General features: G+C 69.6%; 43 protein-coding genes and 1 pseudogene. 33 read left to right on the top strand and 11 right to left on the bottom strand.

Features of this window, described 5'->3' with window-relative positions; all coding sequences use genetic code 11:
• Nucleotides 1-84: 84 nt before the first annotated feature.
• Both ABZV91_RS22145 and ABZV91_RS22140 read right to left on the bottom strand, forming a co-directional pair.
• Complete coding sequence (locus tag ABZV91_RS22145) at nt 85-531, bottom strand: SRPBCC family protein (RefSeq protein WP_355244765.1); 447 nt, start codon at nt 529-531, stop codon at nt 85-87.
• Nucleotides 528-929, bottom strand: coding sequence for a metalloregulator ArsR/SmtB family transcription factor (locus tag ABZV91_RS22140; RefSeq protein ID WP_355244762.1), 402 nt, complete (start codon nt 927-929; stop codon nt 528-530). The genes ABZV91_RS22145 and ABZV91_RS22140 overlap by 4 nt, the downstream gene beginning before the upstream one ends.
• A 165-nt stretch (nt 930-1,094) precedes the next feature.
• Between ABZV91_RS22140 and ABZV91_RS22135 the strand changes: the two genes are divergently transcribed.
• The 4 genes from ABZV91_RS22135 to ruvB all read left to right on the top strand — a co-directional run bounded on the left by ABZV91_RS22135 (nt 1,095) and on the right by ruvB (nt 3,977).
• Nucleotides 1,095-1,619, top strand: a complete 525-nt coding sequence (locus tag ABZV91_RS22135) for an O-acetyl-ADP-ribose deacetylase (RefSeq protein ID WP_355244760.1) — start codon at nt 1,095-1,097, stop codon at nt 1,617-1,619.
• Nucleotides 1,620-1,713: 94 nt separating this feature from the next.
• Nucleotides 1,714-2,283 (top strand): crossover junction endodeoxyribonuclease RuvC, encoded by a 570-nt coding sequence (ruvC, locus tag ABZV91_RS22130; RefSeq protein ID WP_355244758.1) that lies wholly within the window; start codon nt 1,714-1,716, stop codon nt 2,281-2,283.
• Nucleotides 2,280-2,882 (top strand): Holliday junction branch migration protein RuvA, encoded by a 603-nt coding sequence (gene ruvA / locus ABZV91_RS22125; protein ID WP_355244756.1) that lies wholly within the window; start codon nt 2,280-2,282, stop codon nt 2,880-2,882. Before ruvC ends, ruvA begins: the two co-directional genes overlap by 4 nt.
• A gap of 6 nt (nt 2,883-2,888) precedes the next feature.
• On the top strand, nt 2,889-3,977 hold the full coding sequence (gene ruvB / locus ABZV91_RS22120; RefSeq protein ID WP_355244753.1) for a Holliday junction branch migration DNA helicase RuvB: 1,089 nt from the start codon (nt 2,889-2,891) through the stop codon (nt 3,975-3,977).
• A 64-nt stretch (nt 3,978-4,041) separates the two neighbouring features.
• On the opposite strand, the gene ABZV91_RS22115 is transcribed toward ruvB, so the two are convergent.
• Nucleotides 4,042-4,287, bottom strand: a complete 246-nt coding sequence (locus ABZV91_RS22115; RefSeq protein WP_355244750.1) for a DivIVA domain-containing protein — start codon at nt 4,285-4,287, stop codon at nt 4,042-4,044.
• A 192-nt stretch (nt 4,288-4,479) separates the two neighbouring features.
• Between ABZV91_RS22115 and yajC the strand changes: the two genes are divergently transcribed.
• The 23 genes and pseudogenes from yajC to ABZV91_RS22000 all read left to right on the top strand — a co-directional run bounded on the left by yajC (nt 4,480) and on the right by ABZV91_RS22000 (nt 31,850).
• Nucleotides 4,480-4,851 carry a preprotein translocase subunit YajC gene (gene yajC / locus ABZV91_RS22110; RefSeq protein ID WP_355244747.1) on the top strand — a complete coding sequence of 124 codons (372 nt, stop codon included), beginning with the start codon at nt 4,480-4,482 and terminating at the stop codon, nt 4,849-4,851.
• A gap of 104 nt (nt 4,852-4,955) precedes the next feature.
• Nucleotides 4,956-6,821 carry a protein translocase subunit SecD gene (secD, locus tag ABZV91_RS22105; RefSeq protein ID WP_355244744.1) on the top strand — a complete coding sequence of 622 codons (1,866 nt, stop codon included), beginning with the start codon at nt 4,956-4,958 and terminating at the stop codon, nt 6,819-6,821.
• 2 nt (nt 6,822-6,823) lie between these two features.
• A complete protein-coding gene (secF, locus tag ABZV91_RS22100) occupies nt 6,824-8,032 on the top strand; it encodes a protein translocase subunit SecF (protein WP_355244741.1) in 1,209 nt (402 codons plus the stop codon).
• Nucleotides 8,033-8,050: 18 nt separating this feature from the next.
• Nucleotides 8,051-9,736: an ABC transporter substrate-binding protein gene (locus tag ABZV91_RS22095; protein WP_355244738.1), complete on the top strand. Its 1,686-nt coding sequence runs from the start codon at nt 8,051-8,053 to the stop codon at nt 9,734-9,736.
• A gap of 30 nt (nt 9,737-9,766) precedes the next feature.
• Nucleotides 9,767-10,339 carry an adenine phosphoribosyltransferase gene (locus tag ABZV91_RS22090; protein ID WP_355244735.1) on the top strand — a complete coding sequence of 191 codons (573 nt, stop codon included), beginning with the start codon at nt 9,767-9,769 and terminating at the stop codon, nt 10,337-10,339.
• A 263-nt stretch (nt 10,340-10,602) separates the two neighbouring features.
• Nucleotides 10,603-12,184: pseudogene (locus ABZV91_RS22085) on the top strand (ATP-binding cassette domain-containing protein).
• A gap of 175 nt (nt 12,185-12,359) precedes the next feature.
• Nucleotides 12,360-14,756 (top strand): RelA/SpoT family protein, encoded by a 2,397-nt coding sequence (locus ABZV91_RS22080; RefSeq protein ID WP_355244732.1) that lies wholly within the window; start codon nt 12,360-12,362, stop codon nt 14,754-14,756.
• 439 nt (nt 14,757-15,195) lie between these two features.
• Complete coding sequence (locus tag ABZV91_RS22075; RefSeq protein ID WP_355244730.1) at nt 15,196-16,842, top strand: cutinase family protein; 1,647 nt, start codon at nt 15,196-15,198, stop codon at nt 16,840-16,842.
• 57 nt (nt 16,843-16,899) lie between these two features.
• Nucleotides 16,900-17,832 (top strand): hypothetical protein, encoded by a 933-nt coding sequence (locus ABZV91_RS22070; RefSeq protein WP_355244727.1) that lies wholly within the window; start codon nt 16,900-16,902, stop codon nt 17,830-17,832.
• Between the two features lie 14 nt (nt 17,833-17,846).
• Nucleotides 17,847-18,716: a hypothetical protein gene (locus ABZV91_RS22065; RefSeq protein WP_355244724.1), complete on the top strand. Its 870-nt coding sequence runs from the start codon at nt 17,847-17,849 to the stop codon at nt 18,714-18,716.
• Between the two features lie 214 nt (nt 18,717-18,930).
• Nucleotides 18,931-19,584: a hypothetical protein gene (locus ABZV91_RS22060; RefSeq protein WP_355244721.1), complete on the top strand. Its 654-nt coding sequence runs from the start codon at nt 18,931-18,933 to the stop codon at nt 19,582-19,584.
• A gap of 96 nt (nt 19,585-19,680) precedes the next feature.
• Entirely contained in the window at nt 19,681-19,980 is a 300-nt protein-coding gene (locus tag ABZV91_RS22055) for a hypothetical protein (RefSeq protein ID WP_030521532.1), read from the top strand.
• Between the two features lie 7 nt (nt 19,981-19,987).
• Nucleotides 19,988-20,257 carry a hypothetical protein gene (locus tag ABZV91_RS22050; RefSeq protein WP_355244719.1) on the top strand — a complete coding sequence of 90 codons (270 nt, stop codon included), beginning with the start codon at nt 19,988-19,990 and terminating at the stop codon, nt 20,255-20,257.
• A 31-nt stretch (nt 20,258-20,288) separates the two neighbouring features.
• Nucleotides 20,289-20,939, top strand: a complete 651-nt coding sequence (locus ABZV91_RS22045) for a hypothetical protein (RefSeq protein WP_355244716.1) — start codon at nt 20,289-20,291, stop codon at nt 20,937-20,939.
• Nucleotides 20,936-21,742 (top strand): hypothetical protein, encoded by an 807-nt coding sequence (locus tag ABZV91_RS22040; protein WP_355244713.1) that lies wholly within the window; start codon nt 20,936-20,938, stop codon nt 21,740-21,742. The genes ABZV91_RS22045 and ABZV91_RS22040 overlap by 4 nt, the downstream gene beginning before the upstream one ends.
• Before the next feature lie 5 nt (nt 21,743-21,747).
• Nucleotides 21,748-23,310, top strand: coding sequence for a hypothetical protein (locus ABZV91_RS22035; protein ID WP_355244710.1), 1,563 nt, complete (start codon nt 21,748-21,750; stop codon nt 23,308-23,310).
• The gene (locus ABZV91_RS22030; RefSeq protein ID WP_355244707.1) at nt 23,307-24,797 is read left to right on the top strand and encodes an SCO6880 family protein; all 1,491 of its coding nucleotides are present in this window, start codon (nt 23,307-23,309) and stop codon (nt 24,795-24,797) included. Before ABZV91_RS22035 ends, ABZV91_RS22030 begins: the two co-directional genes overlap by 4 nt.
• Nucleotides 24,798-24,804: 7 nt before the next feature.
• Nucleotides 24,805-26,847, top strand: a complete 2,043-nt coding sequence (locus ABZV91_RS22025) for a hypothetical protein (protein ID WP_355244704.1) — start codon at nt 24,805-24,807, stop codon at nt 26,845-26,847.
• Nucleotides 26,844-27,152 carry a transposase gene (locus tag ABZV91_RS22020; protein ID WP_355244701.1) on the top strand — a complete coding sequence of 103 codons (309 nt, stop codon included), beginning with the start codon at nt 26,844-26,846 and terminating at the stop codon, nt 27,150-27,152. The genes ABZV91_RS22025 and ABZV91_RS22020 overlap by 4 nt, the downstream gene beginning before the upstream one ends.
• 16 nt (nt 27,153-27,168) lie before the next feature.
• Entirely contained in the window at nt 27,169-28,845 is a 1,677-nt protein-coding gene (locus tag ABZV91_RS22015; RefSeq protein WP_355244698.1) for a peptidoglycan DD-metalloendopeptidase family protein, read from the top strand.
• Complete coding sequence (locus ABZV91_RS22010; protein WP_355244695.1) at nt 28,842-29,447, top strand: hypothetical protein; 606 nt, start codon at nt 28,842-28,844, stop codon at nt 29,445-29,447. Before ABZV91_RS22015 ends, ABZV91_RS22010 begins: the two co-directional genes overlap by 4 nt.
• Nucleotides 29,448-29,475: 28 nt before the next feature.
• Nucleotides 29,476-31,422: a TraM recognition domain-containing protein gene (locus ABZV91_RS22005; RefSeq protein WP_355244692.1), complete on the top strand. Its 1,947-nt coding sequence runs from the start codon at nt 29,476-29,478 to the stop codon at nt 31,420-31,422.
• The gene (locus ABZV91_RS22000) at nt 31,419-31,850 is read left to right on the top strand and encodes a DUF4913 domain-containing protein (RefSeq protein WP_265804703.1); all 432 of its coding nucleotides are present in this window, start codon (nt 31,419-31,421) and stop codon (nt 31,848-31,850) included. The genes ABZV91_RS22005 and ABZV91_RS22000 overlap by 4 nt, the downstream gene beginning before the upstream one ends.
• A 69-nt stretch (nt 31,851-31,919) precedes the next feature.
• On the opposite strand, the gene ABZV91_RS21995 is transcribed toward ABZV91_RS22000, so the two are convergent.
• A complete protein-coding gene (locus tag ABZV91_RS21995) occupies nt 31,920-32,516 on the bottom strand; it encodes a hypothetical protein (RefSeq protein ID WP_355244688.1) in 597 nt (198 codons plus the stop codon).
• Nucleotides 32,517-32,838: 322 nt separating this feature from the next.
• Nucleotides 32,839-33,726: a peptidylprolyl isomerase gene (locus ABZV91_RS21990; protein WP_355244685.1), complete on the bottom strand. Its 888-nt coding sequence runs from the start codon at nt 33,724-33,726 to the stop codon at nt 32,839-32,841.
• 192 nt (nt 33,727-33,918) lie between these two features.
• Between ABZV91_RS21990 and hisS the strand changes: the two genes are divergently transcribed.
• Entirely contained in the window at nt 33,919-35,181 is a 1,263-nt protein-coding gene (gene hisS / locus ABZV91_RS21985) for a histidine--tRNA ligase (protein WP_355244682.1), read from the top strand.
• A gap of 148 nt (nt 35,182-35,329) precedes the next feature.
• Nucleotides 35,330-35,983 carry a hypothetical protein gene (locus tag ABZV91_RS21980; RefSeq protein ID WP_355244679.1) on the top strand — a complete coding sequence of 218 codons (654 nt, stop codon included), beginning with the start codon at nt 35,330-35,332 and terminating at the stop codon, nt 35,981-35,983.
• 188 nt (nt 35,984-36,171) lie between these two features.
• Here ABZV91_RS21980 and ABZV91_RS21975 read toward each other — a convergent pair whose 3' ends face one another.
• The 4 genes from ABZV91_RS21975 to ABZV91_RS21960 all read right to left on the bottom strand — a co-directional run bounded on the left by ABZV91_RS21975 (nt 36,172) and on the right by ABZV91_RS21960 (nt 41,732).
• The gene (locus tag ABZV91_RS21975; protein ID WP_355244676.1) at nt 36,172-37,260 is read right to left on the bottom strand and encodes a 2-oxoacid:ferredoxin oxidoreductase subunit beta; all 1,089 of its coding nucleotides are present in this window, start codon (nt 37,258-37,260) and stop codon (nt 36,172-36,174) included.
• Nucleotides 37,257-39,218 carry a 2-oxoacid:acceptor oxidoreductase subunit alpha gene (locus ABZV91_RS21970; protein ID WP_355244673.1) on the bottom strand — a complete coding sequence of 654 codons (1,962 nt, stop codon included), beginning with the start codon at nt 39,216-39,218 and terminating at the stop codon, nt 37,257-37,259. Before ABZV91_RS21970 ends, ABZV91_RS21975 begins: the two co-directional genes overlap by 4 nt.
• A 464-nt stretch (nt 39,219-39,682) precedes the next feature.
• Nucleotides 39,683-40,699: an Rv2578c family radical SAM protein gene (locus tag ABZV91_RS21965; RefSeq protein WP_355244670.1), complete on the bottom strand. Its 1,017-nt coding sequence runs from the start codon at nt 40,697-40,699 to the stop codon at nt 39,683-39,685.
• Between the two features lie 31 nt (nt 40,700-40,730).
• Nucleotides 40,731-41,732 carry an NAD-dependent epimerase/dehydratase family protein gene (locus ABZV91_RS21960; RefSeq protein ID WP_355244667.1) on the bottom strand — a complete coding sequence of 334 codons (1,002 nt, stop codon included), beginning with the start codon at nt 41,730-41,732 and terminating at the stop codon, nt 40,731-40,733.
• Nucleotides 41,733-41,934: 202 nt separating this feature from the next.
• On the opposite strand from ABZV91_RS21960, the gene ABZV91_RS21955 reads away from it, so the two are divergent.
• Together ABZV91_RS21955 and ABZV91_RS21950 are read left to right on the top strand one after the other, a co-directional pair.
• Nucleotides 41,935-42,252 (top strand): type VII secretion target, encoded by a 318-nt coding sequence (locus ABZV91_RS21955; RefSeq protein ID WP_355244664.1) that lies wholly within the window; start codon nt 41,935-41,937, stop codon nt 42,250-42,252.
• Nucleotides 42,249-43,856 carry a hypothetical protein gene (locus ABZV91_RS21950; RefSeq protein ID WP_355244662.1) on the top strand — a complete coding sequence of 536 codons (1,608 nt, stop codon included), beginning with the start codon at nt 42,249-42,251 and terminating at the stop codon, nt 43,854-43,856. The genes ABZV91_RS21955 and ABZV91_RS21950 overlap by 4 nt, the downstream gene beginning before the upstream one ends.
• A gap of 19 nt (nt 43,857-43,875) precedes the next feature.
• Here ABZV91_RS21950 and ABZV91_RS21945 read toward each other — a convergent pair whose 3' ends face one another.
• Nucleotides 43,876-44,802: a neutral zinc metallopeptidase gene (locus ABZV91_RS21945; RefSeq protein WP_355244659.1), complete on the bottom strand. Its 927-nt coding sequence runs from the start codon at nt 44,800-44,802 to the stop codon at nt 43,876-43,878.
• Between the two features lie 146 nt (nt 44,803-44,948).
• On the opposite strand from ABZV91_RS21945, the gene aspS reads away from it, so the two are divergent.
• Complete coding sequence (aspS, locus tag ABZV91_RS21940) at nt 44,949-46,775, top strand: aspartate--tRNA ligase (RefSeq protein WP_355244656.1); 1,827 nt, start codon at nt 44,949-44,951, stop codon at nt 46,773-46,775.
• A gap of 4 nt (nt 46,776-46,779) precedes the next feature.
• On the opposite strand, the gene ABZV91_RS21935 is transcribed toward aspS, so the two are convergent.
• Nucleotides 46,780-47,787 carry a hypothetical protein gene (locus ABZV91_RS21935; protein ID WP_355244653.1) on the bottom strand — a complete coding sequence of 336 codons (1,008 nt, stop codon included), beginning with the start codon at nt 47,785-47,787 and terminating at the stop codon, nt 46,780-46,782.
• A gap of 191 nt (nt 47,788-47,978) precedes the next feature.
• Here ABZV91_RS21935 and ABZV91_RS21930 point away from each other — a divergent pair, with 191 nt between their 5' ends.
• The gene (locus ABZV91_RS21930; protein WP_355244650.1) at nt 47,979-49,145 is read left to right on the top strand and encodes a kinase; all 1,167 of its coding nucleotides are present in this window, start codon (nt 47,979-47,981) and stop codon (nt 49,143-49,145) included.
• Nucleotides 49,146-49,664 lie beyond the last annotated feature (519 nt).

The following is a 49,664-nucleotide window of genomic DNA, read 5'->3' as shown; positions in this document are numbered from 1 at the left end:
CTTTTTTAACAATTTTTCAATACACGACGATTTTGGGATCTGGGCGTGGCGGGTTTTTTCGCCCCGGTGGGGGGTTTTTTTTTTTTATAATTGGGGGCGTCGCGCATCCGTGCGCGACGCCCCGAGCATGTCCAGGTAGTAATCCCAGCCCGGCCCGATCTCGGGCAGCTGGTCGGGCGCGACCAGATGGTGGACGAAGACGAGTTCGGTCCGACCGTCGTGTTCGGTGAGTGTGACCTCGAGATGCCAGCTGCCGTGCTCGTCGACGGCGCGCAGGGCGAGGCGGTACGGCGGCTCGCACGCATCGACGGTGTACTCGCTCCACGGCTGTCCCTCCTCGTAGGACAACCGCACCTGTATCGTCCGGCCCGGCCCGGGCTCGCCCTGCCACGGCCCGAACCAGCGGGCGGTGCGCTCGGATTCGGTGATACTGGCCCAGACGTCCGCGATCGGGGCGCGATAGGTCCGGGTGAGCACCAGATCGTGGCCGGCCGGTGTGTTCTCCAGGCGGCCGGTGGGGCGGATGGTCATGCGGAGTTCTCCTCGTTGTCGGAAGTTTCCGGGCCACCCGGAGGTGGGGGCCCGGTGTGTGGTCGGTCGGCGGTGGCCCTGCGCTCGCGCCGGGTCCGGTGGACCTCGGTGGCGAGCGCGTCCAGCCGGTGTTCCCACGCCGCCGGTTCGTCCAGGTCGGCGAGCCAGGTGCGTAGCTCGCGCAGTGGGGCGGTGTCCAGCGCGTAGTAGCGCTGTCTCCCCACCAGTTCGTCGCGGACCAGGCCGCTGTCCCGCAGCACCCGCAGGTGCCGGCTGACCGCGGGCCGGCTGATCGGGAACCGGGCGGCGATCGTGCCCGCGGTATGCCTGGTGCCGCCCAGCATCTCCAGAATTTCCCGTCGTATCGGGTCGGCTATCGCCGCGGCCACCTCATCCACGGGAGAAAGCGTAACCAGTGGGTTACGCTTTTGGCCAGTGCCGCGGTGTGCCCGCCGCGCGGCCGGTCGCCACCGGGTGCGCGGCGCCGGCCCTCGGAGGTCTCGATCGGGGGAGCGCGGGCGTGCCATGGGGGACGGTGCGGTGGGCGGCGGCACAATGGCGGCATGGTCGTTGTGACTCTCGTGCAGGGGGATATCACCGAGCAGCGGGTCGACGCGGTGGTCAATGCCGCCAACTCGGAGTTGCTCGGCGGCGGGGGTGTGGACGGCGCGATACACCGGCGCGGAGGGCCCGCGATCCTGGCCGAATGCCGACGGCTACGGGAGACCGACTACCCCCGCGGATTGCCCACCGGGCAGGCGGTGGCGACCACGGCCGGTGAGCTACCTGCCCGATGGGTCATCCACACGGTCGGTCCGGTGTGGTCGGCCCGCGGCGACCGTGCGGCGCAACTCGCCCCACTGCTGGCTTCCTGCTATCGCGAGTCGCTGCGGGTCGCGGACGAATTGGGTGCGCGAACGGTCGCATTCCCGGCGATCTCCACCGGGGTCTACCGCTGGCCGATGGACGACGCGGCCCGGATCGCGTTCGACGCCGTCCGCACCGCGCCGACCCGGGCCGACGAGGTGCGGTTCGTCTTGTACGACACCGCCGCCTACGACATCTTCGCTGCGCAGCAGGCCCGCTGAGCGCCCGGCGACCCGGGTTCGTGTCCCTGGCGTCGAGATACCCGGTCCTGCACTAGACTTCGAACAACTGTTCGTTCTGGGAAGGGAATCGTCGGTGCGGGTGATGGGCGTCGACCCCGGGCTCACCCGGTGTGGGGTGAGCATGGTCGAAGGGGATGCGGGGCGCACCGTCCGGGCGATCGCGGTGGATGTCGTCCGCACCCCGGCCGAGATGGACCTGGCCCAGCGGTTGCTGCGGATCTCCGACGCCGCCGAGGAGTGGATGCGGACTCACCGTCCCGACGTGGTGGCGATCGAGCGGGTGTTCGCACAGCACAATGTGCGCACCGCCATGGGAACCGCGCAGGCGGGCGGGGTCATCGCCCTGGCGGCCGCCCGCCGCGATATCCCGGTCATGTTCCATACTCCCAGTGAGGTGAAGGCGGCCGTCACCGGAAACGGCGGTGCGGACAAGAAACAGGTGACCGCCATGGTCACCCGGATTCTCGGGCTCGCGGCCCCGCCGAAACCGGCCGACGCCGCCGACGCGCTGGCGCTCGCCATCTGTCATTGCTGGCGGGCGCCGCTGCTGGAGCGGATGGCACGGGCCGAAGCCCTGGCCGAACGGGCCCGGCAGCAGTACACACAACGACTGGAACAGCAACGGAAGGCGGTACGCGGGTGATCGCGTCTCTACGCGGCGAAGTCCTCGAACTCGCCCTCGATCATGTGGTTCTGGAGGCATCGGGGGTCGGATACCAGCTCAACGCCACCCCCGCGACCCTGGCCGGGCTCACCCGCGGCGCGGAGGCCACGCTGTTCACCGCGTTGATCGTGCGCGAGGACTCGATGACCCTCTACGGGTTCGCCGACACCGAGTCGCGCGATCTGTTCGGCTTGTTGCAGACCGTGTCCGGGGTGGGGCCGCGGCTGGCCATGGCGGTGCTGGCGGTGCTGGAACCCGAGGCGCTGCGCAAGGCGCTGGCCGCGGGCGATATCGCGGCGCTCACCCGGGTGCCCGGGATCGGCAAACGCGGCGCCGAGCGGATGGTGGTCGAACTGCGGGACAAGGTGAACCTGGTACCGGTGCCGCCGGGTGGCGCGACCGCCGCCGTGCCGGTGCGCACTCCCGTCCGGGACCAGGTCGTGGAGGCGCTCACCGGCCTCGGGTTCGGACTCAAACAGGCCGAACCGGCCGTGGACGCGGTGCTGGCCGAGAATCCCGACGCCGGCAATTCGGCCGCGCTGCGCGCCGCGCTCGGGATGCTGGGCAGGAACCGCTAGGCCGCGATGGAGTACGACGACGACCACGACACCCCCGAATCACCGGTCAGTGCCGGCTACCTGGCCTCCGACGGGGACACCGACTCCGGACTGCGCCCCACCTCGCTCGACGGTTTCATCGGTCAGCCGCGGGTGCGCGAACAGCTCACCCTGGTGCTGCGCGGCGCCCGGGCGCGGGGCGGTACACCCGATCACATCCTGCTGTCGGGGCCACCGGGGCTGGGTAAGACCAGCCTGGCGATGATCATCGCCACCGAACTGGGAACCGCGTTGCGCATCACCTCCGGTCCGGCCCTGGAACGCGCGGGTGATCTGGCCGCCATGCTCAGCAATCTGGTCGCCGGAGACGTGCTGTTCATCGACGAGATCCACCGCATGGCCCGGCCCGCCGAAGAGATGCTGTATCTGGCGATGGAGGATTTCCGGGTCGACGTGGTGGTCGGCAAGGGGCCGGGCGCGACGTCGATTCCGCTCGATATCGCGCCGTTCACCCTGGTGGGGGCCACCACCCGCGCGGGCGCGCTCACCGGCCCGCTGCGCGACCGGTTCGGTTTCACCGGGCATATGGACTTCTACGAACCCGACGAGTTGCTGCTCATCCTGCAGCGCTCCGCGCACATCCTCGGCGTGCGCATCGACACCGACGCCGCCGCCGAGATCGCGGGTCGCTCCCGGGGGACGCCCCGCATCGCCAACCGGCTGCTGCGCCGGGTGCGGGACTACGCGGAGGTCCGGGCCGACGGCCTGGTCTCCCTGGCGGTTGCCCGGGCGGCGCTCGAGGTCTACGACGTCGACCAGGTGGGCCTGGACCGGCTCGACCGCGCGGTGCTGGGCGCCCTGATCCGGGGTTTCGGCGGGGGACCGGTGGGTGTATCGACGCTGGCCGTGGCGGTCGGCGAGGAACCGGCCACGGTCGAGGAGGTCTGCGAACCGTTCCTGGTGCGGGCCGGGATGGTGGCGCGGACGCCGCGGGGGCGAGTGGCGACCGCGGCCGCCTGGGCGCATCTGGGCCTGACACCGCCCCCGGACCTGGCGTTCGGGGCGCTGGAGGTGCGCGGCCGCGAACCGCATCCGACGCTCGACCTGTTCGAATGAGCGCAGGGCCGGCCGGGCCGGAAGCGTCCGCCTGTTCGGCGCGCGGGCCGGTCGGTGCGCCGGATCAGAACCCGAAGCGGCGGCGTACCCGCTCCACGAACTCGTCCACCTGGTCGGGGTGGTAGCCGCGCGAGAAGATACCCGGGGCGGGGCGGATACCGCGCCCGAGGTGTTCGGATGTGAGTGTCGCCCGCCCCGCCAGAGCGGCCGCGACCAGGTCCAGCAGTTCGTCGACATCCTGCTCCCGATAACCGCGACGGCCGAACGGCGCACGCGCGAAGGTGATCTGGTGGACTTCCTCCGGAGTCATCGGTCGATTATCGCGGGACCGGCCGTCGCCCGCCGGGGGTCGGCCGCAGGGTGACAGGGGCCACCGGCCCGGCCCCGGCGCCACCCGGACACCGCGTGTTCGGCCGTGCGGGTGTGGCGCGGATCCGAAGAACTGGCAGACTGTGTGCGTACCTGTCCCCCTCCCCACCCAGATCAGGAACTGACTTCGACCATGGATCTGCTGTTTCCGCTCATACTGGTCGCGCTGCTGGTGCCGATGTTCCTAGGCATGCGCCGCCAGAAGAAAGAGGCCGACAAAGTCGCCCAGATGCAGGACAGCCTGAAGGTCGGTGACCGGGTCACCACCACCTCGGGCCTGTACGGCACCGTGATCGAGGCCGACGACACCAGTGTCGATCTCGAGATCGCCGAGGATGTCGTGACCACCTGGCTGCGTGCGGCCATCCGGGAGGTGCGCGTCGACGACACCGACGCCGAAACCACCGGTGACAGCACCGAGGGCGCCGAGGCGGCCGACTCCGCCGATGCCCCCGCCGCCGAGGAGACTCCGGAGCAGACCGAAACCCGGCTGACCAAGGACTGATCACCACGGCCCGGCCACCGGAACCGGATACCCCGGGCAACCGGTGGTATAGGCATGTGCCGTGGCCGTTCCACCCAGAACTTCCGCCTAGGAGATGACGACCTGTGCCACCGTCCCAGGGATCGGCGCACCAATTCCGCTGGCTCGCCTTGTTCGGCGTGCTGGTGGCCGCGATCTACGCGCTGGTGTTCTTCACCGGTGACAAGTCACCGACACCCAAACTCGGTATCGACCTGCAAGGTGGTACCCGGGTCACTCTGACCGCGCGAACGCCCGACGGGAATCGGCCCAGCAAGGACAGTCTCGCCAAGGCGCAGGAGATCATCGAGAACCGGGTCAACGGTCTCGGCGTCTCCGGATCCGAGGTCGTGATCGATGGGGACAACCTGGTCATCACGGTCCCGGGGGAGGACAGCCAGCAGGCACGAACCCTGGCCAGCACCGCCAAGCTGTACATCCGGCCGGTGCTGAACGCTGCGGCGGCGCCGAACCCGCAGCAACCGGCCCCGGGTCAGACCGCTCCGGGCGGCACGCCGCCGGCCCCGGGCGCGACCGCGCCGGCCCCGGAAACCACTGCCCCGGCCCCCGCGGGCGAAGTTCCCGATACCGGTGCGGAGGGCACGGTCCCCGATACCGGCACCCAGGACGGCACGGCCCCCGATACCGGCGCCACCGCGCCGGCCGAGGAAACGCCCGCCGCCGCGCCGCTGCGGGAGAGCGAGATCGACGTCCACCCGGCCCAGGCGCCCGGCGAACCGCCCGCGGAACCCTCGGCGCTCGCCGAGACAACCCCCGCCCCGGCTCCGCAGGATCCGAACACCCCGCCGGCCGCTCCCGCCGAAGGATCGCTCACCCCGCAGGAACAGGCGCAGCAGGAGATCGAGATGGCCAAGGCCATCCGGCAGAGCACCGACCCCACCACGCAGCAGCTGGCGATGGCGTCCATGGACTGCACCGCCTCCGATCCGCTCGCCGGTAACGACGATCCGAACCTGCCACTGGTCACCTGCTCCACCGACGGTCGAGAGGTGTTCCTGCTCGACAAGAGCCGGATCGACGGGCAGGAGATCGCCAACGCGACCTCCGGCCTGAACACCGAGCAGGCGCGACACGAGGTCAACCTCGAGTTCAAGGGCAGCGGTAGCGATGCCTGGGCCTCGCTCACCGGTGAGTACGTGCAGCAGCGGGTCGCCTTCGTCCTCGATTCGGAGGTGGTCAGCGCCCCCGTGGTCCAGCAGGGCCCTCAGCTGGGCGGACGCACCTCGATCTCCGGTGACTTCACCGCCGCCAGCGCCAAGGAACTGGCCAACACGCTGAAATACGGTTCGCTGCCGCTGTCGTTCCAGACCTCCGAGGCCGAGACGGTCTCGGCGACCCTCGGGCTGTCGTCGCTGAAAGCGGGTCTGCTCGCGGGTGCGGTCGGCCTGGTCGCGGTACTCGTCTACTGCCTGGTCTACTACCGCATGCTCGGGTTTCTCACGGCGTTGTCGCTGATCGGTTCGGGTTTCGCGGTGTACGGGATCATGGTCCTGCTGGGCCGCTGGATCGGGTTCACGCTGGACCTGGCCGGTATCGCCGGCCTGATCATCGGTATCGGTATGACCGCCGACTCGTTCGTCGTGTTCTTCGAGCGGATCAAGGACGAGATGCGGGAGGGCCGAAGTTTCCGGTCGGCGGTACCGCGTGGCTGGCAGCGCGCCCGCAAGACCATTCTGTCCGGTAACGCCGTCAGCTTCATCGCCGCCGCCGTGCTGTACGCACTGGCGGTCGGGCAGGTGCGCGGGTTCGCGTTCACGCTCGGGTTGACCACCATCCTCGATGTGGTGGTCGTGGTCCTGGTCACGGCCCCGCTCGTCCACCTGGCGTCCCGGTCCGCGTTCTGGGCCAAACCATCGGTGAACGGGCTCGGCGCGATGCAGGAGCTCGCCCGCGAACGCAAGGCGGTCGAGGCCGCGGTCGGGAAGGCGTGACGATGAACAGCCCCGTGACGATGGACAAACCTTCCGCGCCGCGCCCCTCCGGCGTCCGGCACAGCTGGTTGAACCGCCTCTACACCGGCACCGGTGTACTCGATGTGGTCGGCAACCGCCGCCGCTGGTACCTGATCACCGCCGGGATCGTGCTGGTCTGCCTGGTCAGCATGGCGGTGCGCGGTTTCACCTTCGGTATCGATTTCGTCGGTGGCTCCCGGATCCAGCTGCCGGCCGGCGATATCACCACCGAACAGGTGGAGACGGTCTACAGCGACACCATCGGTTCGCCGCCCGAATCGGTGCAGACCGTGGGCACCGGCGACGGCAAAACCATTCTCATCCGCTCGGAGACACTGGACGCTCAGCAGCTCGGCGCCCTGCAGACCGCGCTGTTCGACGAGTTCCAGCCGCGCGACGACACCGGCAACCCCAGTCGAAACGCCATCAGCGCCTCCGATGTGAGCGAGACCTGGGGTGGGCAGATCACCCGGCAGGCGCTGATCGCGCTGGCGGTGTTCCTGGTCCTGGTCAGCGTCTACATCGCCATCCGCTACGAACGCGATATGGCCCTGGCGGCGCTGGCCGCCCTGGTCTTCGACCTGATGGTCACGGCAGGGGTCTACTCGCTGGTCGGCTTCGAGGTGACCCCCGCGATGGTGATCGGCATGCTCACCATCCTCGGGTTCTCGCTCTACGACTCGGTTGTCGTCTTCGACAAGGTCGAGGAGAACACCCGCGGGGTGCTGCACACGAGCCGGCGCACCTACGGCGAGCAGGCGAACCTGGCCATCAACCAGACCCTGATGCGTTCCATCAACACCACTCTCATCGGCGCGCTGCCCATCATCGGCCTGATGGTGATCGCGGTCTGGATGCTGGGCGTGGGCACGCTGCAGGATCTGGCGCTGGTGCAGCTGGTCGGCACCCTGGTCGGCGCTTATTCGTCGATCTTCTTCGCGACTCCGCTGCTGGTATCCATCAAGGAACGCTGGGGCCCGGTGGCGGCGCATACGAAGAAGGTGCACGCGCGCCGCGCGGCGCAGGGAAGCGGACGTCCTGTTCCCGGTGCCGAACGGCCCGCGGCGGCACCCGGCAGGCGCCCCGTCGGCGCCCCCGAGGACCCGAACGAGCGCACCCCCCGCAGGACCGGGCCCGGCGGGCCTCCGCCCGGCGCCCGCCCCACCGGAAAACGACAGAGGCGGCACTGACAGACGAGGAGTAGTTCGATGCGACACTCATCTCTGCGCCGGACCGTCGCGCTGCTCGCGGCCACGGCCGCGGCGGCCGGGCTGGCGGCCGGGTGTTCCGGCAAGGACAAGGTGCCGTCGATCGGCTACGCCGTCGACACCACCGTCACCAGCTACAACGGCGGGACCACCGCCGGTGCGGCCGCGGCCCAGGCGGTGTTCGGGCGGGTGCTCACCGGCTTCTTCTACACCGGTCCGGACGGGCAGCCGATCGCCGATACCGATACCGGGACCGCCAAGGAGGTGCCCGGGGAGGCGCAGACCATCCAATACCGGCTGAACTCGGCGGGTGTCTACTCCGACGGTGTCCCCACCTCATGCGACGACCTGGTGTTCACCTGGGCCGCGCGCAGCGGCCGGTTCCCCGGATTCGATTCGGCGAGTACGGCCGGCTACGAGGATATCGAGCGGGTGGAATGCCAGCCCGGGTCCAAGGATGGCACCGTGGTGTTCCGGCCCGGCCGCCGCTACTCGCCCTGGCGCACCCTGTTCGGCGCCGGGGAGCTGATGCCCGCGCATGTGGCGACCCAGGCGGCGAATGTGCCCGATATCGTCGCCGCTGTCCAGAACGACGACCGGCCCGCCCTGGACCGGCTCGCCCAGTTCTGGAACACCGGCTGGAATCTGGCGCCCGGCGACCTCGATGTCACCGCCTTCCCGTCCTCCGGCCCGTATCGGATCGAATCGTTCGATCTCGACGACGGACTGGTGCTGGTGGCCAACGAACGCTGGTGGGGGGATGCCCCCGCCACGGGCCGGATCGTGGTGTACCCGAAACCGGCCGATCTCGCCGCCCATATCGAGGACGGTTCGGTCGCGGTGGTCGATATCGGCACGGGCTCGCTCCCGGAACTGAACCTGGACGCGTTCGCCGTCGAACAGCAGCCCAGCCGTGGTGTCGAGCAGTTGGTGCTCGGTACCGGCGGAGTCTTCGAATCCGATGCCGCGCGGCGCGCGTTCGCGCTGTGTGTGCCTCGCCAGGCGCTGTTCGATCAGCTCGGCCGGGTCGCGGAGGCGCCGGAGACCGGACTGGGCGCCGGCGTCGCCGATTCGCGGACGCTACAGCCGGATTCGGTGTTCTACCCGGCGGTGACCGGCGCCGCCGATCCGTTCGCCGGCAGTGATGTGGCCGGAGCGAAGTCCGCGCTCGCCGCGACCGGCACGAAGCAGCTCACCGTCCGGATCGGCTATCTGGCCCCGGATGCCCGTCGTGCGCGCACCGTGTCGATGATCGCCGACTCCTGCCGGCAGGCCGGGATCACCGTGGAGGACGCCGGTACTCCGGACTTCGGGACGGCGCAATTGGCAGGCGGCGCGGTGGACGCGGTCCTCGGCGGTCCCGGCGGACTGCCCGGCCCGGCCGGTTCCCTCGACGGCGTCGTCGCGATGAGCGGACTGCGCAGCGGCAGTGGTCTCAATGCCGGTCAGTTCCGCAACGGACGCTACGATGCGATCACGGATCAGCTTGCGGCGGATGACAATTCGACAGATCAGCTGAATCTGCTCGCGGAGGCGGAGAACTTGCTGTGGGCGCAGCTGCCGAGCGTTCCGTTGTTCGCGACCCCGCGCACCATCGCCTTCGGCGGTGGGTTGCAGAACGCCGTCGCGGGGCCTACCCGGGCCGGGTCCGGCTGGAATATGGACCAGTGGGTCCTGCAGCGCTGAGCTGCGCGGTAGCCGACGATGGAGGAGTCGATGAGCAAGCATGCGGCGGTCGAACCCGTGGACACGGTGGCCGGACGATCCGGTCAGGCCGCGGCGTTGGTGCGTAGATACACCCGCTGGGCCGACGACTTCCCGGAACCGGGAGTCCGATTCGCCGATCTCACCCCGGTTTTCGCCGACCCCGAGGGTTTCCGCACAGTGGTCGACTGCCTGGCCGCACTGGTACCCGATGCCGATCTGGTGGCCGGGGTCGACGCCCGGGGCTTTCTCCTCGGCGCCGGAGTCGCCACCACGCTGGGCACCGGTGTGCTGGCCGTCCGTAAGCGCGGCAAGCTCCCACCGCCGGTGATCACGCGGGAGTACGAACTCGAGTACGGGACGGCGGCGCTGGAGGTCCCGGCCACCGGTGTGGCGTTGGCGGGCCGCCGGGTCCTGCTGCTCGACGATGTGCTGGCGACCGGCGGCACCCTCGCCGCGGCCGCCGAGCTGTTCGCCGCCGCCGGGGCCGAGGTGGTGGCGGCCGCGGTCGTGCTGGAACTCGAGGCGCTGGGCGGCCGGGCCCGGCAGGGCGACTATCCGGTCACGTCGATCGTTACCGTGTAGCCCGGTCGCCGCAGAGGTTTTCGTCGTGCGCGGGGAGTCGCGCGCTGCCCGATCCGGGCGATGCCGGGATCGGTACCGGTTGCCGCACCCGCCGGACCGGTAGGTGATCCGGCGCATAATGTGCTGGCCTTCGCGGTGGTCGGCGCGTATCGTCGCCCGAGACCTGTTCCCGAGGATCGGAGCCGCCGTTGCTCTCATGAGGTAGTCGCTCGTGCGACCCGCTTTCGCGCGTCGCCTCCGTATCGATACCTCGAGGGGCAGCCATGGCCGATATTTCTCTTTCCGATCTCTCCTTCGCCTGGCCGGACGGGACACCGGTGTTCGACGGGCTCGACGCGGTGCTCACCGTCGGCCATATCGGGCTCGTCGGGGCCAACGGCGCCGGGAAATCCACACTCCTGCGGTTGGTGGCGGGCGACCTGCTGCCTGCTCGCGGCTCCATCACGGTGACCGGGGAGCTGGGCTATCTGCGCCAGGACCTGGGGCTCGCCGCCGGTCGGCGTGTCGACGAGGTGCTCGGTATCGCCGGGATCCGGCATGCCCTGCACCGTATCGAGTCCGGTCACGGCGCCGACGCCGATTTCGAGGTGGTCGGGGCGCAGTGGGATATCGAAGAGCGCGCGGTGGCGACGCTCGGCCGGCTCGGGCTCGGCTATCTGGCCGACGGTGTTCAGCAGCTGGATCGTCGCCTGGCCACGCTGTCCGGTGGTGAGACCGTACTGCTCGGCCTGGGCGCGCAACTGCTGGCCGGCCCGGATGCGCTGTTGCTCGACGAACCGACCAATAATCTCGATCGGGCCGCCCGTGCCCGCCTCTACGATGTCGTCGCGCAGTTCACCGGCACCGTCGTGGTGGTCAGCCACGATCGCGAGCTGCTGGAGCGGATGGATACGATCGCCGAGCTGCGTGGCGGCGCGCTGCGGTTGTTCGGCGGCAATTACGGCGATTACGAACGCGCGATCGAACAGGAACAGGAGGCGGCCCGGGCCGCGATCCGGGATGCCCGCGGCGAGGTGCGCAAACAGTCGCGGGAACTGGTGCAGGCGCGGATCAAGCTCGATCGGCGGCAGCGATACGGGCAGAAGATGTTCGAGAACAAACGCGAACCGAAGATCATCATGGGTCAGCGCAAACGGCAGGCGCAGGTCGCGGCAGGCAAACTGCGTAACAACCATCTGGAGAAGGTGGAGGACGCCGAGGAGCGGCTGGACCAGGCCCAGGAGCTGCTGCGCGACGATCGCGAGATCCGCGTCGATCTACCGGGCACCCGCCTGCATCCGGGGCAGGAGGTCCTCGACCTGGACGGGGTGGAGCTGGCCAACGGGCCGGTCGTGTCGCTTGCCGTGCGGGGGCCGGAGCGATTGGCGATCACCGGCCGCAACGGCGTGGGGAAGACCACGCTGCTGCGGCGGATCACCGCGCAACCGCCGCGGGTGCCCTGGCGGCTGCTCCCCCAGCGTCTCGATATCTTCGACGAGCGCCGGACCGTATACGACAACGTCGCCGACGCCGCACCGCATGCCGCACCGGAACGAACGCATCCGAGCCCAGCTCGCCCGTTTCCTGTTCCGCGGTGCCGCCGCCGATGTGCCCGCCGCGGCGCTGTCCGGTGGCGAGCGGTTGCGGGCCGCACTGGCCGTACTGCTGCTCGCCGAACCGGCGCCCGGCCTGCTGATGCTGGACGAACCCACCAACAACCTCGACCTGGTGAGTCTCGGCCATCTCACCCAGGCGCTCGCCGCGTATCGAGGCGCATTGCTGGTGGTGAGTCATGATCAGCGTTTCCTGGACGAGATCGGGGTCACCCGGCAGCTGGAACTGACCCCGGCCGGCCTGATGGAATGAGCCGGACCGCGCCCCCGGGGGAACGCGGGGCGGCGATCGGGCGTTCTACCCGGGGGCCGGGGATATCGATCCATGTCGATGGTGTTGCGGCCGGGGTTTCCCACGGTGCTGTGGGGGTTAAAGTTGGTGGTCTGGAACGTTGCGGTGATCTGCCGCGGCACGGAGAGGTGGTGGCATGACTCAGCATCTGGGCGAGGCGAATGTCGGTCAGACGTCCGGTTCGCAGTCGAACGGTGCCGCCACCCCTGCCCCCGCCGCCGGTGCGCGCCCGGAGACCACGCCCGATCCCGACGGTGTCCGGTCCTCCGGCGCGGTACCGAGTTCGGCGTCGCGCCGGGTGCGCGCCCGGCTGGCCCGGCGGATGACCGGTCAGCGCGGGATCCCGGCCGTCAAACCGGTGCTGGAGCCACTGGCCACGGTGCACCGCGAGCTGTACCCGAAGGCCAATCTCACCCAGCTGCAGCGAGCCTTCGATGTGGCCGATGAGCGGCACGCGACCCAGTTCCGCAAATCCGGTGACCCGTACATCACCCATCCGCTGGCGGTCGCGAACATCCTGGCCGAACTGGGTATGGATACCACCACGCTGGTCGCGGCCCTGCTGCACGACACCGTCGAGGACACCGGGTACTCGCTCGACCAGCTGACCGCGGATTTCGGCTCCGAGGTGGCCCATCTCGTCGACGGTGTCACCAAGCTGGACAAGGTGAACCTGGGTGCCGCGGCGGAGGCCGAGACCATCCGCAAGATGATCATCGCGATGGCGCGGGACCCGCGTGTCCTGGTGATCAAGGTGGCCGACCGGTTGCACAATATGCGGACCATGCGGTTCCTGCCCCCGGAGAAGCAGGCCAAGAAGGCGCGCGAAACCCTCGAGGTGATCGCGCCGCTGGCGCACCGGCTGGGTATGGCCACCGTCAAATGGGAACTGGAGGATCTCGCGTTCGCGATCCTGCATCCCAAGAAGTACGACGAGATCGTCCGTCTGGTCGCCGACCGGGCGCCGTCACGTGACACCTACCTCGCGAAGGTGCGCGCGGAGATCGTCAATACCCTCGCGGCCTCCCGGATCCCCGCCACCGTGGAGGGCCGTCCCAAGCACTACTGGTCGATCTATCAGAAGATGATCGTCAAGGGCAAGGATTTCGACGATATCCACGACCTGGTGGGTATCCGGATCCTGTGCGACGAGGTGCGCGACTGCTACGCCGCCGTCGGTGTGGTGCATTCGCTGTGGCAGCCGATGGCCGGGCGGTTCAAGGACTACATCGCCCAGCCCCGCTACGGCGTCTATCAGTCGCTGCACACGACGGTGGTCGGCCCGGACGGTAAGCCGCTCGAGGTGCAGATCCGCACCCACGATATGCACCGGACCGCCGAGTTCGGGATCGCCGCGCACTGGCGCTACAAGGAGACCAAGGGCCGCCATTCCGGGGATGCCGCCGAGGTCGACGATATGGCCTGGATGCGGCAGCTGCTCGACTGGCAGCGGGAGGCCGCCGACCCGGCGGAATTCCTGGAATCGCTGCGTTTCGACCTCAAGGCGCCCGAGATCTTCGTCTTCACCCCGAAGGGCGATGTGATCACGCTGCCACAGAAGTCGACTCCGGTGGATTTCGCCTACGCGGTGCACACCGAGGTCGGGCACAAATGCATCGGCGCCCGGGTCAACGGGCGGCTGGTCGCGCTGGAACGGCAGCTGGAGAACGGTGAGGTCGTCGAGGTCTTCACCTCCAAGGCGCCCAATGCCGGGCCCAGCCGGGATTGGCAGACCTTCGTCGTCTCGCCGCGTGCCAAGGCCAAGATCCGGCAGTGGTTCGCCAAGGAGCGTCGCGAGGAGGCGCTGGAGAGCGGCAAGGAACAGATCAACAAGGAGGTCCGCCGGGTCGGCTTGCCGCTGCAGCGGTTGATGAGCGTCGACGCCATGACCGCCGTCGCCCACGAGCTGCACTACAGCGATATCTCCGCGCTCTACACCGCGGTCGGCGAACATCAGGTCTCCGCGCACCATGTGGTGCAGCGGCTGATGGCCCAGCTGGGCGGGATCGGCGATGTCGAGAACGAACTCGCCGAACGGTCCACCCCCTCCACCACGCCGTCCCGGCAGCGGCTCACCGGCGATGCCGGCGTGCTGATCCCCGGCGCCGAGGGGACCGTCGCCAAGCTGGCCAAATGCTGTACTCCCGTACCGGGCGACGAGATCATGGGTTTCGTGACCCGCGGCGGGTCGGTCAGTGTGCACCGGGTCGACTGCACCAATGCCGATTCGCTGCGCGCCCAGTCCGAGCGCATCATCGAGGTGGAATGGGCGCCGTCACCGCATTCGGTATTCCTGGTGGCCATCCAGATCGAGGCGCTGGACCGCACCAGGCTGCTCTCCGACGTCACCAAGGTGCTCGCCGACGAGAAGGTCAATATCCTGTCCGCCTCGGTCGCCACCCACGGTGACCGGGTGGCCATCAGCAAGTTCACCTTCGAGATGGGTGACCCGAAGCATCTCGGGCATTTGCTGAACGTCGTCCGCAATGTCGAGGGTGTCTACGACGTGTACCGGGTGACCTCGGCCGCCTGAGCGTCCTCGCGCCTGCGCTGCGGTGGTTCGTCCCCCCTGCGCGACCGCTGTGGCCGGGCTTCGGGTGGGCCCGCGCGGCCGCCGCGGTGGTCGCGAAGGCCCAACGCCGCGCCGGCGTGGGCCGGTGACGGCGCGCGTATCCCGGGGCGCCACCGCTCGGGTCCGCGGCGGTTCCCGCCCTTCGCGTCGACTGGAAGAGGGGTGTGCCCGGTCGTGTTTCGGGGCCTTGGCAGCCGATTCGGGGACGCCGGAAGAATATAACGTTCGGGCTTCGGCGCGCCGCGTCCCGTACGGGTCGCGCTGGCGGGTCGCGTAAACTCTTCGGCGCTTCAGCGGTCATAGCTGGAATCTGTTACCGTTTACTGCGTTTCGTCGCGCTCGGTAACTGCGGTAGGACTGATTGCGGGTCGCTATGGCTGGATGCACAAGATTCTCGGGGATGCTGATCGCATTCACCGTCGCTGTGGCGACGGCGGCAGCGGGCACACTCGCCGCTCCCGCGTACGCTCAACCGCCGAATCCGGCGGGCCCGTCGACCCAACTCACGGTGACATCGTGTCCGGCACTGTACGCCTTGGGGATCCAGGGCACCGGCGAATCGTCGCCGGATGCCGCGCCGACGACCGATACCGGCATGCTGTCCACCGTCTTCCGGCCGCTGCTGGCCGCGGCGCCCGACAAGGGTCTGGTCGAACGTGCCTACGTGCCCTACGAGTCCAGCTTCGGCGGGGTCGACGGCGGCAGCGCCACACCGTACTCGGATTCGGTGCGGGGCGGCCTGATCCGGCTGCGCAGTATGGCGAGCTCGGTGGCGCAGCGCTGCCCGGAGACCCGCTTCGCGATCGTCGGATATTCGCAGGGCGCGCATGTGGCCTCGGTATTCGCGCAGGAGATCGGCCAGGGGCAGGGCGGCCTGCCCGCCGAGAAGGTCGCCGCCGTCGCGTTGATCGGTGATCCGACCCGTAACGCCGGTGCCCCGCTGTTCCCCGGTGCGCCGGGCAAGGCCAACCCCGACCCCGCGCCCGGTACCGAGGGCACCGAGATCGGGCATATCGCGGCACTGAATCAGACGCCGGCCACCGGCGGCGGTATCGCGCCGGACCGGGATACCGCGGAGAATTTCGGTGCGCTCACCGGACGTGTGGCCAGTTTCTGCGCCGCGGGCGATCTCGCCTGCGACGCTCCCGAGGGGGCGCCGATCCTGAAGGCGGTGGCCGGCGTCGTCGGGCAGATGAAGCTCAGCGGCGGTGATCCGATCGCCTCGCTCACCTCGATCGCCCAGGCACTGGCGTTCACCTCGATCAAAACGGCCACCAAGGTGGTCAACGAGGACGTCCAGGGCACCTCGCTGGCGACGCTGAACATCTCGCCGAAGAAGTCGATCTCCGAACGGCTGGCCGATGCCGCCGATCCGCGGACGCCGCTGGATATTCCGGGCGCCATGCGCGCTCTGCTGAAAGTGGGCATGATCGGGCTGAACGCCGTGGTCACGGTCGTCCGTACGGTGCTGAACCCCACGGCGATCGCCGAACTGGCCACCGCCGGCCTGGCGAATCCCCCGGCGGCGCTGATGATGCTGGGAGTCAAACTCCTGGGTGCGATTCCACAGCTCGTTCCGCCCACCACCGGTATCCGATTGGTGAGTCAGGCTTTCGACGCGGTCGTCGACAACATCACCGACAACCACGCCCTGCTCGACACCACGACCTGGGTGCGTTACTGGGACACCATCCAGCGGCACCAGGCCTATGGCAATGCGGCCATTTCGGCCACCGGTGAGGCGCCCACCCGCTTCATCGCCGACTGGTTCGCCGCCGCCGCGCGGGATCTCGCCGCGGTACACGGCGGCGGCAACGAACCGGTCGCGGAAAAGGCGGCACCGCAGGTCCCGAGCCTGCCGGACAGCGGAGTTCCCGCTCCGAACGGATTCGCGGGGCCCGATCCCGGCGCGTCGCCTGCGCCCGCTCCCTCCGGTACGGGACAATTCCCATTTGGGACAGGAGTGAACAATGGTGCCCCGGAGGGTCCGGTGACCGCCACTCCTGCACCCCGTACAACCGAAACCGACTCGTTCTCCGTGAACTGATCGCCGAGAGGGATCGATGATGCCAGATCACGCGCCCGGCGCCACGGGAATGGGGGAATGTTGAAGTCCTACAAAAAGCTCGATCGATGGTACGGTCCGCTGGAGCCGGAAGGGGCTCGCGACACGGACGCGTCGCCCCGCGCGCCCGAGCCCGGCGGCGAGGCCGTCCCGGCGGCCGATGACGACGGCCCGGCCAGGTACCCCGACTACATCGCGGAGGCCGGAAGCGCGACCGCCCGGCCCGATCCGGCGCCCGCCGAGCTGTCCGGCCGCCGCACCGAATTCACCGGCGGCTGGTCGGACTGGGTCGATGCGCCCGACGACGACCGGAACGCGGACCTGGTGCGGTTTCCCTGGACCGACGACGAGGAACTCACCGAACCCGCGCGGATCGGCCGTACCCCGGCCCGGCTCCGCGATATCGAGGCCGATCGCGGCGCCCGGCGGCGCCGGACCGCCGGAGTACTCCTCGCCGCCGTGGTGCTGCTCGGGATCGCGGCCGCCGTGGTGCTGTATCTGCTGGCCCCCGGCACACCCGGTGCCGCCGGTCCCGGAGCGGCTCCCGACGGGGGCGCGGGTCTGCGCTTCACCGCCGGGAGTACCGGCGCCGATCCCGGCGCGGCGGCATGCCCGTCCGAACAGAGCGCGCAGGTGGTGCGCGGTGCGGGCCCGGGCGGGACGAATTCCGGACCCGAAGCCGTGCTGCGCTTCCAATACGCCTACTACGTGCAGCGTTCCGGCGTCGAGGCGCGCGCCGCGGTAGCGCCCGACGCCCCGGTGTCCTCCGCCGAGGTGATCCAGGCGGGTATCGACAGCGTCGCGCCCGGCACGGCGCACTGCGTCCGGATCGTGACCGTGGCCAATGGCCGGTACACGGTCGAGGTCACCGAGTTCCGGCCCGGTGGCGAGCCCGCTACCTACAGCAGGCAAACGGTCACCACCGCGGTGATCGACGGCCGCACCCTCATCACGGGTATTTCGGCCGGATAGAGGAGAGTGCTGCGATGGGAGAGGATTGGAGCCGCTGGCTCGACACCGCACCGGATGCCGAGGTGACGGACGAGGCAGACGGGAACCGGAAGGCACGGGTGGTGCGGTTGCCGGGTGGCGCCCGGACCCGTGCGGCCGGTGAACCCCGGCCGATCCTGGTGGTGGGCGGCTGCGGCGGTGCCGGTACCACGACCACCGCGCTCGGGCTGGCGGGCGAGCTCGGCCTCGCGGGTACCGCCACGATCGCGGTGGACGCCACCCCCGCGGGTGGTGATCTGGCCCTGCGCGGCGCCGACGAGCATCTACACCCGATCAGCATGCAGCAGTGGTTGTACGGCCGCGGCGACGACGAACCCGCCCCGTTGAAGGACTGTATGTCCCGAGCGACCTCCGGAATCGGCCTGCTGTGGCGGGATGCCGCACCGTTGCGCCGCCGCGCGAGCTATCTGACCGTGGCACGGGCGGTTGATCAGGCCGGATACACCGGCGTCTACGACGGCGGGAACCCGATCGCGAGCCGGCAGTTGCGACCGCTGCTCGACGACGCGGATGTCGCGCTGGTGCTGACCATCCCGGCGCGCGTCGATGCGGCCAACCGCCTGCGGGTGACTCTCGAATGGCTCGACGACGAATACGGCGACTCGTCGGAGCCCATGGGCGGCGGCATCGTCGGCGACACCACCATCGTGGTCTCCCACCAGCAGCGCGGCGCCGATTCACGGGTCGCTGACCATTTGCGGGAACATCTGGCGGGCTGGGTGCGCGATATCGTCGAGGTGCCCTACGACCCCCATCTGGCCCGCGGTGAACTGGTGCGTCATGCCGCACTCGCCGACGAGACCCGGCAGACCTACGAGCGACTACTCGCGGGGATGGCGTCATGATGCGATTCCGCGATCCCTGCTCCTCCGCCGCGGGCACTGTGGACCGTGGCCGGCACTCTCGCGGCCGCGCACTCGCTGCGACGATGCGACGTCCCGCGCGGACTGCGTGTGTCGCCGCCGGCGCGGGAAACGGCACGGTGCGATCCCTCCGCCGACCCCGTGGGCTCCGCGGACTACAGGTAGCGCCGCCGAGGGAGGCATTATGTCCCTTGCTATGAATCTTCCTCGCCGACCCGACCGTAACGCTGTCGCCGGAGTGGTACCGCCGCCGGAGTCACGCCGTGCCGCGGTCTGGGACCGTCCTGTTCCCGGTGCCGGCCGTGCGCCGCTGGTGTGGCTGCTGGGTGTCCACGGCGGCGCCGGCGCCAGCTCGCTGGCCCATGTCCTGGCGCCTGCCGCGGATTCGGGCCGGCGCTGGCCCGGGGTGTTCGACCGGGAATCGCCGTTCGTGGTGCTGGTGGCGCGGGAGACCATCGCCGGACTGACCCATGCGCACGATCTGCTGCGCCAGCACCACTCGGGATTCGCCGGGCCCAGCCGGGTTCTCGGCCTCATCACGGTGGCGGCGCGGCCGGGCCGGATGGCGCCGGAGATCCGGCGCTACCGCGATGTGGTCGCCTCATTGGCCGGTCAGGTCTGGCAGGTGCCCTGGTACGAGGAGTGGACGCTGGTCGAGCCGGAGAAATTGCCGGTGTGGACGCCGGGTGTCGCGACCTCACCGCAGCGCCGCCGCCGGATCGACCCACTCGAGGAGGTCCCCCTGGACATCAGGGAAATCGGATCGGAAATCGTCGCGGCCGCCCGGGCCGCGCTGGAGGAATCGGAGGCCGCCCCCACTCGGGGCCGATCGAGATTCGTAGAGGAGTGATGCCGTGATCGCCGCCGTCGAGCATGTATTCCGTGTCGTGCTCCCCGCGCTCGCGCGGACCGAATGTTGCACCTCAGCTATCGAGAAAGGCACCCGATGAGCACCGTACTTCTCGCCGTTCACCAGGTCTACGACACCGTTGTTGTGGCCCAGGTGGGCAATCCGACGCCCGAGGCTCCGCCCGGATCGGAGAAGATCCTGCAGCTGGTGCGATACCTCACCTGGTTCGTCCTGCTGTCCGGGATCTGCGGCATCATCTACGCGGGCGGCAAGTTCGCGTGGGAGAAATGGACCGGCGGTGGACTGGAGTCCCCGAAGATGGTGGCCGGAGCGATGATCGGCGGCGTGGTCGCGACCAGCGCCGGCACGATCATGAACGCCGTCATCGGAACGTGAGGTTGTCATGGATGTGGTCGGGGCGGCCGGTGTTCTCGCGTACAAGCAGATGCCGGCCGAAGTGTTGGAACCGTTGATGCAGTTGCTGAACTGGCTGCTCTGGTTCGTTCTCATGGGCTGTCTGGCGTGGATGATCGTTTCGGCCGGGAAGCTGTGGCTGACGTTCAAGGGCGATCTGGCGATGAACGACGCCTCGCACGGGGTGCTCATGAGCCTGCTCGGCGCGATCGTGGCCAGTGGCGCCTCCGGTATCGCCCTGGCGTTCCTGCCCGGATGATCCGGGGCGAGGCGAGGAGAACGACCTGCGCATGAAATCGACCGTGATTCCGGCCCCGCGCCGGTCCGGCCGGCCGTACGCCCTCGGGGCCGCCCCTGTGTTGTCCGCGTTGCTGCTGGTCGGCGTCGTGGGCTGTGGCGGCGGGGATGCCGCGGCACCGCCCGATCTGTCGGCGCCCCCGACGAATGTGCGCTGGGTGCCGTTCCAGGGCGTATCGTTACCGCATAGCGATCAGGGTCCGAAGGCTCAAACCGACGGCGCTGCAACGGGTTTCGAGCAAAATCCCACCGGCGCCGGGGTGGCCGCCATGGTGCACGCCGTGCGCCTGGCGATCGCCGACGACGGACAGTGGTCGAATATCGTTGCCCGGGAAGTGGTTCCGGGCCCGGCGAAGGACGAATGGGCGGTGAACCGGGTGCAGCTGTCGATCAGTGGTCCCGCGGATCCGGTCTACGCGCCGCGGCTGCTGGGTTACCGGATCACCGAGTACAGCGACCAGCGCGCGGCGGTGGATGTGTACAGCGAGTACTCGGACAGCTCGAAGGCGGTGAACCACACGACCGTGGAGTGGTTCGCCCAGGATTGGAGGTTACGGCTGCCGGATCCGGAATCGACCACGCGACCGATCGACCCTGTGACCGAATTACCCGGTGACACCGTGAAAGTGGAGGCCCCGAAGTGAGCGGGAAGGAGACCTATCAGCGTGACCGCGTCTCCTTCGGCGTCATCGCCTCCGCGGCGGTCCTGGCGCTGATCGTGGTGGTCGGCGTCGTCATGTGGACGGGCCGCGACGACGAACCCGTCGCGGCGGCACCGCCCCCGGCCACGGTGGGCGAGGGATTCGCCGATCCGGAGGTGGATGTGTTCAACCGGCGCATCGATATCCCCAACAACCCCGCGGGGCAGGTCCTTCCGCAGGACCCGTCCCCGCAACGCAAGCCGACGGATCCCGATTGGCTGACCGCCGCGCCGGCGGGCACCACCGACCCTCGCGGTTGGCAGCGGGTGTTCGGAGCGTCGGTGCCGTTCTCGAGTTCCGACGGTCCGAACCGGATCGAGGACGGGCTGGCCGTGGGGTACTCGCACACCCCGCAGGGCGCCGCGCTGGCCGCGGCCCAGATCACCTACCGGCTGAACGCCCGGCCGGCGGACCGTGATCTCTATGTACGGCAGGTGCGGGTTTCGGCGCAGCAGATCGCGGCCTACGACAAGGCCCTGGAAGCGGATCGGCTGCCCGAGCAGCAGCCCGAATCGGTGACCCGGTACCTCGTCGCGTCCGACGCGTTCAAGATCGACGACTACGCGGACGATATGGCGATCGTGCGGTTGGCGCTGCGTGCTCCGGCGCTCGACGCGAAGCCGGTGTGGGTGACGTTGCGACTGATCATGGTGTGGGACGCGGGGGATTGGCGGCTCAAGCCGACCACCTCGCCGAACACACAGACCGAGTATGTCGAATCGCTCGAGGGGTGGACTCGATGGTGATTCCGATGTTGGGACGGAATGTGGAAGCTCAGGTAGTGCGCGAAGAGAGCCCTTCCGAGCGCGGGGAGCGAACTCCCGCGGTCTCGTACCGGGTGTCGCTGGCCAGACGGCTCGTCACGATCCTCGCGGTGATCTTCACCGTGTCGATGGCGACGCCGGTGGTCGCCTACGGTCAGTCCTACGGGTTCGACGAGACCTGTAACGAGATACACGATGCCCTGGACGAGCTCGGCATTCCCGGCATCTCGCTCGGCGACGCCGCCTCGGCCGTGTGCAAGGCGGGTAATGCCGCCACTCATCCCGGTGAAGCGGCCACCGCGGTCAAGGACAAGGCGTGGGATTCGACCTTCGGCAAAGTGGTCGATTCGCTGATGAACGGTCTGGGCGAAGCCATCATTCTGGCGTTGACCTTCTGGATGAAGGTGCCCAACGAGGTGGCCAGTGATTCCGGTTCGCTGTTCACCAAGATCAACGACTACACATATCAAATACAGATACTGCTGCTGATGGCCTCCATCATCATCACCGGCCTCAGATTGGCCGAGGCCAGACGTGGCGGTGCGATGCAGGAGGCGGCCGAATCGTTCCGGATGTTCACCCGGGTGGTGTTCAGTTCCTGGATGCTGGGCGCGGTCATCGTGGCCGGCACCGTGGCCTCGGACCGCTTCGCCGAGTGGATCATCCAGGACTCCACCGACGGCAATGCCCGCAACATGGCCGAGCTCATGGTGAAAACCAGTAAGCTGCAAGCTTTCTCACCCGGCCTCGTCCTCATCATCGCGATCGTCGGACTGCTCGGGGCGCTGGCCCAGATCGTGCTGGCCATCGTCCGGCAGGGCCTGCTGGTGATCGCGGCCGGTGTGCTGCCGCTGGCGGCCGCCGCCTCCGGGATGAGTACCGGTAAGCAGTCGTATCAGAAGCTGGTCGGCTGGATCATCGCCTTCATGCTGTGGAAACCGGTGGCGGCGATCGTCTACATGATCGCGTTCACCACCGCCGGGCACGTGGACGAGATGACCCCGGCCGGCGGGCTGCCCGAGGCCGAGGAGGCCCAGCGCATGCTGGTGGCCATCGTGCTGCTGTGCAGTGTCGCGTTCGTCCTGCCCGCGCTGATGCGACTGGTCACGCCGGCGGTGGCCATCGTCGGCAGCGGCGGTTCGGGCCTCACCGCCACCGGTGGAACCCTGATCGCGGCAGCCGGTCTGGGTGCCATGGGTACCAAGGCGGTCGGTGCGAAGGGCGCCGCGGCGCCCGGTCGCGCCGGCTATGTAGGTGGCGCCGCGGGACCGCCGCCCCCGGGTGGCGGCCGCGGTGGCGGTGCGCCCCGGCCGATGCCCCCGCCGCGGGGTGGCGGAGGCGGCGGCGCGCCGGCCGGTGGGCAGGGACCTCGATCGAGTGGGGCCTCGGGCGGTGTACCGTCCGGTGCGTCCCGCGTGGTCAACAGGATGGGCGCAACCCGTGCCGCGACCGCCGGGATGACCCGCGCGGACCAGGCCATGGGTGATGTGGCGGGCGACAATTGGCGTAACCGTAACCCCGACTTCGGTAGGAACACCATTCCACGATGACCAGCACCGAGACCTACGAACGCCGCTCCTACGGCCTGTGGCAGAAGCCCCGCAGCGCCGGCCTTTTCGGCCTGCGGTGGGAAGAGACCGTGCTCGGCTTCGCGGTGGTGATCACCGCGCTGCTCACCGCCATGATCGGCGGTTTCCAGTGGGGCGCCGTCGTCGGCGGGGTCGGTGTGGTGATCATGGCCCCCCTCGTCATGCGACGCGGTGGGCGTTCGGGCTACGAGACGGGATTGATGATGTTCCACTGGATGCGTTCGCGCAGCCGCGGCGAGCACGTGTACCGCGGCGGCCGGTTCTCCCGGGTGCCGGGTGGTTTCACCCGGCTGCCCGGGTTGCTCGCGCCCTCCAAGCTCTACGAGGGGATCGACGCCGGCGGCTACAGCTTCGGAATGATCCACCTGCCGCAGTTCGCGCAGTACACGGTGGTGCTGCGGGCGTGGCCGCAGGGTCACGAGGCGGTCGACCAGCCGGTGATCGACCGCTGGGTCTCGGCCTGGGGTACCTTCCTCGCCTCGGTCGGCCAGACCAGCGATATCGTCGCGGTGGTGCCGGTGATCGATACCGTCCCGGAGACCGGGAACCGGCTGCTCACCGAGGTTTCCACCATTACCCGGCCGGAGGCGCCGGATCTGGCGCAGCAGGTGATGTACGAGCTGGCCACCGAATTGCCGCAGGAGCGGGTGCAACTGCTGCCCCGGGTCGCCATCACCTTCAAAGCGACCACTGCCGAGCGTCGCAAGAACCCGGCGGAGGAAGCGGTCGAGATCGGCCGCCGGCTACCGGGTATCTGCGCCGCGCTCGCCGAAGCCGGGGTCCGGGCCCAGCCCATGTCGGCCGACGAGGTGATCTCGTTCATCCGGCGCAGCTACGACCCGGCCTCCCAGGCCGACCTCGAGGTGGCCGCGGGCGAACCCGAGGGCCACGGCCTGGACTGGGCCGACGCCGGCCCCGTCTCGCACGACGAGAAATGGGATCACCTCATCCACGACGGCGGCCGGTCGGTGACCTGGGAGATGGACACCGCCCCGGAAGGCGCGGTGGACGAGCGAGTACTGCAGCGGCTGCTGGCGCCGAATCCGGAGGTGCCGCGGAAGCGGATCGCCATCGTGTACCGGCCGCATTCGGCGGCCGACGCGGCCGAGATCGTCGACGACGATTTCAAGAACGCCCTGGTCGCTCAGCAGAGCGAACGCGGTGTGGTGTCGGCGTCGGCGACGCTGCGGGTCGGCGCGACCCAGCAGGCCCGGGAGGAGCAGGCGCGCGGGCACGGTGTCACGCGGTTCGGCGCACTGGTCACCATCACCGAGCCGAACCGCGGTGACCTGCCGCGGATCGAGGCGATCACCCGCGACCTGTCCACGCAGGCCCGGCTCAAGATCCGTCGCTGCTACCGCTACCAGGCGGCGGCCTTCGCGGCATCGCTCGGTTGCGGGGTGATCCTGCCCGAGCACGCGACCATTCCCAAAGCATTGGCGGGGTGAACGACTGATGGCACGCGAGCACGAGCCACCCGTACGAGAGCGCAACAGAACCCGGGTCGCCACCGGCGACCGGTCCCGCGCCGGCCGGGACGACGAACGGCATATCCGGGGCGACCGGGACGGGCAGCGCGGATCCGGCGCCGCCGCCCGGCGCGATCCCGAACGCTCGCGGGCCGATCGCCGTACCCGTACCGGGGGCGACGGGTCGGCGGGCGGCCGCGCTCGCCGCACCCGGGTCGATACGGCCGCCGACCGGGCGATGGGCACACCGGAGTTCGACAAGGCGGCCCGCCGGGCCAGGGCGCGGGCCGAGAAACGCCGGCAGCAGGGTCCGCCGCTGCTGGACGCGGCGACCCGCTCGCGGCTCGAGGAAGTCAGCCGGGAAGGCGCGGGTCTCCGGGCGGCGTGGGCCACCTTCCGGATCCGCACCGACGATATCCGCCGCCGCAACTACGCCGCGCGCGCCGAACAGGAATACCAGGACGGGTTCGACCGCCAGACCGCCCAGCTCACCGACCGCGGGTTCGCCGGGGCCGGGGGTGGCCGGATGAACGTGGTGGGCCGCCCGGTCGAGTACCGGGCCACCACCGCGCAGGTCGCCGGGTTGTGGCCGTGGTCGGTCGGCGCGGGCGCACCGCTGATCGGTACGCCGCTCGGTTCCCACCTGCACACCGGAGCGCCGGTGTGCTTCGACCCGATGAACTGGTTCATGCGCGGAAGTTTCATCACCGCGCCGAGCCTGTTCGTGCTGGGCCTCAACGGTTTCGGTAAATCGTCGCTGGTGCGGCGGATCGTGCTCGGCGGAGTCGCGCAGAACATCACCCCGCTGGTGCTGGCCGATGTGAAGCCCGACTATCGGCGGCTGGTGGAACTGGTCGGCGGTCAGGTAATCGATCTCGGGTACGGCCACGGCAAGCTCAACCCGCTGGCCGGCGGCGTGCTCGGCGATATCGTGCCGCGGCTGGAGGGGCATCCCGAGCTGCAGCGCCAAGTGCTGCAGGATCTGCGGGCCCGGCAGGTGACGCTGATCGCGGGTCTGGTGGAACTGGTGCGTGGCGCGCGCGTGCGCGATTACGAGGAGACCCTGATCTCCACGGCCCTGCGGATCCTGTACCGGCCGGGCAGCGGGTTCACTCCGGACCAGCCGCCGATCATGGAGAATCTGCTCGAGGTCATCGTCGCCGGCGGCGAGGAGATGATGCTCGACGCCGGTGCGGACAGCCCGACCGAGTACCACGAGGCGATCCGCGGGTTGCGGCGGTCGCTGCGTGCCCTCACCCAGGGCCCGTTCGGCGCGGTGTTCAACGGGCAGACCTCGGTGCCGATCGATACCGATTCGGTCGCGGTGTGCATCGACGTCTCCCATATCCCCAACGGGGACAAGAAGCTCAAGGCCGCCGTCATGCTGGCCTGCTGGGCGGACGGATTCGCCGCCGTCGAGGCGGCGCATACGCTCACCGACGCGGGGATGGCTCCGCAGCGGTACTTCCAGGTCGTCATGGACGAGCTGTGGCAAGTGCTGGGCCTCGGCGATTTCATGGTCGACCGCGTCGACGAACTCACCCGTCTGCAGCGCGGTATCGCCACCGCGCTGATCATGATCAGCCACACCATCAAGGACCTGCAATCGCTGGGGTCGGAAGCGGCCATCGCCAAGGCCCTGGGGTTCCTGGAGCGCGCTCGTGCCAAGATCTTCGGCGCCCTGCCCGGCGAGGAGATCAAACGGCTGGACAGCACGGTGCCCTTCACCGCGGCCGAAGAGGAGATGGTGACCAGTTGGTCGGCGCCGCAGGCGCTGACCGGTGAGGCCCTGAGGCCGGGGCAGGTCAGGCCGTCCCCGCCGGGTACCGGCAAGTTCCTGCTGAAGATCGGTGAGGACCGGCGGCCGGGAATTCCCTTCCATATGGAATTCACCGAGGCCGAGCGGCTCAGCGGGATCCACGACACCAACCAGCGTTTCGAGGAATTCACCTCCTACCCGGGGCGCTATGCCGCCGAACAGGCCGCGGCGCCGGACAGTCCGGACCCGGTAGGCGGGAGAAATTCATGATGCCGCATCGGTCCTATCGCCGGGTCTCGCCGGAGGTCCGGGCCGCCGCGGTGGAGCAGGTGCTCGCGCTCACCAGCAAACTGCGCAGCGAATCGGAGGCGTGCCGGCTGGTCGCCGAACAGATCGGGGTGCACACGAATTCGGTACGGAACTGGGTGCGCGCGGCGGAGGGGCCGAGCCTGGAGCGGATGGACGCGGCAGCTCTGCGTCGTAAGGTCGCCGCGCTACAACAGCAACTGGCGGCGGCCGCGGAGGTGAACCGCGCCCTGGCCGACACCCTCAACGAAACCCGGCGCGAGACGTGAACCCCGCGGGAGCGCGGTGAACGCGAAATCGGTGCTGTGGACCTGCCTCGGTCTGGTACTCGGCCTGATGACGGTCATTCTCGTCATCGTCATGCCCGCCGTGGACGACCCGTGCGAGGGCGGGTCGGTGCTCGACCCGAGCCAGGCGACGCTGCCGCCGCTGGGCGGATACCCACCCGGTGACCCGCGCGCGGCGGGTGAGACGGGGATCCCGGACGGCTCCACCGCCAACCCCACCGCGATCGCGACGCCCTCGCTGGCCGCCGGCGCGGGCCCGCTGGGCCGCAGCCGGCCGATGGCCGCGGGAACCTATTCGGTCTCGGATGTCTTCGGTTCGCGCGGCGGCGGTCACAAGGGTGTCGACCTGGCCGCGCCGGACGGCACCCCGATCTTCTCGGTCGCCGACGGAGTCGTGGTGGCCGCGGGCCCGGCCTCCGGTTTCGGCAACTGGATCGTGGTGGATTCGGTCGACGCGGGCAATGGGCGCGCGTACTCCGCCGTGTACGGGCATATGTGGGACAGCGGGGTGCTGGTGCGGGTCGGCCAGCCCGTGCAGGCCGGCCAGCATATCGGCGCGGTGGGATCGGCCGGTGAATCCAGCGGGCCCCATCTGCATTTCGAGATCGTGCCGGGCGGCCGGTTCACCGGTGGCCGGCAGATCGACCCGCTGCCCTGGCTCGACGGCGCGCCCACTCCCGATCTGGGTGGTGCCCGCGCTTATTCCACCGATCCGGCGTGTGTACGCGGTTTCGGTACTCCGGGTGGGGCCTTGGCCAATGGGAAAGTGCCGCCGGAACTGGAGATCTGGTACCGCCGCGCGGGGTCGCTGTGCCCCGAGGTCACCCCCTCGCTGCTGGCCGCGCAGGGGCGGCAGGAGTCCGGTTTCCGGCGTGGGCTCACCTCGCCCGCGGGCGCGCAGGGGCTCGCGCAGTTCCTGCCCGGCACCGCCGCGAGTATCAATCCCGACGACGGTCAGCCGTATGTGATCGATGCCGACGGTAACGGGGTGGCCAGTGTGTGGGACGACGGTGACGCCATTGTCGGACAGGGCCGGTACATGTGCGCGATCGCGCACAAGATCACCGGCTGGCTCGGGGAGGGGCGGGTGCAGGGCGATGTGGTGGCGCTGACGCTGGCCGCCTACAACGCGGGCGAGGGCGCGGTGCTGGCGTCCGGCGGTATGCCGAACCAGGTGGCCGCGCACTACTCCGAGACCCAGCCCTATGTCACCAATATCCTTGCCATGGAAGCGGAGTACCGCGATCCGGGAGCCGCGGGCCGTTTCACTCCCGACAGTGCAGGGTCGGCCGGCGACCAGGTCGTCCAGGCCGCGCACGAATGGCTGGGCACGCCCTACGTGTGGGGTGGCGGTGGCCCACAGGGACCCAGCGGCGGCGGACTCGACGGACCGGGGCTGACCTCGGCGGCGGTATTCGCCGCGTCGTCCGGCGCGGTCTCGCTGCCGCGCACCGCCGAACAGCAGTGGGAGGCCGGGACCGAGGTGCCGGTCGCCAAGGCGCAGCCGGGGGATCTGGTGTTCAGCGAATTCGGACCGCGCGGACCCGCCCGGGTCGGAATCTACAGCGGGAACGGGCAGATGATCCAGGCCGCGCCCGCGCTGACCGCGGACTCTCCCGGCGGCGTGGCCGAAACTGCCGTACCCGGCGACGCCCGGGCGAGGAGGGTGCTGTGAACACGCGCGGATCGGCGCCGTTTACGAGGTCCGGGCGGTTAGCCTGGAACGAGAAGGCGAGTGCTGGTGCGGGACTGGTGGTGGTGCTGATGCTGGGCATCACGGTACTGAGCGGATGCGGCGGCAGTGGCGAGGACGTGGGATCGGGTGGCGCCGTGGCCACCTCGACCACCCGGCGGCTCGAGGCCGTGCCCGCCCCGGATCCGGTGACCCCGGACGGGGTCGCGGTGGCGGCACTGCGCGAGATCTCTCAGTGGGAGCCCGCCACCGAGGTTCCGGGCGCCTCGCTGGAGCGAGCGCGGAAATGGCTGGGACCCAGCCTGCTCCGGGTGCTGGACGCGTCGACGGCCACCGCCGGCGCGCCGGCGGTATCGCTGCAGTGGGGTGATTGGGCGGCGGCCGGGGCGCGGGTGGAGGCGTTCACCTTCGCCTCCGGCGATCGGCCGCCGGCCGGACCGGATCCCGGTGTGCAGCAATTCAAGATCGGAATCGAGCAGACCGTCGTCTATCCGGACGGCCGCGAGGAACCCCTGGCGCCGTCCACTGTCATCGCGACCGTCGTTCGTACGCCGCAGGGCTGGCGTCTGGACGGCTACCGGTGACCCGGCAGGCATCATTCAGGAGGCAGTAATGGCCAAGAAGAAACCGGTGAAGGACCCGGCCGCGATCGGGCCCGATCTGACCCTCATCGCGATCTACGTCGGCGGCGCCGTCCTGGGGACCGTCTGGGTGGCCCTGCATCTGGGCAATATGCTCTCGCTGCAGAAACAGGACATGCCCGTCAACCCGATCGATATCGTGGCCGGGATGGTCAAGGGCGAGTTGCACTGGCCCACCGGTACGACGGTGATCCTGCTGCTCGTCCTGCTCGCGCTGGCCCTTTTCGTGCTGTACAGGCGGCGGGCCACGGCCAGACGCATGGTGGGCCGCCTCGCTGTGGACGACAAGGCCGATGTGATGGGCAACGGCGGCGCCATCGCCGCCCTGACCGAGGCCGGGGTCCGGGAGAAGGCCCAGAACATGGGCGTCAAGCTCGGCTACAACGACGCACCCGGGGTGCCGATCGGTGTCGCCGTCGCCGACGGCACGATGCTGTACGGCTCCTATGAGGACCTGCACCTGGACATCTGGGGTCCGCGGCAGGGCAAATCGACCTCCCGGGTCATTCCGGCGATCCTCACCGCCATCGGCCCGGTGCTGGCCACCTCGAACAAACGCGATGTGGTCGACGCGACCCGCGATGTCCGCGAGGCCAAGGGCAGCCGCACCTTCGTCTTCGACCCGCAGGGCGTGGCCGCCGAAGAGCCCACCTGGTACTGGAACCCGCTGGCCTGGGTGGACGCGAACAGCGACGGCTGCGAGATGCGGGCCGCGCGCCTGGCCGGCCATTTCGCCGACAGCGACAGCGGTTCCGATTCCCGCAACGACGCCTTCTTCGATCCGGAGGCCGAGGATCTGCTGGCCGGGCTCTTCCTGGCCGCCGCGATCGCGAAGAAGCCGATCACCCAGATCTGGGAGTGGGTGACCGATCCGCAGAACATCGAACCGATCAAGTTCCTGCGCGACGCGGGCCACGATTTCTCCGCGTCCGGTCTGGCGGCGCAGTACAACGCCGACCCGCGGACCCGCAGCGGTATCTTCGGCACCGCCAAGAAGATGGTGCGCTGCCTGAAACTGCGCAATGTGCACAAGTGGGTCACTCCGCACGACCCGGCGAAGCACGAGCCGGCCCGGGCCCAGTTCGACGAACTGGAGTTCATCGAGAAGAACGGCACTCTCTACAGTCTGTCGCTGGAGGGCCGCGGTTCGGCGGCCCCGCTGGTCAGCGCGCTCACCGAGGCCGTGATCGATGTGGCCATGCGCAAGGCGTCGAGGTCGGCCTACGGTCGCTTGCCGATTCCACTGCTGGCGGTGCTGGACGAGGCCGCGAACGTGGTCCGGTGGAAGGATCTGCCCAAGCAGTACAGCCATTTCGGCTCGCGCGGCATCGTGGTCATGACCGTGCTCCAGTCCTGGGCGCAGGGCGCGCGCTGCTGGGGTGACGACGGGATGAACGCGCTGTGGTCGGCGGCCAATATCAAGGTGCTGGGCAGCGGTGTCGACGACACCAACTTCCTGCGGGAACGGTCCGAGGCCATCGGCGAGCACTCCGCCATCTCGGCCTCGGTCTCGGAATCCAAGGGCGGTAAGAGCTATTCGCGGTCGCTGGGCTCGTCCAAGACCTTCACCGTGCAGGCGCTGGCGACGCTGCCCCGAGGCCGGGCCATCGTGTTCTCCTCCGGCGCCCCGCCGGTGCTGGTGCGCACGGTGCCCTGGTGGGAGGGCGACTACGCGGCCGCGGTGAAGAAGTCCATCGAACAGCACGACCCGCAGCGCAAGACCTTGGTCACCGATCTCATCGGTTCCCCCGCGCTGGTCAAGGAGAAACCCGCGGCACCGGATCACGGCCCGGCGGGCGCGCCGACGATCCTGGACAAGAAGCCCGCGGGAGCACAGACGGAACCGGATAACGGTCCGGGCGGAACACCGGGTCCGGAGAACGGGCCGGGAGAGAGGCAGGAGGTTCGACCGCGGTGACCGAGACTTCCCGAGAGCAGCAGATACCGACCTACAAGAACGTCGTGGAGTTCGTCGAGAACTACCTCAGCGTCGTCTATCGGCGGCAGGTCAGCGATCTCAGCGATACCGTGTGGTGCCCCGAATGGTGGAAGCATACGGAAGCCATCGCGCGCCTGGATGCCATGTGGCGGGCCTGGGAACATCTGCGGCAGGACGGCGCCACCGGAATGAGTGTCTGGTTCCTCGACCACGCCGACCAGCACATGGCCGTCCTCCTCGATCCGAAGGGCCCGTTCAAGTACTGCAGCGTGCGCAACGGGCACAAGGACATGCTGGTGCCGTTGCCGCTGACCGCTCCGCCCGACGGAATGTTCAGCGATCCGTTCGACAGCACCGAAGAAGCGGAGGCACCCGTCCGTCCGGCCGGCAGCGAAGTCAAGAGCTGACCGGTACCGGAGACGACGAACGCCCGTCCTGCTGGACGGGCGTTCATCGTCTCCGGCCGGAACCGCGGCCTACCGGCTGCGTTCGAGGCCCCGGGCCAGCTGTTCCTGTTCCCGGGCGCGCTGCACCGCCGGTGCCCGGTCGGGCCGGTTGCGTACCGCCTCGCTCGGTGGGGTGGCCTGTCCTACCTCGACCAGCATCCGGGCCGCGGCCAATTCCGGTGCGACACCGATCTTGGCCAGATGCGCGGCCAGCGCCGCCCGCCGCTCCACCGAGTCGTAGCGGACCGTGTCCGCCGCGCTGCTCGCCTGATCGGACTTCTCGGCGAACGAGCTCATCGAGAAGCGGTCCTTCTCGAGCTGGACACCGCGATAACCGGGCGCTTCCCGATGCGGCACCGAGGTGCCCGGTGGCCCGATCTCCGCGACCGACCGCGAAATGGTCTGTGCCAGAGCCAGGTTGCGCGGATCCTTGGCCTTGGCGTCGCGCGCTTCACGGATCTGCAGCTCCCGGGCCTCTTTCACCCGGGCCTCGGTCATCTTGACCCGCATCTCGGCTTCCCGCTGACCGCGCTCCCGGGCCTTGAGTGCGACCAATGTCGCGATCTGCAACATCGTTTTCATCATGGCCGCGGTTTCCCGGCCGATGTCGTCCAGTTCCTCGGACATGGCTGCTCCCCGATACTGCGGTGTGCACTATAGGACGGTGTGGTGCCACGGCATCGCGGACCGCGCCGGCGGATCGGGATCCGCGGCCCGGCCCGCGAACCGCCCGGCGACAGTCCGCCCGGCGCGACGCGAACACCGGAAGAACCCGCGAGTGGTGCCCCGGCCCGGAATTGCGACCGGCGAGCACGACTTGGTCACGCGCACTCCCTTTTTCGAGATTACCCGAGAACTGGGGGCTCGGTCTTCGCAACGTTGCGCCGACCAGCATATATCGCCGGTAACCGCGGTGCGGGGAACGCGCCGGACGGTGGGACCGCCGGGATCAGTCGATCCGGACCGAGTTCAGCGTGACCGGCTGCGTCGGTTTGCCGTCACCGGGGCCGTTGGACTCGTCCTGGCCCTGACCGGCGATCTTGTCCAGGGTCGCCAGGCCACCCTCGTCCACGGTGCCGAAAATCGTGTAGTTCGGCGGGAGCATCGAATCGCCGTACACGATGAAGAACTGGCTGCCGTTGGTGCCCGGCCCGGCATTGGCCATGGCCAGGACGCCGCGGCTGTAGCTGATCGGCTGCTGCAGGGCCGGATCGTTCGGCGCGAACTGATCGGTGGGGTACTCGTTGTCGAATTCGTAGCCCGGGCCACCGCTGCCGGTACCGGTCGGGTCACCGCACTGCAGCACCTTCAGGCCCTCGCCCTGGGTGAGGCGGTGGCAGTTCGTGCCGTCGAAGTAACCCTGGCCGGCCAGACTGGCGAAGCTGTTCACCGTGCAGGGCGACTCGGCGTTGTTCAGCGTCAGTCCGAGGGGGCCCTGGTTGCTGTCCACGCTGATGCTCAGCGAGGAGTTGCCGTCCCCGGTCTGGATACCCTCCGCTCGCGGTTTCTGTACCGGCTTGGCCGCGGGTTCCGCGCTGTCCCGGTAGGTGCAGTTCACACTGGCGGGTTTGGCGGCCGCCGGCGGTGGCGCCGCCACCGCCGGCGTGCTGGACAGTGAGGCGTCCGGTGTCTGCGAGGCATTGGAGGCCGTATCGGCGCTCTCGCCGCCGCGGGTCAGAAAATACACCCCGGTCACCGCGGCGATCACCACGACGACCCCGAGCGCCGATCCGGCGATGGTCAGTTGTTTACGCTTGCGCGCGCGTTCGGCCCGGTTGGCGAGCTGTCGTTCCAGCTTGCGTTTCGCCGCCGCTCGGCGTTGTTCGTTGCTGGGCACTACCACGTTCCTCCCGTGCGGCGGCCGGGCCGGCAGGCCCGGCCGGTCGCGGCTGGTCTGTTGCTTCCGGCACTAGAGTCTGCCATCTCCGGCGGCCGGCACCCGGATATCGACCGGACCGGCCGCCGCGGGGTGCGGGTACAGCGGAACCGGTTGGACTCGACCGGGGCGGGTGGGGGAAACTGGTTCACCGTGACCAAGACCAGCAGCTTCTCCGCCCCGAAGGGGGTGCCGGATTACGTTCCGCCCGGTTCGGCCGAGTTCGTCGCGGTACGCGACGGTCTGCTCCGTGCCGCCCGACTCGCCGGGTACGGGCATATCGAGCTGCCGGTCTTCGAGGACACCGAACTGTTCGCCCGGGGTGTCGGCGAATCCACCGACGTGGTGAGCAAGGAGATGTTCACCTTCTCCGATCGCAGCGAACGCAGCGTCACCCTCCGCCCCGAGGGCACCGCCGGGGTGATGCGCGCGGTGATCGAACACGGCCTGGACCGCGGCCAGCTACCGGTCAAGCTGAGCTACGCCGGCCCGTTCTTCCGCTACGAGCGGCCGCAGAAGGGCCGGTACCGGCAGTTGCAGCAGGTCGGTGTGGAGGCCATCGGTGTCGACGATCCCGCGCTGGACGCCGAGGTCATCGCGGTCGCCGACGCCGGATTCCGGAGTCTGGGCCTGACCGGGTTCCGGTTGGAGATCACCTCGCTCGGTGACGAGACCTGCCGCCCGCAGTACCGCGAACGACTGCAGGAATTCCTGTTCGGGCTGGACCTGGATGCCGAGACCCGGCGGCGGGCCGAGATCAACCCGCTGCGCGTGCTCGACGACAAGCGGCCCGAGGTGCGAGAGATGACCGCGACGGCGCCGCTGATGATCGATCACCTGTCCGAATCCGCGAAGACCCACTTCGACCAGGCTCTCGCGCACCTCGACGCGCTCGGCGTGCCGTATGTCCTGAACCCGCGCATGGTGCGCGGTCTGGACTACTACACGAAGACGACCTTCGAGTTCGTGCACGACGGGCTGGGCGCCCAGTCCGGGATCGGTGGCGGCGGCCGCTACGACGGCCTCATGGCCGAGCTGGGCGGGCAGGCGCTGTCCGGGATCGGCTTCGGCCTCGGTGTCGACCGCACGGTCCTGGCGCTGGCCGCCGAGGGCGTGACGGCGGGCGACCCGGCCCGTTGCGAGGTATTCGGTGTTCCGCTGGGTGAAGCCGCCAAACAGCGCATGGTGGTCCTGGCCGGTGAGTTGCGCGCCGCGGGGGTCCGGGTGGATCTGGCCTACGGCGACCGCGGGGTGAAGGGCGCCATGAAGGCCGCGGACCGGTCGGGCGCGCGCTCGACGCTCATCCTGGGCGATCGCGACCTGGCCGAGGGGACTATCGGGCTCAAGGATATGCAGACCGGTGACCAGCGGCAGATCCCGCTCGACGAGATCGTCGCCACACTGGCCCCGCGGTAGCCCGATCGGTCGCCGCGGGACCGGCCGTGACAGCCCGCCCGCTGGAAATCGTTCGGGCCGACCCCGGTCGCCGGAACCGAGCGGTCGCGGAACACGCGCGGTCCGACGGCTCGTAGTACTGTCCGGTGGACCCCGTCCCCGGACCGAAATGCGCGCCGTGACCGATGCACCCCCGCCCGATCCCGACCAGCGAATCGGGCTGGACCTCGTCGCCCCCGAGCTCTACGGCCCGGTGCTGCGGCGGCTGGCGCTGGTCGCGGTCGCTCTGGCCCTCGGGATAGGCGTACTCGCCGGATTGCTGTTCGGCCCACCGGCGGGGCTGATGGCGGCATCGGTCGTGGCCGTACCGGTCGTCGGATACGTCGTGGCAGTCCAGCGGCGCCGGCTGTCGCTGCGTGGGGCCGTCGTCGAGGCCCGCACCCTGCTGGGTGCCCGGTCACTCGATATCGCGGCCGTCACCGGCGTGGAGCTGCTCGTGTACCCGGGGCGGCTCAGTCGCCTGGTACTGCGGCTCACCGCCGGCCCCGACCAGCAGATCGTCCCGCTGGCCATGTACACCGACGCCGGTAGCGGTCGCGAGCTGCACCTGCTGGGACTGCGGCGGCTGGCGGACGCGCTGGTGCGCAGCGAACTCCCCGCGGCCCTCTCGGTCGCCGATCTGCTCGTCCATCAGCTCCGCGCCGAGGCCCGCGACGCGCCGCTTCCGCAGCGGCCGCTGTACCGGGCGGTGACGCTGACCCGGGCCAAGGACTATGTCGCTCCGATCGTGCTCACCGACCAGGAGATCGCGACCCTCTACTGAGCGCCGAGTCCTCGGCGGCCGCTATCGGACCGCCTCGGGAGAGCGCGCGGGTGCCGGCACCCGTCGCCCGGGCAACCAGGGTGTGCGGCAGGAACGTGTCCGATCCCGTCGCACCCCACCGCCGCGACGAGAGCGGTGCGGACCGGTCGGTGTACGCGTGCCGTCGATCGCCCTCGCCGGCGAGACGCTCAGCCCACCGTCCAGGTCTCGGAACCGGTGAGCAGGTTCTGCAGTGAATCGGTGGTCACCGGGAACCGTTCCCGCGCCGCGGCGGTCTGCGCCCGGACACCGTCGTCGTAGGTGGGCCGGTCGACCGCCCGGAAGACGCCCGTGACCACGTGGTCCAGGTCCTGGTCGGAGAGCCGGGACAGCGCGTAGGCGTATTCGGGGTCGTCGGTGTGCGCGTCGTGCACCACGATCTCGTCGTCGGGAACATTGGCCGACGGCACCACGGCGAGACCGAAACCGCGGCGCACCACGGCGTATTCACCGTCGGCGCCGAACCGCAGCGGCTCCCCGTGGCGCAGGCCGACGAGCCGGGATTCGCTGTCCCCGCGGCGCAGTACGTCGAAGGATCCGTCGTTGAAGATCGGGCAGTCCTGCAGGATCTCCACGAAGGAGGTGCCACGGTGCTCGGCGGCGGCGCGCAGCACCTCGTTCAGGCCGGCGCGGTCGGAGTCCAGGGCGCGGGCCGCGAAGGTCGCCTCGGCGCCCAGGGCCACGGACAGGGTGTTGAACGGGTGGTCCACCGAACCCATCGGGGTGGATTTGGTCACCTTGCCCGGTTCCGAGGTGGGGGAGTACTGGCCCTTGGTCAGGCCGTAGATGCGATTGTTGAACAGCAGGATCGTCATATTGACATTGCGGCGCAGCGCGTGGATCAGATGATTGCCACCGATGGAGAGCGCGTCACCGTCGCCGGTGACCACCCAGACCGACAGATCCGGGCGGGTCACCGCCAAACCGGTGGCGATGGCCGGCGCGCGGCCGTGGATGGAGTGGATACCGTAGGCGTCGAGGTAGTAGGGGAAGCGGCTCGAGCAGCCGATCCCGGAGACGAACATCAGGTTCTCCCGGCGCAGGCCGAGATCGGCGAGAAAACCGCGCACGGTGGCGAGGATGACGTAGTCGCCGCAGCCGGGACACCAGCGCACCTCCTGATCGGAGGTGTAGTCCTTGGCCTTCTGCGGGCCGTCGGCGGTCGGTACCCCGGTCAGGCCCGAGACCGGGGTGAGCCCCAGGTCGGTTCCGGTCAGCGATGTTTCGACGATGGTCATGATTCGCCCCCGTTCGTGCGATACGTGGCCCGGGCCCGCGCGGTGCGGGCCTTGTCGTGCTCGAGTACGGCCAGGGTGCCCTCCATCGCCGCGTCGATGACGCCGACGAGTTCCTGGGCGGAGAACGCGGTACCGGCGACCTTGGTCCACGGTTGGACGTCCACCAGGTACTTCGCGCGCAGCAGCATCGCCAGCTGGCCGCCGTTCATCTCCGGCGCGACGACCGTGGGGTATCGGCGCAGGACCTCGCCCAGATCGGAGGGCAGCGGATTGAGATGCCGCAGATGTAGTTGGGCCACCCGGCCGCCCCGGCGCCGCACCCGCCGGCACGCTTCCCCGATCGGTCCGTAGGAACTGCCCCAACCGATCAGCAGGACCTCGGCCGCGCCGTCGGGATCGTCCACCTCGGCCGGCGGCACGGTGATCCCGTCGATCTTGGCCTGCCGCAACCGCACCATCAGGTCGTGATTGGCCGGATCGTAGGAGATATCGCCGCTGCCGTCGGCCTTCTCCAACCCCCCGATCCGATGGGCCCGGCCCGCGGTGCCCGGGACCGCCAGCGGCCGCGCCAGCGTTTCCGGATCGCGGGCATAGGGCAGGAACTCACCCTCCGCGTCGGTCTCGAAACCCGGGTCGATGGGATCGAGATCGGCTACCGCGGGGATGGCCCACGGTTCGGACCCGTTGGCGATCGAACCGTCGGACAACAGCAGCACCGGGGTTCGGTAGGTGAGGGCGATCCGGGCGGCTTCCACCGCGGTGGCGAAACAGTCGGCCGGCGACCGCGGGGCCAGCACGGCCACCGGGGATTCGCCGTTGCGTCCGTACAGGGCCTGCAGCAGATCGGCCTGCTCGGTCTTGGTGGGCAGTCCGGTGGACGGGCCGCCGCGCTGCACATCGACGATCACCAGCGGGAGTTCGGTCATCACGGCCAGACCGATGGTCTCGCTCTTGAGCGCCAACCCGGGACCCGAGGTGCTGGTGACCCCCAGCGCGCCACCGAGGGACGCGCCCAGCGCGGCGCCGATCCCGGCGATCTCGTCCTCGGCCTGGAAGGTGGTGACGCCGAAGTTCTTGTGTTTGCTCAGCTCGTGCAGGATATCGGAGGCGGGGGTGATGGGATAGGTGCCCAGGAACACGGGCAGCCCCGCCAGCGAACCGGCCGTGATGAGCCCATATGCCAGCGCCGTGTTACCGGTGATCTGCCGGTAGGTGCCGGTGGGCAGTACCGCCGGGGCCACGCGGTAGGTGGTGGCGAAGGCCTCGGTGGTCTCGCCGTAGTTCCAGCCCGCCCGGAACGCGAGAATATTGGCCTCGGCGATATCCGGTTTCGCGGCGAACTTCTCCCGCAGGAATTTTTCCGTACCGCCGATCGGCCGCCCGTACATCCAGGACAGCAGGCCCAGCGCGAACATGTTCTTGGCACGCTGGCCGTCCTTCTTGCCGACGCCGGTGGACTCGGTGGCGGCCAGCGTGAGCGAGGTCATCGGCACCTGGTGCAGCACGAACTCGCCGAGACTGTCGTCGGACAGCGGATCGGCCGCGTATCCGACCTTGGTGAGGTTGCGTTTGGTGAACTCGTCGGTATTGACGATGACGGTGCCGCCGCGTGGTAATTCGCCCAGATTCGCCTTCAGCGCCGCCGGGTTCATCGCGACCAGCACGTCCGGCTGATCACCGGCGGTGAGGATATCGTGGTCGGCGATCTGGATCTGGAACGACGACACACCCGGCAGCGTCCCCTGCGGGGCCCGGATCTCGGCCGGAAAGTTGGGCTGGGTGGCCAGATCGTTGCCGAAGGCCGCCGCTTCGTGGGTGAACCGGTCGCCGGTGAGCTGCATACCGTCGCCCGAGTCGCCCGCGAAGCGGATGACGACACGGTCCAATACCGCTGTGCCGGAGTCGGTCTCGGCGGAAGCGGTGCCGGGGCGGCCGATATTGTCGTGGTGCGAAACCATACGCGTGCTTCACTTCCTCGTCGAAATGAGCTGCCGCTCGCCAACCTACCCCGGCGCGGGGTCGCCGCGCCGGAAAAGCACCCGGCCGGGTCGGCGGCGGAAGCGGAACGAGGTGTTCCTGCGCCTCACTTGTCTGGTACCCACCAGGGTAGATGCGCCGAGGTGGGAGGTGCCACGACCCGGACCCGGCCGGACCCGGCCCACCGGAGGGCCCGGCCGCCTGGTCGGGGGCTGCTTCTCCGCCCGGGAGAGCGGCCGGTACCGTCGCGGCTCCACCGGTCGCTCACGCGGTGGCGCTCGGGCGAACGGTACGTCGGCGTGTTCGAAGAACCGCAGGTCGGCTTCTCCGGTGCCGCGTCAGCAGGTCTGTGAGGGGTTCGTCGCGGTGGATCGGAGGGCACCACCACGCGACCGCGCCCGCCTCCCTCGCGACCCACCCGCCGGGGAGGCGGCGCCGGGGACGGTCAGGCGAAGAGCTCGAGCTGCGGGGCCGTCCGGGGCTCGACGGGGGGAGGGGTGCGGGGTTCGGCTGCACGGTCGGGAAGCAGGCCGTGCCGCTCCAGGAGCGGATCGATACGTTCGCGCAACCAGCCGGCGTATTCGGGGGCGACCACGGCACCGCGCCGGTACAGCTGGCGGTAGCGGCGCAGCAGTGCCGGATGGTGTTCGGCCAGCCAGCCCAGGAACCAGCCCCGGGTGCTGCCGCGCAGGTGCAGGGGCAGCGCGACCGCCGACGCCGCGCCGGCCGCGGCCAGTTCGCCGAACAACTCGTCGAGCTGGGACCGGCCGTCGGTGAGGTACGGGATCACCGGCGCCACCATGACGTTCACCGCGAAACCCGCGTCGCTACAGGCACGCACCAGGTCCAGCCGGGCACGTGGCGACGGGGTACCCGGTTCCAGTCCGCGGTGCAGTTCGGGTTCCAGCAGCGCCAGGGAGATACCGAGGTGCACCGGCACTTCCCGGGCGGCCAGCGTGAGCAGCGGCAGATCCCGGTGCAGCAGGGTGCCCTTGGTGAGGAGGGAGAACGGCGTCCCGGAATCGGTCAGGGCGCCGATGATTCCGGGCATCAGCCGATACCGTCCCTCCGCGCGCTGGTAGGGATCGGTGTTGGTGCCCAGCGCCACCTTCTCCCGGTGCCAGGACCGGCGGGTGAGCTCGCGCCGCAGCACGGCGGCGATATTGGTCTTCACGACGATCTGGGTGTCGAAATCCGTTCCGGCGTCGAGTTCCAGGTATTCGTGCGACCCGCGCGCGAAACAGTAGCGGCAGGCGTGCGAACAACCGCGCATCGGATTGACCGTCCACTTGAACGGCAGGTTCGATTCCTCGGGAACCTTGTTCAGCGCGCTCTTGCAGAGCACTTCGTGGAAGGTGATCCCGTCGAATTCGGGAGTCTGTACGGTGCGGGCGAATCCGGCCCGGTCCAGCCCGGGCAGCGCGCCGTCGTCGGCGTCCAGGGTTTGGTTCTGCCACCGCACCGGACCAGTCGAACACGCGTTCTATGTACTGTCAAGCAGTCGGGGTGAAATCCGGCAGCGGGGCGTGCGGGTCGGCGAAGAACGCGACCAGGTCGCGCACCGTGTCGTCGATGGGACGCGGCCGGTAGCCGAGTTCCCGGGTCGCCTTGCCGTGGTCGACCAGCGGCGCCGAGACAAGCGCGCCGAGCGCGGCCCTGGAGACGATATCGGTGCCCAGCCGCTTACCGATCGGCTCCATGACGGGGATGAGGCCCGACACCAGTTTCGGCGGGATGGAGAAGCGCGGTCCCTTCTTCCCGCCGTGCCGTGCGGCCATCCGGCACAGATCGAGCATGGAGATCATCTCGCCGCCGATCAGATAGTTCTCTCCGGTCCGGCCGTGCTCACCGGCCAGGACGAGACCGCGCGCCACATCCCGGACGTCCACCAGGTCGAATCCGCCGTCGATCATGGCCGGGATACGGCCGCGTGCGGCGTCGCGCAGCGAGCGGTTGATACGCGAGAGCGGGCTGCCGTGATCGGCCGGGCCGAAAACCCCGGTGGGATTGCAGATCACCGCGTCCAGGCCGGCGTCGACCACCGTGCGCAGTGCGATCTCACCGGCCCATTTGGACCGGTCGTACACCGGCAGGCCCGCCTCGGTGGATCGCTGGGTCGTCTCATCGATATTGCCGCCGCAACTGTACTGGTCGAAGGCGTGGATCGAGCTGGCGTGCACGAACCGCCGTACCCCGACGGCATGCGCGGCCTCGGCGACCACACGGACGCCCTCGGTGTTCACCCGCCAGGCCAGGTCGTGTTTGTCGGCGAGAGTGATCACCGCGACCAGGTGGTAGACGATCTCGGCGCCGTCGAGTGCGGCGCGCATGGATTCGGGGTCCAGGACGTCGGCGCTCACCCAGGAGATGTTCGCCGCGCCCGGCTGCCGGGGTGCCACCCGATCGATGGCGACGATCTCGTCGCCCCGCTCGGCGAGCAGCGGGAGCAGATTCGTACCCAGGTAGCCGGCTGCGCCGGTCACTGCGACCTTCATGGAGACGAGAATATAGAACTCGTTCTAATTTGCAACAGGTTCTAGTTTTGCGGTCCCCGCCGCGTCTCGTGTGCGGCAGGTCGAGTGGGCTATATTCGGGCGGCAACCATTTGGTACCGCGAGGGGTGCGCGTCGTTGCGGCACACGACATGTTCCACGCGGTGGCCACGATGATGTTCACGGAGAATCAGGGGGGAGCTCGATGAGTAATCTCTCGGTAGCGACCGAGGCGCTGCGCGCGTTCGGAATCACGAATTCCGGAATCGGGACCGAGATCGCGGCGGCCGGCAATATCGACGCGGTGGCCAATGTCGCCGCACTGACACCGGTTTTCGGTTTGATCGGCGCCGACTATCTGGCCATGTTCGCGGCCGCCCAGGTGCTGCAGGCGCGCGATATCAACGATCTGTCGGCCAAATACCAGAAACTGTCGGAGGCGGCCTTCACCTCCGCGTTCGCCTACGACGCCACCGACGACGGTACGGCCGGTGTGCTCGGCGCGGCCGGGGGTGGCCTGTGAAACCGCTCGACACCACCGCCTCCGCGGGCCTTATCGCGCCCGAACTCCAGCACGTGGCGCCGACCGTCCCCGTGAATGCTCCGGAAGCCGCCGCACCGGACCCGGCCGCCGCCATCCAGGATGTTCCGCTCGCGCAGTTGCCCGAGGGCGAACAGCCGGTGGACGCACCGGAATTCGTGCTTTCGCGGCGGATCTCCGACGACGCACCACAGACCGGGATGCCCGCGGCGGGTCTGCCCGGGTCGCCCGGGCCGGGTGGGGAGCCGGCCGGAGCGCAGGACATCCTTTCCGGGGCTGCCGAGGAGGCCTCCGCGCAGGCGAACGAGCTCCTGGGGGTGGTCGACGAGGCCGCGGCGCCGGTGCTGGAGACCGCCGAGGGCGTGCTGGGGCAGGTGCTGAACACGGCCGCCGGCGGTGGCGTCCCCGCCGGTGCCGGCGCCGCCGCGGCCGGAGCCACCCCGGCGGCGGCCGCCCCGGCCCTGCCCGCCGATCCGGTGGGAGCCCTGCTCGGTGGCGCCGCCCTGCCGGCCCTGCCCGGTATCGATGTGCTGTTCCAGCCGATCCGCGACCTGCTCGGCAGTTTCGGTACCGGGGTCATCGGAGCCCTGGACCCGACCGCGATCCTGAGCCGGTCCTCCCAGATCATCGAGGTCGCCATGGGCGTGGGCAAGAGCAGCCTGACCGCCATGGGGCAGGTCTGGGAGAGCGATGCCGCGCAGACCGCGCAGACCGCCGGGCAGGAGGCGAACAACTCCGGGCTGCAGACCAGTCAGCGCGGGATCGATATCGCTGCCCTGACCCAGGCCGCCGCCGCTGTCGTACAGCAGGGCAATGCCCAGCTCAGCACCATCGCGACCTCGTTCCTGGGACAGGCGGTCGCCCTCGCCCCGGTGGTCATGACACCGCCGGCGCAGACCGCCCTCATCGCCTCGGCGACCGAGCATCTGGGGCAGGCCGTGATCGTGGCCAACGCCACCCGCGGTGACCTCGCCGGAAAAACCGCGGAACTGGGCGGAATGGTGCAGAACCTGCTCGGGGTGGACGGGCAGAAAGCCGCCGAGGCCGCGCAGAGTGTGGCCCAGAGTGTCGGTGAGCCGATCATGCAGCAGGCGCAGAGCCTGGCCTCGGACACCTCGGCTCTCGAATCGGCGCTGGGCTCCGGCGACGACCCGGCCGCGACCACCCTCGCCGGCCTGAACTCCGGGAGCCCGGGCACCACGCCCGGCGGCCCCGGACTCACCACGGGAAGTCCGGGCCTGTCCACCGGATCGCCCGGCGGGACGCCGGGTACGCCCGGTGCGCCCTCGCTGTCCGGAGTGCCCGGAGCGAGCCAGACGCCGCTGACGGGTGTGGTCCGCCCCGGCCTGCCACTGACGGGAATGCCGTCCGCCGCCACCACGCCCGCGTCGAGTTCGTTGATGGGTTCGCCGAGTGGGGCCGCCGGGCAGCGCAACAACAACGACGACGAACACTCCCGAACGGTCGATCCCTATCGGAGCCCGACCGGTAACGACGATCTCACCGGGCCCCTCGGGGAATCCGCGCCCCAGGTCATCGGCGCGGTCGACGCCGATGAGGACGCGGGCTACGACAACCAGTTCTGAGCCCGATCGCCCCGGCGGGTCAGCGCAGGCCCGCCGGGTTGCTCAGATCGCCGGCCGAGTAGGTGTCGCAGGCCGCCACCTCGCCGGTGCGGTATCCGGTGAGAAACCATTTCCGGCGCTGGTCGGAGGCGCCGTGCGTCCACGCCTCCGGGTTCACCCGGCCGGTCGCGGCCTCCTGGATCCGGTCGTCACCGACCGCGGCGGCGGCCGAGAGGGCGTCCTCGATATCGGTATCGGTCAGCGGCATCAGCAGCGGTGTATCCGATCCCGGCGCGGGCGTCTTGTCCGCGTAGTGGGCCCAGATACCCCCGTAGCAGTCGGCCTGTAGTTCGGTGCGCACCGCGCCGGACTCCGGGCCACGGGGATCCTGCTGCGCCCGGCCGATATCGCCGAGCAGATTCTGGATGTGGTGGCCCACTTCGTGCGCCACCACGTACTCCTGTGCGAGCGGCCCACCGGAGGCGCCGAACCGGTCCACCAGTTCCTGGAAGAAGCCGACATCGAAGTAGGCGGTCCGGTCGCCGGGGCAGTAGAACGGGCCCACTTCACTGCTCGCGTAGCCGCAGCCGGTCGAAATGCCACCGGTGAACAGGCGGATGCCGGGTTCGCTGTAGTCGACACCGGTCTGTTCGGGCAGTTCCGCCGACCAGACCGAGTCCAGGCTCTGCGCGGTGAGCACCACCCGGCAGTCCACGTACTTGTTGGCGTCGGCGCCGGTCCGGCAGTGCTCGGGAGTACCGGCGGTCTCCCCGGTGCCCTGCTGCGCATCCTCGACCCCGGTGAACTGGCCCAGCATCGAGCCCGGATCCCCGCCCAACAGCAGGGCCAGCACCAGGACGATGAGGCCGCCGGCGCCGCCGCCGAGCGCGATTTTCCCGCCCCGGCCGGGGCCCGGGCCCGACGCGGCGCGACCGGGGTCGATCTGTGATCCCTCGTTGAAGGTCATGGCTGATCCCGTCTGTGAAACCTGTCCACGGCGGCGTGCTCGGCTGCTGGCAATATATCCGTTTACGTCCGCTCGGCGGCGCCCACTACGATGGCAACCGCATCCGGAGGCCGTCCCGGTGTGTTCCGACCGTCGAAAGGAATACCGTGCTGCGCACCCACTTGGCCGGTTCATTGCGAAGTGAACAGGCCGGTCAGACCGTTACCCTCTCCGGTTGGGTGGCACGGCGGCGGGACCACGGTGGCGTGATCTTCATCGATCTGCGCGATGCGTCCGGGGTGGCGCAGGCCGTGTTCCGCGAAGGTCCGGCGGCGGAGCAGGCGCACCGGTTGCGGGCGGAATACTGCGTACGGATCGTCGGCGTGGTGGAACAGCGGCCCGCGGGCAACGAGAACCCGGAACTCCCGACCGGCGCGGTCGAGGTCGACGTCAAGGAACTCGAAGTGCTCAACGAGAGCGCGCCGCTGCCGTTCCAGCTCGACGAACAGCCCGGTGAGGAGGCCCGGCTCCGGTATCGCTACCTGGACCTGCGCCGGGAGGGTCCCGCCCATGCCATCCGGCTGCGATCCAAGGTCAACGCCGCCGCGCGCGCGGTGCTGGCACGGCACGAATTCGTCGAGGTCGAAACTCCGACGCTCACGCGTTCGACTCCCGAGGGCGCCCGTGACTTCCTGGTCCCCGCCCGGCTGCAGCCCGGTAACTTCTACGCCCTGCCGCAGAGCCCGCAGCTGTTCAAGCAGCTGCTGATGGTGGGCGGTATCGAACGCTACTTCCAGATCGCGCGCTGCTACCGCGACGAGGATTTCCGCGCCGACCGCCAGCCCGAGTTCACCCAGCTCGACCTGGAGATGAGCTTCGTCCGGCAGGAGGATGTCATCCTGCTGGCCGAGGACATCCTGGTGGCGCTGTGGGAGCTCGTCGGCTACCGGATCCCCACGCCGATCCCCCATATGACCTACGCCGAGGCGATGCGACGGTTCGGCAGCGATAAACCGGACCTCCGCTTCGGGGTCGAGATCACCGAATGCACCGAGTACTTCGCGAACACCTCGTTCCGGGTGTTCCAGGCACCCTACGTCGGTGCCGTCGTCATGCCGGGCGGGGCGAGCCAGCCGCGGCGGCAGCTCGACGCCTGGCAGGACTGGGCCAAGCAGCGTGGCGCCAAGGGCCTGGCCTACGTCCTGGTCGGCGAGGACGGGACCCTCACCGGACCGGTGGCCAAGAACCTCACCGAGGAGGAACGTGCCGGTCTGGCCGCACACGTCGGCGCCGAACCGGGTGACTGTGTGTTCTTCGCCGCGGGTCCGGCCAAGGCGCAGCGGGCGCTGCTGGGCGCGGCCCGCTCCGAGATCGCCCACCGGGTGGGGCTGATCGACGAGAACGCCTGGTCGTTCGTCTGGATCGTGGACGCCCCGCTGTTCGAACCGGCCGCCGACGCCACCGCCAGCGGTGATGTCGCGCTCGGCCATTCGGCGTGGACGGCGGTGCACCACGCGTTCACCTCGCCGAAACCGGAATCGCTGGACACCTTCGACACCGATCCCGGCGCCGCGCTCGCCTACGCCTACGACATCGTCTGCAACGGCAACGAGATCGGCGGCGGCAGTATCCGTATCCACCGCAAAGACGTGCAGGAGCGCGTGTTCAAGGTGATGGGGATCAGCGAAGCCGAAGCGCAGGAGAAGTTCGGCTTCCTGCTGGACGCGTTCGCCTTCGGCGCCCCACCGCACGGCGGGATCGCCTTCGGCTGGGACCGGATCGTCGCGCTGCTGGCCGGCCTGGACTCCATCCGCGAGGTGATCGCCTTCCCGAAGACCGGTGGTGGGGTCGACCCGCTCACCGACGCGCCGGCGCCGATCACCGCCCTGCAGCGCAAGGAAGCCGGTCTGGACGCCGCACCCCAGACCAAGGGCAAGGGGTCGGAGAGCAACGGCGCCGCGGTGCAGGCCGCGGCGCCGGCCGGCGGCGCCTAGGCCGCTACACGGGCGAAACCGGGCCCCCGGTGAGCGTGCGATACGCGTAGGTGACCGCGATCGTCGCCACCGGGCCCGCGGCCAGCAGGCCGAGTCCGCAGGCCAGCAGGCCCAGTGCCGTCACGACGACCACGGTGAGCACCAGGAGCAGTACCCGTACCGGGTCGCGCAGCACCAGCAGGAAGCTGGACTTGATGGCCTCCACCGGGCTCTGCCCCTGTTCGATCGCGAAGTGCAGCGAGAACATACAGCCGATACCCACCGCGATTCCCGGAAGCAGGCACAGCGCGGAGGCCAAGGTGGTCGCGAGGAAGGCGAGCAGTGCGGTCAGGAACGCGTTCGCCATACTGCCCAGGTAGAAGTAGGAACCGAAACCCGGCCGGTAACCGTCGGTCTCGTACAGGGCCCCCCGCACCATGGCGGCCTGGAGCAGCCACAACCCGGCCATGACGGCGCCGAAGATCACGAACAGGCCGAGCGCCGAGCGCGGCTCCACCACCCGCACGACCAGACAGACCAGCAGGTAGATGATCAGGCCGAGCGAGGTGACCGCGACCCACGGGCCCGGGTTGAGCTTGAACTTCTCCAAGCCGTAGCTGAGCGCGTGGCCGATATCGAGCCGGCCCGGGATCCCCGTGCCGTAGGCCTGGTAGCCGTAGGTCCTGGTGTTCGGGTCCGGTCCGGTGCCGGCCGGACCGTACACCGGCTGCCCGGATACACCATCGGCCTCCGTGGCGCCGTGCGGTGTGGCGGCCGGCGACGCGGCGCCGGGCGCGGCGGGATCCGGTGTCAGGGTGTGGCCCGGCGTGCCGGGCGTTTCGTCCCCGGGGCGCTGCGGGGTCGCGGACGGTTTGCCCGTCGGCGGCGGGGCACCGGGGAGCGGTGTGTCGCTGCTCACCACGGCGCTGCCGCCTTGGGGCGCGGGGGCGGGCCGCGGGCCGCCCGGGACCGGGGGCTGCTCACCTGCCGGATCGCCGGGAGCGGCCGGGGCGGAACGCGGTGTGTCGGTCACGCTGGCATACCTTTCGACGCAACTGGTTTCCGGTGTGGCGCACAGCAGTTCAGATCGAGAAAACCCGACCCGCACAGCGGTGTCAAGCAAGCCGGTCACGCGGCGGGCAGCGCGGCGGACACGCCGAGCGACACGGAAAGGTTGTTCAACCGCTCGCTAGAAGTGACCGAATGCGAGTAACTTGAGATGCGATGACTGCACTACTGGCCGAACGAGCCACCGAAGTCGTATCCGCAGCACAGCAGTTGCTCACAAAGCGAATGGGTGCTCCGGTGAAGCTGAGCGACCCCACCGAGCTCAGTGGCAGCGGACGGACGACCGTCCTGCGCGTACGGGTCGCCGAAAACGCTTTCTCGCTACCCCGCACCCTGATCATCAAGCAGGTGCGCGGGTCGGTCTCGGACCCGAAGAACGTGACCGTCACCCCGGGTGTCGCGAGCGTCGACTCGGCCTTCCTTCGGGAGGCGGTGTCCTACCAGTTCACCACCGCGCTGAGCCGCGGGGAACGGCCCGGCGCCTACCTGATCGCGCACAGCCTGCCCGACCGGTTGCTCGTCCTCAGCGATCTCGGGGAGAACACCAAACTCACCGATGTGCTGCGGTCCGGCGGAGAACCGGCCACCCGCAACGCCATGATGGCGTTCGCGCAGGCGCTCGGCCGGATGCACGCCGCCACCGTGGGCCGCGAACCCGATTTCGTGGCCCTGTTGCGCCGCGTCGACGTCGTGCACCGGGTGGACGGGATCGCCCAGCAGGCCGAATCGGCGGTCGCGGACATGCCCGCGCTGCTGCGCCGTGAACTCGGGATGGAAGTCCCCGACGAGGTGAGCGAACAGATCGCGCACGGCGCACGGCTGTTCACCGGCGGCCGGTTCCGGGCGTTCAGCCCGTCGGATCTGTGCCCGGACAATGTGATCCTCAACGAGGAAGGCGCCCGCATCCTCGACTACGAATGGGGCGGATTCCGGGACGCCACCCTCGATATCGCCTATGCGCTGGTCTCCTTCCCCGGTTGCCTCTGCGATATCGAACTCTCCCGCGAACGCGCCCTGCAGATGGTGGAGGCGTGGCGCGCCGAAGTGGTCGGCGTCTGGCCTGCCCTGGCCGACGACGCACTGCTCGCGGACAAGATCCTCGAAGCCCGGCTCATCTGGGTGTGGCTGAGCACTTACTGGTTCCTCCCGGCCGACCACGCGCGGATCGCCGCCGCCCGCGAACACGGCCTGTCGGTGCCGCGATCGGACGCGCTGCTCAACCGGTGGGCGGGCCTGGCCGAGGACGCGCGGTGCCTCGGCAACGACGCCGTCGGCGATTTCGCCGAAGCCGTCTGCGCGGTCCTCGACGAACACTTCAGCTGAGCTGTGTTCATTTGCGCCGCCTCCGGCGGCGCGGGGTCGAGGCCCCTCGGTCCCGTCGTTCAGCGCCCGAGACTCGCGCTTCGCGCATGGGATGTGCGGTGGGCCGTCCATAGAGTGCGACCCTCGAGCACCTCCGGCCAAGGGCGGCACGAGCCTCGACTCTTTCAGGGCCTCGCCGAACTCGGCACCGAAAGGGCGCTCCTGTTCGCGAAAGCGAGCCGATCCCCGGTCCGCGCCGCCAGCTCCACCACACGCTCGGCCCGGTGCGCAGCGTCGCGGCCACACTCGCCCCCGGCTCCGCACCTCCCGCGGCACCGTTATCGGCCGGCACCCCACACTCCGCCGGCGCCACCGCCGCTATCAGACGCCAGGCCGCCGGCCCGGACGAGTCCGCCTACAGATCCGAATGTCGAGCGACGACGCAACCCCATGTGTCGAGTTCTGCGAGACACCTCCAAGGGTTGAGGCCCGTCTCGCCGTTTCGGCCTCGAAAGCGCCGCGCGAAGCGCAAGTCTCGAG

The sequence above is a fragment of the Nocardia sp. NPDC004568 genome, assembly GCF_040609955.1.
GTDB lineage: Bacteria > Actinomycetota > Actinomycetes > Mycobacteriales > Mycobacteriaceae > Nocardia.
The sequence above is the reverse complement of the archived record's forward strand: the minus strand, read 5'-3'. Positions and strand labels throughout refer to the sequence as shown.

Bases quoted from the DNA above. Each gene is read 5' to 3' on its own strand.
- ABZV91_RS22145 (WP_355244765.1), bottom strand. From the start codon at position 531: ATGACCATCCGCCCCACCGGCCGCCTGGAGAACACACCGGCCGGCCAC.
- ABZV91_RS22135 (WP_355244760.1), top strand. From the start codon at position 1,095: ATGGTCGTTGTGACTCTCGTGCAGGGGGATATCACCGAGCAGCGGGTC.
- ruvB (WP_355244753.1), top strand. From the start codon at position 2,889: ATGGAGTACGACGACGACCACGACACCCCCGAATCACCGGTCAGTGCC.
- ABZV91_RS22115 (WP_355244750.1), bottom strand. From the start codon at position 4,287: ATGACTCCGGAGGAAGTCCACCAGATCACCTTCGCGCGTGCGCCGTTC.
- yajC (WP_355244747.1), top strand. From the start codon at position 4,480: ATGGATCTGCTGTTTCCGCTCATACTGGTCGCGCTGCTGGTGCCGATG.
- secF (WP_355244741.1), top strand. From the start codon at position 6,824: ATGAACAGCCCCGTGACGATGGACAAACCTTCCGCGCCGCGCCCCTCC.
- ABZV91_RS22095 (WP_355244738.1), top strand. From the start codon at position 8,051: ATGCGACACTCATCTCTGCGCCGGACCGTCGCGCTGCTCGCGGCCACG.
- ABZV91_RS22090 (WP_355244735.1), top strand. From the start codon at position 9,767: ATGAGCAAGCATGCGGCGGTCGAACCCGTGGACACGGTGGCCGGACGA.
- ABZV91_RS22080 (WP_355244732.1), top strand. From the start codon at position 12,360: ATGACTCAGCATCTGGGCGAGGCGAATGTCGGTCAGACGTCCGGTTCG.
- ABZV91_RS22075 (WP_355244730.1), top strand. From the start codon at position 15,196: ATGCTGATCGCATTCACCGTCGCTGTGGCGACGGCGGCAGCGGGCACA.
- ABZV91_RS22070 (WP_355244727.1), top strand. From the start codon at position 16,900: ATGTTGAAGTCCTACAAAAAGCTCGATCGATGGTACGGTCCGCTGGAG.
- ABZV91_RS22065 (WP_355244724.1), top strand. From the start codon at position 17,847: ATGGGAGAGGATTGGAGCCGCTGGCTCGACACCGCACCGGATGCCGAG.
- ABZV91_RS22060 (WP_355244721.1), top strand. From the start codon at position 18,931: ATGAATCTTCCTCGCCGACCCGACCGTAACGCTGTCGCCGGAGTGGTA.
- ABZV91_RS22055 (WP_030521532.1), top strand. From the start codon at position 19,681: ATGAGCACCGTACTTCTCGCCGTTCACCAGGTCTACGACACCGTTGTT.
- ABZV91_RS22050 (WP_355244719.1), top strand. From the start codon at position 19,988: ATGGATGTGGTCGGGGCGGCCGGTGTTCTCGCGTACAAGCAGATGCCG.
- ABZV91_RS22045 (WP_355244716.1), top strand. From the start codon at position 20,289: ATGAAATCGACCGTGATTCCGGCCCCGCGCCGGTCCGGCCGGCCGTAC.
- ABZV91_RS22035 (WP_355244710.1), top strand. From the start codon at position 21,748: ATGTTGGGACGGAATGTGGAAGCTCAGGTAGTGCGCGAAGAGAGCCCT.
- ABZV91_RS22030 (WP_355244707.1), top strand. From the start codon at position 23,307: ATGACCAGCACCGAGACCTACGAACGCCGCTCCTACGGCCTGTGGCAG.
- ABZV91_RS22025 (WP_355244704.1), top strand. From the start codon at position 24,805: ATGGCACGCGAGCACGAGCCACCCGTACGAGAGCGCAACAGAACCCGG.
- ABZV91_RS22020 (WP_355244701.1), top strand. From the start codon at position 26,844: ATGATGCCGCATCGGTCCTATCGCCGGGTCTCGCCGGAGGTCCGGGCC.
- ABZV91_RS22005 (WP_355244692.1), top strand. From the start codon at position 29,476: ATGGCCAAGAAGAAACCGGTGAAGGACCCGGCCGCGATCGGGCCCGAT.
- ABZV91_RS21995 (WP_355244688.1), bottom strand. From the start codon at position 32,516: ATGTCCGAGGAACTGGACGACATCGGCCGGGAAACCGCGGCCATGATG.
- ABZV91_RS21980 (WP_355244679.1), top strand. From the start codon at position 35,330: ATGCGCGCCGTGACCGATGCACCCCCGCCCGATCCCGACCAGCGAATC.
- ABZV91_RS21975 (WP_355244676.1), bottom strand. From the start codon at position 37,260: ATGACCATCGTCGAAACATCGCTGACCGGAACCGACCTGGGGCTCACC.
- ABZV91_RS21970 (WP_355244673.1), bottom strand. From the start codon at position 39,218: ATGGTTTCGCACCACGACAATATCGGCCGCCCCGGCACCGCTTCCGCC.
- ABZV91_RS21960 (WP_355244667.1), bottom strand. From the start codon at position 41,732: ATGAAGGTCGCAGTGACCGGCGCAGCCGGCTACCTGGGTACGAATCTG.
- ABZV91_RS21955 (WP_355244664.1), top strand. From the start codon at position 41,935: ATGAGTAATCTCTCGGTAGCGACCGAGGCGCTGCGCGCGTTCGGAATC.
- ABZV91_RS21945 (WP_355244659.1), bottom strand. From the start codon at position 44,802: ATGACCTTCAACGAGGGATCACAGATCGACCCCGGTCGCGCCGCGTCG.
- ABZV91_RS21930 (WP_355244650.1), top strand. From the start codon at position 47,979: ATGACTGCACTACTGGCCGAACGAGCCACCGAAGTCGTATCCGCAGCA.